The following is a 56,007-nucleotide window of genomic DNA, read 5'->3' as shown; positions in this document are numbered from 1 at the left end:
TCGAGGAAGTCGAGGAGGGCGTCCCAGTCACGCTCCTCCAGCGCCCGGTGTCCCCAGTCGTCGAACTCCGAGGACCAGGAGGGCACGCCGGCCCCGGTGTGGCGCAGGGCGGCCAGGTTGTGGGTGAAGAAGCCGGAGCCGACGATCAGCACGCCCTCGTCGCGCAGCGGGGCGAGCCGGCGGCCGATCTCCATCAGGCGGACCGGGTCGAGGGTGGGCATGGAAATCTGGAGGACAGGGATGTCCGCGGCCGGGAACATCTCCACCAGGGGCACGTAGGCGCCGTGGTCGAGTCCGCGGTCCGGGATGTCCTGCACGGGGGTGCCGGGGGCGCGCAGCAGCTTGCGTACGGACTCGGCGAGCGCGGGTGCGCCGGGGGCCGCGTACCGCACCTGGTAGTAGTGCTCGGGGAAGCCCCAGAAGTCGTAGACGAGGGGGACGGTCTGTACGGCACCGAGGGCGAGGGGGGCCTCCTCCCAGTGCGCCGAGACCATCAGGATCGCCTTGGGGCGGGGCAGGCCGGCGCTCCAGGCGGCCAGTTCGCCGGGCCAGACCGGGTCGTCGGCGAGCGGCGGCGCGCCGTGGCTCAGATAGAGGGCGGGCATGCGCTCCCCGGCAGCGGCGGATCGCTCCTGTGCGGCGGCGGTCATGACGGCGGCTCCCTCCACGGACGGGAACCCCCAGGGCCCCATGTTCCCTATGTCCCTATGTTTTAACTCTCAAGCTTTCCGTGGAACACCCTACGCCCCACTTGTTTAACCTTCAAGGAGAGGCTCGTACAGTGGGATACATGAATACGGCATCCACATCCGCGACCGCCGAACGGCACCGCTGGCTCAGCGACGACGAACAGCGCGTCTGGCGCTCGTATCTGCACGCCACGACCCTGCTGGAGGACCACCTGGACCGTCAGCTCCAGCGGGACGCGGGGATGCCGCACATCTACTACGGCCTGCTCGTCGGGCTCGCCGAGGCGCCCGGGCGGCGGCTGCGGATGACCGAACTGGCCATGGGGGCGAAGATCACCCGGTCCCGGCTCTCGCACGCCGTCGCGCGCCTGGAGAAGAACGGCTGGGTACGCCGGGAGGACTGCCCCTCCGACAAGCGGGGCCAGTTCGCCGTCCTGACCGACCAGGGCGCCGAGGTGCTGCGGCGCACCGCGCCGGGCCATGTGGCCGCCGTACGGCAGGCACTGTTCGAGCGGCTGACCCCCGAACAGCAGCAGGCCCTCGGCGAGATCATGCAGATCGTCGCCGAGGGCCTGCAGCCCAACGAAGCGGGCGCGGACCTGCCCTGGCTCCGCTGAGGAAGCTCAGCAGGCTCAGGACAGGTCCGCGTGCGGGTACCCGGTCGACCGGTGGCCGGTCAGTGGTCGCTCAGTGGTTCGCTCAGAGGCTCAGTGGGCGACCACCGGGACCGCCACCTCGTCCTCCGCGCCGTCACCCGAGGCCACCGTCGTGGTGTCCGGCTTGCCGGCGTTGACGAAGGCCACCACGACCACCGCGGCCAGCACCAGCATGCCGACGGCGACCCAGATCGCGTTGGCGTAGCCGTGCACCGCGCCCTCCATCTGGACCAGCTGCTGCTGCGGCTTGGAGGTCGCGGTGGCAATGTGGTCCTTGATGTACGACGTCGTCGCGGACGCGGCGATCGTGTTCAGCAGGGCGGTGCCGATCGCGCCGCCCACCTGCTGCGAGGTGTTGACCATCGCGGAGGCGACACCGGCGTCCCGGGGCTCGACGCCGAACGTGGCCAGGGACATGGCCGGCATGAACGCCGTACCCATGCCGAGACCGAGCAGCAGCATCGCCGGCAGGATCGTCGAGGCGTACGACGAGCCGATCTCCATCTGGGTCATCACCAGCATGCCGACCGCGGCGACCAGGAAGCCGGGGCCCATCAGCGCCCGGGCCGGGACCCGGGTCATCAGACGGGTACCGATCTGGGTGGAGCCGACCATCATGCCCGCGATCATCGGCAGGAACGCGAAGCCGGTCTTGATCGGCGAGAAGCCCTTGATGACCTGGAGGTAGTAGGTCAGGAAGAGGAACGTGCCGAACATCGCGATGATCGCGATACCGAGGGAGAGGTAGATACCGCCGCGGTTGCGGTCGAGGACCACGCGCAGCGGCAGCAGCGGAGCCTTGACCCGGGTCTCGGTGACGACGAACGCGACCAGCAGCACCACGGAGGCGACGAACAGGCCGATCGTGGTGGCGTCGCCCCAGCCGTCGGACTCGGCGCGGGTGAAGCCGTAGACCAGGGAGACCAGGCCCAGGGTGGACAGGAGCACGCCGGGGATGTCGAGCGGGTTGCGGTTACGGCCGCCCTCCGGCTCGCGGATGACGAAGTACGCGCCGAGCGCGGCGACGATGGCGAACGGGATGTTCACGAAGAACGTCCAGCGCCAGTCCAGGTACTCGGTGAGCACACCGCCGAGGATGAAGCCGACGGCGCCACCGCCACCGGCGATCGCACCGTAGATGCCGAACGCCTTGGCACGCTCCTTGGCGTCCGTGAACATCACGGCGAGCAGGGAGAGCGCGGCCGGGGCGAGCATGGCACCGAAGACACCCTGGAGGGCGCGGGCGCCGAACATCATCGCGCCGGTGGTCGCCGCGCCGCCGAGCGCGGAGGCGGCGGCGAAGCCGGTCAGGCCTATGACGAAGGCCCGCTTACGGCCCCACAGGTCGGCGATCCGGCCGCCGAAGAGCAGCAGACCGCCGAAGGCGAGGGCGTAGGCCGTGACGACCCACTGCCGGTTGCCGTCGGAGATGCCCAGGTCGGTCTGGGCGGAGGGCAGTGCGATGTTCACGATGGTGGCGTCGAGGACGACCATCAGCTGGGCGAGCGCGATGAAGACGAGCGCTTTCCAGCGGTTGGCATCACCGGACGATGCCGGTGCGCCGGGAGCCTTGGCGGCTGTTTCAGACATGGGGGTACCCACTTCGTGACTTCGTGAATGCGTGACGGAAAGTCGATGCTTCGTGATGGAAAGTCGGTGCTTCGTGACGGAAGGTCGGCGGTTGCGGTTCGTGACGGACGGTCGGCGTTCGTGACGGAAAAAGAGATCGGTGAAGCGCAGACGGTGCTCGGTGCGCATCAAGGGGCGCGGCAAACAAAGGACCGTTGCCCGGTCCGGAACTGATCGGCCCCTGTGGGACGGTGCGGTCGCTCTCGGTCGTTCAGGCCTGGCGGAGGTCCTCCATGGTCGCGGCCGTGCCCGGCAGGGCGGACCAGGCCGGGGCCCGCAGTCCGTCCAGGAACAGCTGCAGATGACGGTGGACGAAGCGGTCACCGACCAGGCAGTCGGTGCCGAACGGGGGCCGGCTGAGCTGAGCCACGGCGATCATCACGTCGCCGACGTCCACGTCCGCACGGAGCTGTCCGGCCGCCTTGGCGCGGTCCATGAGCTGCACGATGAGCTGCTCGCACCGCTCGCGCGCCGCTTTCAGGTCGGGGTGGTTCTTGTCGAAGGTGCTGGAGACCATCGGGCACAGCGCGCTGACCCGCTCGTCGGCGGAGGCGTGCACGAACCGCTCCAGCGCCTCGAAGGCGTCCCCGCTCTCCGCGAGCGCGAGCTCGGCCGCTTCCGACGTCCGGTCCATCACGGAGCAGACGACCTCACGGACGAGTGCGTCACGGTCGGGGAAGTTGCGGTACACCGTGGCGTTGCCGACGCCGGCCCGGCGGGCGATCTCGTCGAGCGGCACGTCGGGGCCGTACTCGGTGAACATCTCGCGGGCGGCGGTGACGATCCGCTCCCGGTTGCGCAGAGCGTCGGCGCGGGGCCGGGGCGCCTTGCGCACGGTGGGGATGGCGGTCGCGGTCTGCACGGCGCACTCCTGGTCTGGTGGTCGGGGTGATGCTCTGGGCTTCCACGATCCGGGGATCCGCTCCCCGTTTCGCGCGGACACAGGTCTAAACGGGGAGCGGGTCCCCGGTTATTTCCACACCTTCTCCAAACTTCCTGTGACCTGAGTCACACCTTCTGCCGCAGGGAATCCCACGATCGGCCTCTCCAGCGCGCGCCCGACGCCCCGTCGACACAGGGTGATCGAAAGGGTGCAGCCGGAAACCGGCGGCTGCCGTGGAGCGGAAGGTCCATGCATGCAGCCGCAGCCCCGCCGCCCGATACCCGCGAACCGCCGGATAGGGCCCCGCCGTGCGGTCTCCCTCGCCGCCGTGACCGTGCTGATCCTCGCGGTCGGCACCTCGGCGGGCACCGGGCACCTCACGGCGGCGCCCACGCCGGCCGGCGCCGGCCCGATCGCGCTGGCCCGCTCCTCGGTCTACGGCCCCTGCCTGATCAGCGGCGGCCACGAGGTCCAGATGACCGAGGGCATCCCGACCCCGGGCGGCTACTCCCGCTCCACCGGCACCGTGCACGCCCTGACCCTGATGGTCGACTTCTCCGATGCGCCCGGCCAGGGCAGCGCGCTCGACCGCTACCGCGAGTTCTTCCCGCAGACCCAGGACTGGTTCCGCTCCGCCTCCTACGGCAAGCTCGACTACCAGCCGGCCGCCCCTGTCGACCACTGGCTGCGGATGCCCAAGCCGTTCGCGGCGTACGGCATAGAGCGCGGCGCCCCCTTCGACCCCGGCTACCGGCAGCTGGTCCAGGACATCGTGGCCGCCGCCGACCCGGACGTGGACTTCCGGTCGTACGACCTCCTGAACGTGCTGATCACCCCGAACGCCGGCCCCTCCGCCCTGGACACCGTGCTGTCGGTGACCTTCGCCGGCAACTCCGACGCCCCGGTCGCCGACGGCGTCCCGGTCGCCAACGCCTCCTTCGTCTACTCCCGCCAGGACGACGGCTCCGGCTCCTACCCGCAGACCGGCTACCGGGTCCTCCCCCACGAGAACGGCCACGTCTTCGGACTGCCCGACCTCTACACCCAGGAGGGCGGGGGCGCGGTCGGGCACTGGGACATCATGAGCGAGGACTGGGGCGCCGACAACGACCTCCTCGCCTGGCACAAGTGGAAGCTGGGCTGGCTCGACGCCGACCAGGTCAGCTGCACGGCGGCCCACGGCACCACCGACCGGACGCTGACCCCGCTCTCCCGCGCCAGCGGCCACAAACTGGTCTTCGTCCCCGTCGACGCCCGCACCGGCTACGCCCTGGAGGTCCGCACCCAAGGCGGCAACGACCAGGAGATCTGCCGCCCGGGCGTCCTCATCTACAAGGTCGACGCGAACGTCGACACCGGCCGCGGACCGATCAAGGTGTACGACGCCCACGGCGACACCGGCGGCTGCACCCGCAGCCCCAACGTCCAGGCGGAACTCTCCGACGCCCCGTTCGGCCCGGGCGAGACCTTCAAGGACCCGAAGCACGGGATCGAGGTGCGGGTGCTGGGGGTGGATGCGGCGGGGGACTACCGGGTGCGGGTTGCGCGGGGGTAGGGGTAGGAGGGGCGGGGCTGCCGGACCCGGCGAGGGAGTCGTGGGTGCGGCGCGGAGTCGTGGCTGCGGTACGGAGCTGTCGGACCCGGCGCGGAGGCGTGGCCGCGGCGCGGGGCTGCCGGACCCGGCGCGGAGGCGTGGCCGCGGCGTGGGGCTGCCGGACCCGGCGGGGGGTCGTGGCCCCGGCGCTCTTAGGCTCAGGCGCGGAGCTGCCGGACCCGGCGCTGATCGGCTCGGGCGCCCACGGTTTACGGTAGGCGTGCCCGATCGAGGCCTGTGCTGATGGCCGTACCGGAGAGTCGATGACCGCCGCCGCCCCCCTGCCCTCCTCCACCGCACCGCACGAGCCGCCCGCCGAGGCGGTCGCGCCGCTGATCCGGGGCGTGGCGGTGCTGGAGGCGCTGACCGAGGCGGGCGGGACCCTGAGCGCGAGCGCACTGGAACGCCGTACCGGCCTGGCCCGTTCCACGGTCGACCGGATCACCGCGACCCTCGCCCGCATGGGATACGTCCGCCAGGCCGGCCGGGACGCGGTGCTCACCCCGCGCGTGATGGAACTCGGCAACGCCTACCTGGCCGCCCTCCGCCTACCCGCCCTCCTCGACCCGTACGCCGACGCGCTCGCCGACGAACTCGACGAGTCGGTCTCGCTCGCGGTCGCCGACCGGGACGGCATCCGTTTCATCCACCAGGCCACCCGCCGCCGCGCGATGTCCGTCAGCTTCCGCATCGGCGACCTGCTGCCGGCCGAACGCACCGCCCCCGGCCCGCTGTTCGCGGCGGACTGGACGGAGCCGGAGTGGTCGGCCTGGCGGGCCCGGCGCGCGGCGGACCCGACCGACGCGGGTTTCCCGGCCGTACCACCCCGCGGCCCCGGTGCCGGGGACGGCTTCGAGGCGAGGGCGGAACGGGCCCGCGGGGACGGCTGGGCCCTGGACGACCAGCTGATCGAACCGGGCCTGGTCGCGGTGTCCGTCCCCGTCCGCGCCCCGGCCACCGGCAGGGTCGCCTGCGTGGCCAGCGTCGTCAGCCACACGAGCCGTCACACGGCGGCGGACCTGCGTGCCACCCTGCTCCCCCGCCTGCGCAGGGCGGTGACGGCGATGGAGACGGAACTGCGCGAGGCCCCGCCGCCGCGGCCGGGCCCGCCGCCCTCCGGCCTGGCCGGCTGGACCACGGCGTCCAAGCACGAGCTGGGCCGCGACTTCGTGGAGTCACTGGCCCGCGGGCTGACGGTCCTCACGGCGTTCGGCGAGGGCCGCTCGGCCCTGACGCTGACGGACGTGGCGAAGGCGACGGGCCTGGCCCGGGCGACGGCCCGACGGGCACTGATCACGTACGAGCACCTGGGCCTGGTGACCGCGGCGGGCCGCACGTTCGCCCTCACCCCCCGGGTGCTGGCCCTCGGCTACCCGCCGCTGTCGCGCACCACCCTCGCCCGCCTGGCCGCCCCCCGCCTCCGGGCCCTCACGGACCGCCTGCACGAGCCGACGGCCGTGGCCGTACTGGTCCCGGGGACCGACCCGCCGGAGATCCAGTACATCGCGGTGGCGACCGCGAGCCGCGTCCTGACCGTGGACATCACCGTCGGCACCCGCCTGCCGGCGGCCCGCACCTCCCTCGGCCGGGCCCTCCTCGCCCCCGACGACCCGCGCGGATACGCCCTGGCGGACGAGGAGCTGGAGTCGGGCCTGCGCTCGATCGCGGTACCGGTACGCGACCGCACGGGCCGGCCGGTCGCCGCCCTGAACGTGGCCACCCACGCGGCCCGCCGCACCCTGGAGGAATGCGTGACAGAGCTCCTCCCGGAACTCCGCGCCACAGCGACCCACCTCCAGACCGACCTGCACACCGCCTCCCGCTTCGCCCGCGTCCCACGCTCCTGACACCCCCACACCCCACCAACCGAATCCGGTACGCTGACGCCTGTGGCCCACACGGCCACGATCCACCTACGCCTTCGTAGCTCAGGGGATAGAGCACCGCTCTCCTAAAGCGGGTGTCGCAGGTTCGAATCCTGCCGGGGGCACCAGGCAAAAGGCCCCGGACCGATCATGGTCCGGGGCCTTTTACATCCACTTTTGACATCAACGGGGGTGGTCACCGCTGATCACTGGCGACCGGGGCGCCTCTTCCTGTTCCTGAACAGCCGGTCCATGTGGCTCATGGCTTCGCGCTGGGTGTCCTGGACGACGTGGGTGTAGACGTCCCCATGGTGATGCTGATCTGGGAGTGGCCCAGCATCTCCGTCACCACGCGGGACGCGACTCCGGCGGCCGTCTGCACTCCGTGTCCGTAGTCGGAGTAGTGGTCCGCGATGACGGCCGACTGCTGGCGATCCGCCGCGCGGGCAACGGCCGCCCGAGCGAGATGACCTGTCGGCAGATCATGACCGTGCCCGTCGCGCTGATCCGCCGCTGCACGCGGACTGGCTCCACTCTCGCCCGTGGCGGCGGACCCGCGGGCCGCAGACCGCGCGGATGCCGGACCTCGTCGGGGCTGAGCTGGGCCGCACCCGCAGCAGCTCCCGCGAGGACGGATCAAAGAACGACAGCATCTCGTCATCGATCCGAACACCCACCTGGCGACCGCCCAGGATCTCCGCCGCCAGCACCTGATGCCCGCCCAACCCCACCGGCCCGCTGTTGTTCACCATCCGGTTCACCTCGAACGCGGCCGCATCACCGGCTGGCAGTGGAGGTCGTCCGGACGCACGTCCGCCCCAAGCCGCAAGCCGCTAGCACCACAAGTTCAGAGACTGACAGATGCGAACGCACGGTCCTGATCCGCGTTCCTGCGATCAGCAGATGGATCACCGACGTGTCGGCCCAGAAGGTCACCGTCAGCCCCGAGCGGGCCGGACCGAGCCAGCACTGCTTGCCCGCGACCTGCAGATTCCCACTCGCGTACGCAGTCCAGTCGTCGAAGTGCCTGCCGGCGAGTGCGCACCACGGTGTCCCGGAAGGTCCGACCAGGCCGAGGGGCGGAGCGTCGGCACCGGAGCCATCGGCGGGCGGGTCAGGCGGGTGGGCATCCGAACCAGTTCACCGTGCCGTTGCTGGAGGTGTAACCCAGGCACCTGATGGTTCTGCCGTGCAGGGTCTCGGTCCGGGCGACCCCTCCGTCCGGAGTGGCCCCCTTGTAGCGCGTCTGTACGAGGGTGTCGATCTCGATGGTGTACCAGCGGTGCTTGTGGGTCGGGATGCTGCAGCGGTGGCCGGTCACGTTGCGGCTGGGATCGCCGCTCCAGATGTCCTGTTCGGCTCGGTCGCAGTGAGCGCTGTCGGCGGCGTCGGCGGTACCGGCACCGGTACCGAGCAGGGCCGCCGCGACCGTGGCCGCCGCCGCGGTAGCGCCGAGCAGGCGCTTCAGAGTGAGGTTCATCGATTGCTACTCCTGCCAGGTGTGGTGACGGATCAGAGTTGCCATGTCACCTGTCGTGATGATCGCATTTATCCGGGATGTCCGGCCTGCCAGTCGGCGGCGTAACCCCCCGACCCGGTGACGTCGGTGAGGCCAATGCAGCAGGCCGCGGTCACACCCTTGCGGACAACCCGATACAGGGCGGCATGAGCCGGAATCAAGTGGCTCGCCGTGCGGCTCTGACCAGGGGAAACAGCATCGCGCGGCAGCGCCGGGCACTACGCGGCAAGGACTCGACCCCACTTCTGCAGCGGGTGTCGCAGGTTCGAAATCCTGCCGGGGGCACCAGTTCAGGGGCCCCCACGTACCAGTTTTGGTGGGTGGGGGGTCTCTGACATCTACGTCTGACATCAACGAAGGCAGTCACTGACGACCGGGACGCCTCTTCCTCAGCAACCGGTCCATGTGGCTCGTGGCCTCCGGCGGACTGGGCGACACGGGTGAAGGAGCGGTAGACGTTGCGCGGCTCGGCCGGCCGGTGCGGGAGGTGGAGACATAGTGGCGGGCGTTTATGCCGGAGCACCGACCAGGTCCGGCATGCACAGACAATCCACAGAAAACACCCCATTCGGAAGATGTCAGCTAGTCCGATTTATTGATCTACAAGCGTGTTTCCCACTATCAGACCGGTGCTCCGATGCACCCAGGCCAAGCTCCGCATGTGGCCTCGGGGATCGCCCGGGACTTACCAGCAAGGAGCACCCACATGAGTCCTGAACACGGGACGACCTCGCCCCTCGGGCCAGCCGGTCACGGCGGCTCCAACAGGGTCCGCAGGCTCGCCGCGATCGCGACGGCGGTCACGGTCGCGGTAGGGACCCCCGCGGTGGCGGCCGCCAGCGTAGCGTCCCAGACCGGCGTGTCATACGCCGTCGATCCCCACTGCGACCACCACAACCCCAGCCAACGGGGAGGCGACGACGACTGCGACACCACCCACCCGAAACCCACCGTCACCGTAACGAAGACCGCAACCGCGACCGCGACGGTGACGGCGACCGCGACGGTGACCGCGACCACCACGGCGACCGCAACGGCGACTGCATGTGGCACCGGTGTCGATTCGACGAAGCCGAACGGCATGGAGCAATTCCTCGCCGCACTCGTCAATGGGGTGCCATTCGCCGGCAGGCGCCCCAACACCAACACCAACCCGGACAGCCCGAACATCGTCTCGGGCGCGGCCAACGCGGCCGGCTGGACCGACCTCAGCACGATCACCGGATTTCCGACGAATTCCCCGGTCTGTGGCGTCTCGGTCGACGCTCAAGGCAGTGACGCGTTCTACAAGATCATCACTCAGGGCGGCTCGGTCTACACCCTGCATTGCGCGGCGAACGGCACCTCGCTCGTATGTCCCGCTCCGGCCCAGGGAACGACGCCTCAGTCTCAGTGGACTGCGGTGACACCCCAGCCCTGATCAGCAGGAGTCCGACGACCCACCGTTCTGACCCAGGGGGCACCGCGACACATCAGGCGTCACCGACGGCAGTTCCGCCGAACTGGTGCCCCTCCGCTTGCAGGTTGGCACCTGGGCCGTGCCACTCTCGCGCCGGAACGGACGGGGACTCACGGGGAACCGGGGTCCGCCGGGGTGGACCTGCCGGACTCTGGCCCAGACAGGGAGTCCGCAGGTCACACCTGTGGTCGCCCAACCTCGCTCCTGAAGCGGGTGTCGCAGGTTCGCATCCTGCCGGGGCCACAGTGTTGAGCAAGGCCAAGACCCTGGAACTCCCAGGTCGGCGGATCTCTGATGTGTGGCGCAGGTAGTCAAGCAGTCGCCCGGTCGCGATCACGCGGCCGGGCGGCTGTGGCGCACGCATTGGCCAGACCGGCGGATCGCGGGCCTGCGTATGCTCGCCTCGATTGCTGACTTCAGGAGAGGCTGAGAAGGGTGCGCGTGCTGAGGCTGCTCGGCTTCTTCGATGACTTCGGTTACTCGAGCGAGCTGGCCGCGGGACCGCTGGAGGCCCAGGTGCGAGCGTCCGGCGAACCGGATGAGGCAGAGATCGTGGGGTATTTGGACGTAGGTCATCGCCTCACGTACTTCATGGAGGCGGGGGTCGATGTCCTCACGGGTGAGGTTCACCGGCACACATCCGGCTGTTCGTCGCTCGTCACCGATGGCATGTGGGTATGGCGCGCGGACTTTGCGCACTATCTGGAGGCGTACCACGTGCCGTTGCCCGCAGCCTTCGTCGCCCGGGTTCGAGGGCTTCACCACCAGATGCCGGACCTGGTCGGTGCGGACTTCGCACCGGTCTTCGACGAGATCGTCCTGCGGTTCGGATGGACGGAGGTCGAGCCGTGGGATGCGGAGTCGCTCCTGCGCCCACAGCCACAAACCGTTCCGACTCGTGCGGAGTTCGTGGCAAGGGCCCGGCAAGAACGGCCTGCCGGTTCCTGGGGGAAGGCGCCACGCAAGCCTCGCAGGGGCAAGGAGCACGGTTCTTAGCTTGGTGATCGTTGCGATAGGCGGTTGGTCTGCGGTGTCGGCGCAGCGGGGCGGCACAGAGTGCGGGCAGCGGAACGACACTGCGACGACGACAGGTCCACGGACGGAACGGGGGCGAGCCCTCCTCATCGCGCCGCAAGTCCCGCCCCGCCGAGAGCCATCGGGCGGTCCGGCCATGCCGCCCGGCCGAGTCGCGGTCGCCCTGCCCTTGCGCATCAGTTCCGCCGCATCGGGTGAGAGTCCTCGGCTCGTGTTCCCCGGAGCGGCGGCGTACAGGCATCGACTCGGGGGCCCCACCGGGGCTCAGGCGGCCCGGCCATGCCGGGGCGTGGTGCAGTTCTCGTCGAGTCCGTGCTCGCCTGCGTAGTCCTGTAGCAGTTGCCGCAGGTGGTGCCGGGCCCGGTGGATGCGGGAACCGACGGTGTTCTTGGGCACGCCCGTGAAGTCGGCGGTCTCTTGGTAGGTGAAGCCCTCGACGTCACAGAGGTAGATGGTCACCCGTTGATCGGTGGGAAGGGCGCGTAGGGCTGCCCGGACGTGTGGGTCGCCCAGGCGGTCCAGCACCTCGGCCTCGGCCGAGAGCAGTCCCCGCGGCATGTGGGACTCGGCGTGGGCCTGCTGCCAGTCCTCGATCTCGTCGATGCGGCTGCGTGGCGGCTCAGACCGTGCCTTGCGGTTGTTGTTGAGGAAGGTGTTGATCAGGATGCGGTCGAGCCAGGCTCTGAGGTTGGTGCCCTGCTGGAACTGGTCGAAGTGCGCGTACGCCTTGATGTAGGTCTCCTGCACCAGGTCTTCGGCGTCGTCCGGATTACGGGTCATGCGCAACGCGGCCAAGTACATGCGACGGCGGAATTCCAGGGCGCATGCGAAGCCGGTCACGCATTCGGCATCGGGCAGTTGGTCTTCGTCGGTGCGCTGATCTCGGTGCCGGCCGGTGCGGTCGTCTGCCGTCGGCCTCCCGCTCGGAGCGCTGATGAGGGGACCGGAGATGGATATGGGCATCGATGGGTTCCTCCTTCGACTCACTGCAAGTGCGTTGCGGTTGCGGGGGGGGGTGGGGTGCGGGGTGCCGACCAACCGGTAACCGGTCCGCGCAAGCCCTCGTCCGCTCCGTCAGCCGGGCTCTGGCCCACCGTCCACCGGCTGCCGCATGACACGCGCTCGGCCGGCCCGGCCGGGCATCGGTTGCCGTACTGAGCAGGGGCACCCTGATTCATCCAGGTGGTGTGACCGGCCTTCGCTCGCGGACCGCGGACGCGGGCGAGGGCACGACGGTGGTGACCGTGCCCATGTCGCCGAGCGCATGATGGCCGTCGCGGGCCTGAGCCGCCGCATGGTCCGGGGCGCTCGTCATTGCGGTCTCGTGGTCCGTCGGCGTGGCCGTGTTCGACGTGCGGGGCGGCTCACCGGACAGGGTGTGGTGACGGGACAGCCCGGTCACGCCCGCCGCCGCGAGCGCGAGGCAGGGGAGTTGGAGGGCCAGCCACCAGCCGCCGCGCAGGGTTTCGCCGTAGAGGGTGATGCCCAGGGTGAGGCTGACGAGGGCGTCTCCGAGGGTCAGTGCCGGTTGTGAGGCGATCAGCGGTCCGGACTGCAGGGCGTTCTCCAGCAGGAACAAAGAGCACACGCCCGTCGCGGCGAAGGCGTAGGTCTGCCAGGAGGTGAAGAAGGCGGCGACACCCTCACGGCTGAGGGTGTCGGTGGAGGACTTCATCAACGCGGCGGTCAGGGCGTAGCCGATGGCGGCGGCCAGACCCATGCAGGCGGCGCGGCCTGGGCCCACGCGGCGCCTGACGGCGAGGGTGCACAGCACCGCCATGGCTCCCAGGCAACAGGTCATCACCGCTGTCCACCGCGAGGCGGGGGCTTGGAGGGTGCCTCCTTTGGGCGCGGCCGCGAACAGACCCAGGCAGAGACTGACGACGATCGTGCCGACAGAGAGCCAGGTCGCCCGGGGCATCGGGTGACGGAAGGCGATACCTGCGACGAGCAGGGTGAACGGCAGTTCCAGCAGGAAGACCGGCTGTACGACGGCCAGGGGGCCGGTGGCCAGTGCGGCGCCCTGGAAGAGCGCCGCGAGGACGACGCCTCCGATGCCGAGCAGCCAGACGGGCGTACGAAGCAGGTCCCACATCAGGCCGATCCGGAACCCGTCGGACTGCGGGACGATCAGGGCGGCCCGACGCTGCATCACGTTTCCCAGAGCGTTGCTCGCGGCCGCAAGCACGGCGCAGACCAGTGACACGGCGATCAGCACGACAACCTCCTCTCGGCGGACGGCAAACAGCGGACGGCGGACGCGAAACGCCCGAGGGTGTACCGCGGTTCCGCGGTAGCCCCGTCTCAGCTCTGCGGCAGGCCGAACCGATACCGGCCACCCTGGTTTTCGAAGACGTAGGGACGCGTCGGCTTGTCCCATGCGCCGATCAAGTCGGCGTCGAAGGTCTCCGGCGTGTACGCAACCGCGTTCGTCGCACTCACTTTGTCTCCTTCCTGCCGGCGCCGTGCCCGTCTTCGCTACGCGCTCCTGGTACGCAGTTCCTCCAGTGACGATGCCGTCAACCGGTGCGGTGTCCGACCGGGTTCGACCAGGACGACGGTGGAGGACGCGGCGTGGGTGAGTGCGGCGGTGAAGCTGCCGTCGGTGAACTGTGCCACCGGTCCGCGCGGGGATCGGCCGATCGCGATCGTGTGTGCTTCGACGTCGGCGGCGTGCTGGGCGAGGACCTTGCCGGCTGTGGCGTGGTCGCCGATGGCGGTGAGTACCTGTCCGGTGGCGGTGACGCTGTGTGCGGCGAGGTGGTCGAGGTGGGCGAGTACTGCGGAGCGTGCGTGGTCGGCGTCCTCGGTGTCGACGGCCTGTTCCTCGATCACGGCGGTCTCACGGACGTGGACGACCTCCAGTGGGCTGCCGGTGTCGCGGGCGATGGCGGCGGCCGCGTCGACGACCTGGGCGGCGTTCTCGGTGGCGCCGACCGCCACGATGACCGGTCGGTACCCGGGCTCCGGGGTGGCCCCGACGCGCTCGAGGGTCGGGCGCACCGTCTCGCCGTGGGCCTCGTTCCTCTCCGCGGCGCTGATCAGCTTGTGGCCCGAGGCGAGGACGAAGGCCGCGAGGACGAAGGCGACGCCGCCGAGGTAGAACGGGACGCTGAGGTCGGTGGCGTCGGCGAGCTTGCCGGCGGCGAACGGGGCCAGGCCGCCTCCGATGAACCGGACGAAGCCGTAGGACGAGGACGCGACCGATCGCTCGACAGGTGAGACGAGCATGACGGCCTGGGTGGTGAGGGTGTTGTTGATGCCGAGGAACGCGCCGCTGACGATGACCGCGACGATCACGGCGACGGGGGTGTCGACGCCGACGGCGATGACCGTCATGACGATGGCGAGCCCGACCAGGTTGGCGTAGAGCACCGGGGCGGTGCCGAATCGAGCCTGCAGGCGGGGCGCGACGAACACGCTGAAGGCGGCGACCAGCAGGCCCCAGCCGGTGAAGACCAGGCCGAGCTGCTCGGCGTCGAGCTCCATGGGGTACGGCGCGTAGCCGAGCATGGTGAAGAATCCCCAGTTGTACAGCAGCGCCATGATGCCCATGGTGAGCAGGCCGCGGTGCCGCAATGCCTTGAGCGGGGCGGCCAGCGAGGTGCGGTGCTCGGGTTTGGGCAGTGCGGGGACGAACGCGATCGTGGCGATCAGGGCGACGGCCATGAGCACGGCGACGCCGTAGAACGGCCCGCGCCAGCTGATGGTGCCCAGTTCACCGCCGAGCAGTGGACCGACCGCGATGCCCAGACCGAGTGCGGCTTCGTACAGGATGATCGCTCCGCCGAAGCCGCCGCTGGCCGAGGCGACGATGACCGCGAGGCTGGTGGCGATGAACAGGGCGTTGCCAACGCCCCAGCCGGCGCGGAAGCCGACGATGCCGCCTATCGAGCCGGAGGCGCCGGCGAGCGCGGAGAACACGACGATCAGCACCAGGCCTATGACCAGCGTGCGCTTGGCGCCGATCCGGCTGGAGACCCACCCCACCACGAGCATCGCGACCGCGGTCACGACCAGGTAGCTGGTGAACAGCAGCGACACCTGACTCGGTGTGGCATGCAGGTTCTTCGCGAGCGAGGGCAGGATCGGGTCGACCAGGCCGATGCCCATGAAGGAGATGACGCAGGCGAACGCCACGGCCCAAACAGCACGTGGCTGCTTGAACAGGCTCGCCGTTGTCCCATGCGTTGCGCTCATGCCTATTTTCTCCTGGAAGGTTGTCCCTCATCGATGCCGGCGGTCACTTGGACGCCTCGGCCTGGATCAATCGGGCGAGCGCCGGGAGGGCGATGACCACCGCGGACTGCTCCTGCGGATCAAGCCGGTCCATCAGCGCGCGCAGAGCCTCTGCACGCTCGGCACGCCGCTGTCTGACCAGGGCGGCTCCGGCGTCGGTCGCTTCGACCAGCACGCCTCGCCGATCGTCGGTGCTCGCGATGCGGCGTACCAGCCCGTCGCGCTCCATACGCGTGACCAGCTGTGTCATTCCGGGCTGGGAGACGCCCTCGGCGCGTGCCAGCTCGGTCAGCCGCTGGGGTCCCTCGCGACCGAGGCGGCCCAACACGGACGAGGCCGCCGAGCTCAGCCCCCCGGCAGTGCTGACCTGACGCACGTACCGCACCAGCTGCTCAAAGGCGACGACGAGCTCTTCACCGGAGCCACCGGAATCCATAACCTCGTTATGCATAAGTACATTATGAAAGCGGGGTGAGTCGACCGTCAATGTGACCTGGATCTCAACTCCGACGGGTCAGCGGCTCGATCGGGCAGCAAGAGCGGGCAGCAAGCTTGAGCAGGCAGCCCAACGGATCCCCGCGGGACGGTGGACGACGTAGTCGGAGTCCTGCCACTTCTCCCCCGCCTTGGTGCGGGGGTCCGCCTGCCGCATGCGGTGCCGGCGCAGGAGTGCGATGCCGAGGGCGGGCAGCGGGACGGCTCGGCGACGGCGGCTCTTGGGATCGTCGTCGTAGAGGACGCCACGGCAGCGTTGGACCTGGTGGCGGGCGGACGTAGAGCACGCGGTTGTCGAGGTCGACGTCAGACCAGCGGAGACAGGAGGGCCCGCCGCTGGACGAGAGACATCCTGCGGGGATCGCCGCCGGCGGACGGAGCGGCTCTGATCGTGAGCGAGCTGAGCACGAACGCGCTTCTGCACACGAGCAGCGGTGGGGAACACGGGAGCTTCCGTCCGGCCTTGGCGGTGGCGCCGCAGGTGGTCGCACTGTCGGTCACGGACGACGGAGGAGTGGGCGGGGCTCCGAAGGCCGAGCACCGGGACCAGGACGCGGAGCACGGCCGGGGCCCGGGCATGGGCAGCGCCCTCGTCCACAGGGTCGTCGTCCAGGGCGCCGACGGCGGCTACACGTCACCGCGGAGCTCTTCGTGCAGCCTCGGAGGGGAGAGCACCCATGCTGATGGACAAGCCACGGCGGGGCTTCTGGTGCCCATGCTGGACCGAGGACCTCACCGACGAGATGCAGTGGCCGGCACTCCGGGCAACCTTCGACGCCTGCTCCGCACCCCAGGCAGACAGACGGGTCGCCATCGCGCTCCGCGCCATCTCACCGGCACTCGACCCGGATGCCTCGGACATCACCTGGACGATCCGGCCGGTGGTCTTCCTTCCGCCGGCTCGTCGACAAGACATCCAGCTCCCGCCCTGTGCATACGTCTTCAAGCCCCAGGCAGGGTCCTCAACATCGGGCGCGCCTGATTAGGGTGACTGCATGGAGGAGACGGACGGGACAAGACGCGGGCCCAGGCAACTCGGAGAACTTACCGATGTGTACGACTTCCTGGAGGAAGTCCGACTCCGACCAGGTATGTGGATTCGCGGCAGCTCCTTGCAGCACCTGAACTCCATGCTCATCGGCTACCGGATCGCTTTGGGCATCTACGACATCGCGGAGCCCTTCGACTTCTGGAACCCCGGCACCCAGGGCCGCTTCTCCGAGTGGCTGTGGCAGCGCCTGGGCCGCCATTCCCCCCTCGGCTGGGCACCGGAGATCGAGCGCGAAGCGGAGCGACTTGGCAGGCCCGTCATGGAGATGTTCTTCGAGCTCCTGGACGAGTTCCGCACCACCCACCACCAACTCCGGGACGAGCCGGAGACCGGCATCCGCGTCCGGGCGGAGGCCCAACAGCCCCTCGCCTCAGAGTGAGTTACAACTCTCTCTACTGGTTGCAAGCCCCGGCTGCGCTCCGCTCCGCCCGCGCTGCGCCGACGCGCGCCCTGGTAAGGATTGGCCGACGGCATGAGGTCGGAACCAGTCGTGGCTGGGGCGGTCGGCTGCGCAGGCTCTGGATCATCCGCACAACCGGGGATCACTTGCGACCACGCCCCGGCGACCGACGGCCGTCCCCCGAATGGCATACCCCGGATGCTGTGCACAGGATGGAGAGGTACGCGCGACCTCCAGCTCTGGCCTCCGGAGCGCCCAAGGGGATGGTTTGCATGTCGTACCCGAAGCAGGTGTACTTCGGCGACAGAGGCGAGATCAACGCGCACTTCCTGCCGGCCGACACCGCGACGAATGCCGGCGAACCCGGGGACGACATGCGCATCCGCTACCTCGCGACAAGCGACATCACGCACGGTGAGTTCGGCCTCTACCGGGTCATGCTGGGGGCGAAGGCGGGTGGCCCCAAGACGCACTTCCACCGGACCATCTCGGAGTCCTTCTTCATCCTCGGTGGAACCGTCCGCCTCTTCAATGGCGAGAAGTGGGTCGACGCGCGGGAGGGCGACTTCCTGCTCGTTCCGCAGGGCGGGCTGCACGCCTTCCGCAACGACTCCGACAGCCTGGCCGAGATGCTGCTTCTCTTCACGCCGGGCGCACCGCGTGAGGAGTTCTTCGAGAAGATGTCGGAGATGGGCAACGCCACGGAGGCGGAGCGCGCCGAGTTCTTCGACAGGCACGACCAGTATTTCGTCGACTGACCCCCGTCGGCCGCGGGCGACCGGCTGACGTTCTCAGGTGACCTCGACGATCGCCCCGCCCATAGCTCGCATCGAGAGGGTTCACGTCGGCCTTGGACCGTTGTCCATCCCTGCTGTGACCTGCAATGATTCAGCCCGGATCATGATGACGAGAGAGTCCAGGCATGCAACCTTCCAGACCAGGCAGCCCCAACACTGCGTCCTGCCGGAGCATGAAGCGCCCGCGCATTTCGCTGCTGGTAGCGCTGGGCATCGTTGCCCTCTCCGTTACGGGGTGCGGCAGTTCCGACGATGAAGGACTGCCGGTGCACGTGGTCAACGAGTCGGCCTGGGATGCCCACGTGTTCGGTTGTCCAGGGTGCGGGAAACTCGGCATTGCGATCGAAGGGGAACCTGACCGAAAGCCCCTCGAGAGCGGCGGTTCCTACATGGGGTGGACCGAGGGGCGCGCGTGGCCCACGACGTACAAGGTCGTCGTCCGCGGAGTGGAGTCGGTCTGCCCATTCATCGACCCCGAGCCTGGTAAGGCGGAGGGCGCAGTGGGGACCCGTGACGTCATCTACGTGGTGGACGAGAGCGGGAAATGCGTCGTAGGCCCAGTGAGCATGGACGACATCTGACATCAGCGGCTGACATCAACAAGCGCGAACAGCGGCGGTCAGCACCAGATCTCGGCGAACCCTCGACCGAGGCGCCGGACTGGTCGACCGGCGTCGACGGCTATCTGTGATCGACCTGATAAGGATGAGGCCCGACCTCACAGCAGATTCCTAGACCGTCGCCCGCCGGACCTGGTAGTTCCAGCGTGTGAGCGACCGGACGACGGTCTCGGCACCAATGGGGTTGGCGCTGTGCACGAAGACCGTGCCGATGCGGAAAGGCCGCCCGTTGAAAGCCGCTTCTTCCAGGAGGGTCACCACGGGCAAGATGCTGTCGTCGCCGCCGAGGTCGTGGTCGAGCCAGAGTTCATCGATGAAGCTGTCGCGGTGATCTTGCAGGAGCTTGACACCTTCGCCGCTGCTGCGCGCGATCCGCGTGGTCCAAGGCAGCGGCCGGAGATCGTCTATGCCAAGGATGACCGGCGACGGTACGGGCGACTCTTCTTTCACCCGACCATCATCACGGCACGGCCGCGGCTGTGCCCCCTCCTCAGCAACTCGCGTGATCACGGCCACGGCTCATGCCACACGCGTGCCAGATCCAGCGGGGAGCCACAGGGAACGACAGTGGCCGACGGGTGGCTGATCCCGCGTCCACCGACACAGGCGCTTCGCAGGTCAGAACAGCAATCGCCTCACCTCGCTCCTAAAGTGGTCGTCCAGCCCGCTCATCGAGTCCACACCCGCTGGAACTCTTCGGCCGGGATGCTCTCCAGCGGGTCCTCTTCAGGGTCGATCGCTTGGTCTGTCAAGCCGCCGTGCTCGTCCTCCAGGTGGTCCCAGCCGTACCGGTGGAGTCGGCCGGCCGAAGTCAGCTCGGCTTGCTTGATGACGATCAACTCGCCGCGGTCGGGTACGGCCTCGATGTACCACAAGCCGCCCTCCTCGTCGGCGTGGCGGAAGTGACGCCGCAGGGTGGCGTTCTCATCGAGTGCTCGGAAGTAGGCAACGCTCTCTGCCTTGATGCGCTCCAGATCAACCACGGGACCATCGTGCCGGCGAGCGCCCGCGGTTGCGCCGTTCTGGCATCCACGAACGACATCAACGGTGGCGGACGTCAGCACACCTACACAGTCCGGCACGGCCGGCATGGCCGGGTGGTTCCCCGGCAGCACCGAGGAGCGGTCGAACTCCTTAAAGCGGTGCTTGCTCGACCCACCGCTGCAGGCGGGCGCAGCCCACCAGCGCGCTGCCGTCTTCGGTGAAGTAGAACAGAAAGGTCCATTTCTGATCGGCGGAATCGATCAGCCCTCCGCGCACCGGCCGGCCATGCTCGCGGAGGAGCCGCACCATTCGTTCCAGCCCAAGAGGTTCGACTCCGTGCAGCCGCATGCGCCGAAGTCGGCGTGCAAAGACCCCGGCATGCTGCCCTGCGGGATGCGCCGTATCCCACACGCTGTAGGTGGCGCCGCTGCGGAGGGCGGCCAGAGCAGCCGCGGACGCCTCGTCGTCACCGGACAGCAGCTTCTCCAGCACATGCCGTTCCATGGTCACCCCCACCGGGATGCTGCGGTACAGCAGCCAGGTACCGCAACCCCGGCAATCGCCCGCGTCCAGCAACGTCCCTCCGGGGCCTGGCAGCGGCCGGAAGGGTCACGCCCACCGACCGGCCCGACCTCAGCCCTCTTTGTCCTCGATCATTCCGATGGCGAAGGGAAACGACTCCAGGAACTCCCGCCGTGCGGGGTCTGGCTCCGCTTCGGCCAGGTCCGCAAGCACCTGCACGAGTCGCCGGCGTTGCTCTGAGGGCAGTTGCAGAAGCCCCCAGCCCACGCTCTCCATCATCTTCACCGCGGAGTCGGGATCCACTTCCTCGTCCCCACAGCTCTCCAGCCACCACACGACATCGACCAGCAGACCTGTGAGTGCCGGCACGAGCGGATCCCTGTGCGTCATGCGGGCAACTTAGCCGTGCCCTACGACACCGCCTCACAGCCGGTGAGGGTCCAACTGCGTGCCAACGCCCGTGCACGGCTGCGGACACCCGCGAACGCCCATGGACGGCTGCAGCAGGTGAGAAGCGCCCTGGCCCGAGGTCGAGCACTTGCCCAGGTTGCTTCGGGACAGGTGGGTTGTGGGTTCAGATCCGGCAACTCCGATGGAGAAGTACCAGTTTGGGGCAGCGGGGCAGCTGGTCTACGAAGTGGGTCGGCTTTCCATCAGTGTTTCCACCGTCAGGGTTCCTGCCGGCGTGCCGGTCAGCCATTCCGCGAGGTTCACGCCCTGGGGCCGGCACTCGCCTTCGTGGTTGCACCACATGGCACCCGCAGGATCGCGGAAGTCGACCAGCGACCAGACGGTGCAGCCCCAGTCGTGGATCAGCACCACGCCTTCCGGGATATGGCCGGACGGATCCGGGCCGTCCTGGTACAGCTCGGCGATGTCCGCGAAGTTGCCCTGCGCGGCCCCACCGCTCACTCCCAGGACTCCTTCGTCCGGACCGAATCCGCCGTTGGCGACTTCGACGTACAGGCGCCGCAGGAGAGGGGGCAGGGGGAATCCGATGACCTCTTCCGCCGCGGCGACAGCCTCCGGTGTCGCGGGCGGTGGCAAAGTCCCCGCCTGGGCCGCGATCCGCAACGCCTCGTCACCGTGCAGTCGCCGCTGCCATGAACATCGGCAGTGCCAGGAACAGGCGGTCGGTCTCGGCCCGCGCACGCTGCTCGGCGATCCAGCTGTCCGTCTGCTCGCGCGTGACGGCGCCGCCGAAGCGGGCTCCTTCGGCCAATCCGATGATCAGGGGCAACAGCGCCGGCTCGGTGAACACGCCCGTGCGCACCTCGACGGTCACGTCGCGGAAGCCGGTGTCCAACAGGAGGTTGCGGTAGCGGCGAGCGGCACGCGGGCCGACGGTCAGGTCGGCCCGGGCGTGCACGATGGTGCGGGTGAGGGCCGGATCGTCGGAGTCGATGACGACGGTGTCCCAGTCCTGGCCGACCAGCACGATCCGCCCTCCTGGCGTGAGAACCCTGCGGGCCTGTGCCAACGCCCGCTCGGGCTCGGCCAGTTCATGGAACACCTTGTCGGCCCGGTAGCCGTCCACCGAGGCGTCCGCCAGCGGCAGCTCGTACGCCCCCGCGATCCGGAAGTCCGCCTCGGGCCACCGCCCGCGGGCCACGGCGATCATGTCCTCGCTCGGGTCCACGCCGACAGCCCGCACGCCCCGTTCCACCAGATCCGCCACGGCCCGTCCGGTGCCGCAGCCCACGTCGACCACGGACGTTCCGGGCAGGGCGCCGAGCAGGTCGTAGGACCGAGCCCGCAGTTCCTCGGCACCCGGCAGGCAATCGGCCGCGTCGAGTCGCGCGATGAGGTCGTCCGTCGGCTGACGTGTCTGTTCGGTCTTCCTGGCCATGAGCGACAGGTTGGGACTTAATGTCGGCATGAAGTCAAGCGAGCACAGGACGCCTGCCGGCGGTGAGCACGGCCCGATGAGCATCGGCGCCCTCGCCGGACGCTTCGGTCTCGCCACGCATGTCCTGCGTCACTGGGAGACGATGGGGCTCATCGCCCCCGCACGCGACGCGGCCGGCCGTCGCCGGTACGGCACCGTCGACGTCCCACGCGTCGCCGTCATCCTGCGGGCCAAGGAGGCAGGGCTCTCCCTCGACACGATCCGCTCGCTGGTCGCCACCGACGATGCCGTGATGCGGCGGAACATCCTGCGCGAGGAGGCCGAGGCGCTTCGCTCCCGTATCGCTGCTGCGCAGGCCTCACTCGAACTCATCGAATGCGCCCTCGGCTGCGATCAGGAAGACTTCACCCAGTGCGCCCATTCCCGGCAGGTGGTGGCTGATCGCATCGGCGCGGACGCTGCCGTCCGCACACCCGTCCGAGCCCCTGCGCCCGGCGCAAGCCCTGCAGTGCGCTGAGTACGCGGTGCCAGGTGCCGTCCCGGTGTTGGCGGCTGAACAGATCGTGCGCGCGCATCCACGGGCCGTACCGCTCGGGCATGTCCCGCCACGGGATGCCGGTACGGGCCCGGAACCGTATGCCGTCGATCCGTTGCCGGCGGGTCCACGCAGGCGGTCGCCCGGGCTTCTTCCGCTTCGGCAGCAGTGGCTCCGGCACCGGCCATGGCTCATCCGTGGCTGACACCGGCTGCGCGTGGGAGCGATGCCTCCGCCATAGGGCCCGCCATGGGGCCCGCCATGGGGCCCGCCATGGGGCTCGGTTCAGCTTTGCTCGTCGCCGCCGACCGCGGCTTCGTACGCGAGCAGGGTGTCGATGAACAGCTGCCGCTGATCCGGCGTCAGGGGAGCCAGGGCCTTGCGCCACGCGGATGCGCCCGGGGCGAGCCAGGCAGTGATCGCGTGTTGCTGGTCGGCCGCGATGCCGATGATCCGACGACGCCGGTCGGCCTCGTCCTCACGCCGCTCCAGAATCCCCTTCCGGCTCAGGTCACCGACCAGCAGGCTCACCGTCGTCGGTGCGACCTGCAGCCGGGCGGCCAGTTCGTTGACGGTCATCGGGCCGTCGAAGAGCAGGTAGGAAAGGAGCGAGAGATACCGTGATGCCGTCGTGAAGTGCCGGCGCGGCGGCGTGGGCGCCCGTCTCGGCCGGCTGGTGAGCGGCTGGGGCCGGACGGACCGAGGCGAAGGCCGTGGCGAGCCGGTCGTGCAGGGGCGCTGCAAAGGGATGGGGGTCACGACGTGGCGTGATCGTGTAGATGCCGCGGGTCGGGGGATCGACGAGGTCCACGGTGGTGACGTCGGTCCGCAGCGCGCGCGTCAGCACCCCGGGTATCAGCGCGATGGCGTGGCCGGTGGCGACCAGGGCCAGCTTGCCGGGCAGATCGGCCGCGGTGAGGTCGATGCGGGCGCTGACTCCAGCGCGGGCGGCGTGCCGGCGCAGGAGTGCTGCCGAGCCGTCGTTGTCCTCGGCCCAGGTCTGGTCGGCCAGCGTCCGCAGGTGTACCGGGCCGCGTCCGGCCTGCGGATGGCCGACGGGCAGGACGACGACCATGTGGTCGATGCCGAGGAACCGTCGGTCGATCCGCGGGTCCTGGGGCAGCCCTGGTGGTGCGTCGGTGACGACAGCGATGTCGAGATCGCCGGCGATCACCCGGTTGTGCAGTTGTTCGCTCAGGCCGGGCAGCAGGCTCCACCGGAGGGATCCGGCCCGGTCCAGCAGGCTCCGGATGGCTTCGGGGACGATCCCCGCGGCCAGGGAGGGTGTCGCACCGACCGCCAGCGGCCGGTCGAACGTCCCGTCACGCACGTCTCGCGCGGCGCGAACGGCGCGGTCGGCCTCGTTGAGCGTGGCCAGGGCGTGGCGCCGGAACACCTCGCCGGCGGGTGTCGGACGCACACCGCGCGCATGGCGCTCCAGCAGAGGCACTCCGAGCTGCCGCTCCAGCCCCGCCATCTGCCGGGAGACGGCCGACTGCGTGTGACTGAGCTCGGCGGCCGCAGCCGACAGCGACCCGAGTCGGCACACGGTCACGAAGGTCTGCCACACGGTCAGTTCCATGGCGCCAGTATGACCAGCCGGTATGCGAGTGCCGCAGGACTGCCCTGCTGAATCTGCGCTTGTCGCAGTCATCGCCGTGCACCAATGTGGCGCGCATGACCACACCGCACACGATCGCCGTCCTCGGCCTGGGGCGCATGGGCCACGCCCTCGCGACACGGCTCACCGCCCAGGGCTGGGACGTCGTCGGCTGGACACGCTCCGGGCGCACATCGGGCGCCGTCAGGACGACCGGCGATCCGAACGACGCTGTGGCGAAGGCCGACCTCGTGCTCCTGGCGTTGTTCGACGGCCCGGCCTGCCGGCAGGTCCTCGACGACGTCCGCGGCTCGCTGCGAACGGACACGATCGTGCTGAACACCAGTACCGTCGCCCCCGCCGAAGCGTCGGAGCTGGCCCGGCGGCTCGGCCCGTCCTACATCCACGCGCCCGTACTCGGCTCCGTGCCGGCTGCGGCCGCCGGCACCCTGCAGATTCTTGCCGCCGCCGGCCAGGACGCGCTCGACCGAGCCCGACCGGCTCTGGAGACGCTGGGCACCGTGCGGCGCGTCGACGACGCCTCCACCGCCGCCGCGCTCAAGCTGATCGCCAACAGCAGCCTCGCCGGCGCCGTCCTCGCGCTGCGCGACTCACTGCGGCAGGCCGACGCCCTCGGCCTGCCCCGTGCCCAGGTGCTCGACGTCCTCGAACTCGGCCGGCTCGGCGGGCTCGTGACCCGCAAACGCCCCTTCCTCGCCGGCCGGTCGGCCACGGCCACGGCCGAATTCACGATCGGCGCGCTGGCCAAGGACATGGCTCTGCTGGCCGCCGCGTCGGACACCCCTCTGCGCAGCGCAGCCGACCTGGCCGACACGTCTGCCGCCCCCGAGGCCGACATCGCCGTTGCCGCCACGGTCCCCGCCGTGGCGGACGCCGTGCTCGAACCGCTCCGCGCCTACATCCGCGGACACGCCACCGGCGACCCCACCCACTTCCGCGACGCGTTCCTGCCCACCGCTCACATCGAGGGAATCCGGGACGGCGCATTCGTCTCGTGGCCCCTGGACGCGTACTGCGCGCTCTTCCACGGCCGACCGGCTCCGGACGAACCGGCCCGCTCCCGCCGCATCGACGCCATCGACGTCCACGGCACCGTCGCGACCGCGACCATGACGCTCCGGCACGGCGCGGACACCTTCACCGACGTCTTCCTGCTGGTCCGGGTCGACGACAGTTGGCGCATCGCCAACAAGGTCTATCACCGGCACTCCTGAGAGGGCGGGAGGTTCCGGTACGGCAGCCGTCGCCGTTGTCGCCCGCGGCACCGGTTCTCTCGGAGCGCGCGCCGCAGGCCTCGGATGAACTCGCCCCCGCCTCGGGGAACGATCACCGAGCACACGGGGAACGATCTTCGCGGGCCAGGAAGGCGCTGGTCGATCCCGCCCGTGAACACCGTCTTGCAAAAGTGGTTCACGAACACCAGCGCGCGACGGTCCTGTCGTTCAAGGCAGGTGTCTGTCCGGTCCGCCCGGTGGCTGTCGAGGGACAGTGGCCGATGGCGTGTCACCGGCGACGAGGGCAGCCGGCAAGGCGACTAGGCGACCGTCGGTCTCCCACACCGGCGTGACCAGCACGCGCTCGGCCTCGGCAGACGACCCCACGTCCAGGTCATTCGCCCTGTCCATGTGCGCCACCACGGGGTTACCGGCCGACGCGCTCCCGGACCTGCGGGTGCCCAGGGTGATGTACCCCGTCCGGCGCTCCGCGCGGAGCACGGCGCGGGCCGCCGCGAGGATCTCCTGGTCCGTCTCCGCCCCGCAGGATGTCAGGACCTGGAGCAGCCGCGTCCGCCACACGTCGGGGTCCGTCTCGTACGCGTCCAGCACCCGTACGCCATAGCCGGCGCGCACGCCGTCGCCGCCATCACTGGCCAACCGCCGGCGGACCGCCTCTCTCAGCTCCGTGCAGAGGTCGTGGACGGTTCCACGCGGAGTGTCGGTGAGTCCGGCCGCCGCTCCTGCGGCCAACGCGGTGACCACCAGCTCCACTTCAGCCACTGGGCCCTGCCCCCTTCGGTTGTGCGGGTTGTGCAATGTCGTGTCCGCCACCCTGGCCGGGGGTGCTGCAATGCTGATGAAATTCCGATGATGCAGGGGAGCGGAGGCCACGCAGTGGACGGGGGAATTCCTCAGCGGCTGCGGATCGAGGTGCTCGGGCCGTTACGGGCCTGGCGGGGCGGAAAGCCCTTGGATCTGGGGCCTGTCAAGCGGCAGGCCGTGCTGGTCGCGGTGCTGCTCCGTCAGGGTGCCGTGGTGAGCCATGAGCAACTGCTCGACTCGGTGTGGGGGTCGGAGCCACCCGCATCCGGCCACAAGGTGCTGGCCAGTCACGTGAACCCGCTGCGCAGGGCACTCGACGCCGAAGGCACCCGGCATACGGACTCGGTGATCCGCAGCGGCAAGGGCTGGTACCGCTTCGTCACCGACGACGTCCGGCTCGATGTGGCGGACCTGGCCGAGCGGGCCGACGAGGCGCTGCGCACCAGAGCGTCCGGTGACCTGGCCACCACGACGGACCAGTTGTCCATGGCGCTCGCGCTGTTCCAGGGCGAGCCCCTGGCCGGGCTGCCGGGACCGTTCGCGCAGGCCGAGCGGGAACGGCTGATGGAGCGCCGGCGAACGCTCCGGCTGGCCAGGCTGGAGTCGCTGGTCCTGCTCGGCCGGTTCACCGACGCCCTGGACGACCTCGCCGCGTTGTCCGCGTCCGATCCGTACGACGAGTCTCTGCTGGCCTTGCGTATGCGGGCTCTGTACGGCTGCGAACGTCAGACCGAAGCGCTGAACGCCTATGAGGACATGCGCGTACACCTGCGTGACGAACTGGGCGTCGACCCCGGTGAGGAGCTCCGCCGGGTGTACGAAGCGGTGCTGCGCCAGGACGGCACCCGCCTCCTGCGTCCGGCCGCTCTTCCTCCACCCGCTCACCCGCCGCACAACAGCGGCCCGCCCACCCCGGCCGAACTGCCGCACGACGTCGCGGGATTCACCGGCCGTGCCGACGAACTCGCCCGACTGCACGCGTTGCTCACGCCGGAGCAGAGCCCGCAATCGACGAACACCGTGGTCATCTCCGCCATCGGCGGCGCCGCGGGCATCGGCAAGACCGCTCTGGCGGTGCACTGGGCGCACCAGGTGCGGGACCGTTTCCCGGACGGTCAGCTGTATGTGAACCTGCACGGCTTCGACCAGGACCGAGAGCCGCTCAAGGCCGGCGAAGCTCTTGAGCTGCTGCTGCGCAGCCTGGGGCTCGCGGCATCGGAGATCCCTTCGAACGACGAGTCCCAGGCGCGCGTCTACCGGACCCTGCTGGCCGGCCGACGGCTGCTTGTCCTGCTGGACAACGCGGCTTCGGCGGAGCAGGTACGTCCGCTGCTCCCGGGCAGCCCGTCCTGCTGTGTCGTCGTCACCAGCCGCAACCGGCTCGGGGACCTCGTGGCGCGTGACGGGGCGCACGCCCTGCCGTTGGATCTCCTCCTGCCGGCCGAGGCACGCGCGCTGCTGGGTGAGGCCCTCGGCGCGGACCGGCTTTCCGCCGAACCGCTCGCCGCCGACGAACTGATCCGGCTGTGCGACGGCCTCCCGCTGGCGCTGCGCGTGGCCGCCGCCCGGCCGGCGGGCGATCCGAGCCTGCGCCTGGCCGATCTGGTCACCGAACTGGCCGAGGGGAACCGGCTGGAGGCGCTGGAGCCGGACGGTGACGACAACTCCCCCTTGCGGAGCGCCTTTTCCGGGTCGTACCGAGTGCTGGCTCCTGCCGCGCGTCGCCTGTTCCGTCTGCTCGGCCTGTTCCCCGGACCGGAGCTCACCGCGGCATGCGCGGCAGTCCTCCTGGACGCACCACTGCAGCAGACCCGGCGCCTTCTCGGCGTGCTGGCCGCAGCCCACCTGATCGAACCCGTGACGGTGGGCCGCTACCGTTTCCATGATCTCCTTCGCGAGTACGCGCTGGAGCGGGCGCGGGTGGAGGAGACGGCGGCGGATCGCGACGCCGCGTTGCGACGACTCCTGATCTGGTACCTGAACGCCGTTCGCGCCATCTCGGGAACCGTGCTCTTCCCAGAGCTGCCCTCCGACCTCCGCGCCCAGGACGGTCGGCCGGGCACGCCGTCCGCCGCCGACGCCGAACAGTGGCTGGAGGCAGAGCGTGCAAACCTGCTCGCCGTCGTCAACCATGCCTGCCGCCATGGTCCCCGCCACGTCGCCTGGCACCTGACCGACGCCCTGTACGGCTACTTCTGGGTCTATCTGCCGCGGGCGACGTGGCAGGCCACCGCACAGACGGTGCTGGAAACGGCGGAGGCCGGAAGCGACCTCTACGGCCAGGCGGCCATGCACCACAGCCTCGGACAGGTCCAGTGGGACCGGGGGCACGCCAGGCAGGCGATGGATCACCACGCACGCGCACTGGACATCAGCCGGGAGCTCGGCTGGGCGACAGGCGAGGCGGCGGCTCTCGTCGGCAGAGGCCTGGTGGAATGGAGCATGCCGCGCCTCGACCGTGCGCACGGACATCTCAGCACCGGCGTCCGGATCAGCCGTGAAGCGGGAAGTCTCCACATCGAAGGGCTGGGGCTGGTCGGCCTCGGTATGGCCTGCCGGGATCTGGGCCGGCTGCGCGACGCTGCCGATCACCTCGAACAGGTCATCAGGCGAAAGGAGGAGATCGGCTGGCACGACACCAGCCCGGCTCTGCAGAATCTGGGCTGGGTGTACTGGGAACTCGGCCGTTTCGCCGAGGGCCTTGACGTCCTCGGCCTCGAGGTCACCGCTGCCGAGAGTGCCGGATACCTCAACGCCCGCGCCATGATGCTCGACGCCGTCGCGAAGATCAGTCTTGAGCTCGGCCGCCACGACGAGGCACTGGTGGTCGCCGAGCGCGCCTTTGCCAAGGTAAAGAACACAGGACGGCGCTGGATCAAGGCCGCCATCCTCAACACGATCGCCGCCGTGCACCGGAGACTGGCGTACTTCGACGAGTCCCTTCGGGCCGACGGGATGGCGCTCGCCCTGGCCCGCGAGGCGAGATTCAGGCGTATGGAGGCGGACAGCATCCTCGGGCTGTCCCTCACGCACCGGCAGCTGGGCCGCCACGACGAGGCCCGCCGCCATGCCGAGCAGTCGCTGCGTCTTGCACGTGAATACGGCTTCCGGGTGGTGGAGGCACAGGCCCTGACCGTCCTGTGCGGTACGGCGGAGTCCGAGTCGGCGTATCCCACAGCCGTCGCCCTCGGCCGGGAGGCACTGGCCATACACCGTGAGACCGGCCACCGACTCGGTGAAGCCCGCACCCTCGTGGCACTCGCCCGAGCCCTCCGGAAGACCGACGATGCTGCCTCCGGATCGGCGCGGCAGCAGGCCTTGCAGATCTACACGGATGTGGGTGTGCCGACGGAGGAGTGCCAGGACCTGGAGGACAGCGGCCGTCAGCCGTCGCGCAGCCGTTTGCGATAGTCGACGACCACGGTCAGGGTGAAGATCAGCAGCGGACCCAGCAGCATGACCGCGAACGGGTTCAGCACCGACTCCAGCCATTCGGGCATGTCCACGAAGAGCGGCAGCAGCGCCAGCCCCATCAGCGGAATGAACGCGCAGCCTGTGACACCGGCCCCTGCCGTGAGGGCCCCCTGACGGCTCTCGCGCCGGCGGATGACGACGGCGGCCTCGGCGTTCGGTGTCCAGTCGGCGCCGCGCAGCTCTGCCCAGGCCTCCAGCAGCACCCCCAGCTCGTACTCCACGTTCACGTGCACATCGTCGAGGAAGGGCAGCAGCACCTTGCTGCCGTCCCTGCCATAGGCATGCACGAGCACGCTGGCCGCGCCCTTCTGCACCGCCCCGGCCAGACTGGCCTCGGCCTTGATGTCCTGGATGTCCGCCCAGGCCAGCCGCCGCCGTCTGACCATGCCCCGCACATGGATCGCCTTGATGTCCACCCTCGTCGAACAGCGCAGGGTGGAGTAGAAGAGCCAGCCCATGAGTGCCAACCACGCGACCGCGAAGGGGTACGTGAACCCGGCGGACAGGTCGTCGGCAGTCAGCAGGCCTCCCAGCAGGCTCAGCGTGCCCACCGCGATCACCACCAGGAACGTCAGCATCCGTTGCCGCGTCATCCGGTACTCGCGCGGCAGAACGTCGTACACCACAGCCCGCCCCCTGCCCGGTGCCCCGGTCGCCGATGGGGCACCATGTTCTTGCCTCAACTCGCCTTTGTCGAGGGGCATTTGGAACGCCGTGTGAAGTCGTGAGGCGCTCGCGGGCCCCGGCGGGTCGATGCAGGCGGATTCGCGGGGCGCGGCCCCGGCCGCGACGAGAAGGGTGCCGGTGCCGTGGCACGCGTCGTGCCACCGGACGAGAAGCTCGATCACGCCGAGTGAGACCCCGTGGCGGCCGACCGCTGCTTCCTGCCCGACCGCGGTGCGTACCGTCCGCCACCCAGGCCGGTGTTCGGCTCCTCCTCTCCTCATCTGGCCGGTTCCTGCTCCTACTTGATGCCGTCCGCTTGCCAGAACTGCTGCAGAACCCTTGACGGCGGCGATACCGCGGGCTTGTAATCGCCATCGAACCGGTTCGCGAACCGGTTCGACCAGGTATCGCAGGCCCCTGTCGGTCCCAGAGGTGAGCAGTGAACATCGGCGAAATCGCCAAACGAGCCGGGGTGTCACGCAGCACCGTGTCGTACGTGCTGAGCGGCAAGCGCCCGGTGTCGGAAGAGGTCAGGGCCCGGGTCGAGCGGGTCATCAAGGAGTCGGGATACCGGCCGAGTGCCACCGCACGCGCGCTGGCCCAAGGCTCCACCAGGGCCTTCGGTCTGGTGATCCCTCCGATGGGAGGCCATCTCAGCATCGACCAGCTGCACTTCGTCGGCTCCGTCGCCGAGGCCGCGGCCGATCACGACTACGACGTCCTGCTGTCGCCCAGTGGTCGCGACGAGGCTTTCGACCGCATGCTCGGCGAGCGCCGGGTGGACGGCGTGATCGTGATGGAGACCGTGCTGCACGATGCCCGGGTGGTGCGGCTGCTGGAGGAGTCGATGCCGTGCGTCACCATCGGTCGTACCGGCAGCGACGCGGAACACGGGTGGGTGGATCTGGACTACGCCGGGCTGGTGACCACGGCCGTGGAGCGGCTGGCGGAGCTCGGGCATCGCAGGATCGCCCTGGTGAACCGCCCGCAGGCGCTCCTGGACCGTGAGTACGGACCTGCCTACCGCGCGCTGGACGCCTTCGAGAAGACCGTGGTCGAACTCGGGCTGCAGGGACGGGCGGTGTGCTGTGAGGACGAGCAGTCCGCCGGACAGGAGTGCGCGCGGGCGCTGCTGGCAGAAGATCCCTCTCTCACCGCCTTGGTGACGATCAACGAACGGTCGCTGGCGGGCGTCCTGCGGGGCCTTCGGCAGGCCGGTCTGCGCCTGCCCGGGGACTTCTCGCTGGTGGCCGTCACCTCGCAGGACAATGCGTGCGGTCTCAGTCCCCAGGTCACCGCCGCCGACGTGCCCACCGCCGAGATGGGGCGCCGGGCCGTCGAGGCGCTGCACCGGGCGGTGACCGGACCGGCCACGTCTCTCGATCACGTGCTGCTCCGGCCTGACCTGGTCGAACGCGGCACCCTGGGACCCGCGCCCGGCCCCGGCGGCGTGCACCCGCGCTGAGGCCCCGTGTCCCGGGGCCGAGCCGCCGAGCCTCGGGACAACACACCCTCGTACCCCGCGCACGTACCCGGCGCTCATACCCGGCGTGCCTCTCAACCGCGCCGACACCGGCCTCGGGCCCCGCCTGTTCCGGCCCCCGTCTTCGGCCGGCACCCCCCAGCCGGTCACACCCCGCCGTCACCGTACGGCCCCTCGTCTGCCCTGCCTGCCCTGCCTGCCCTGTGCCGGCCGGGCACACCGCCCGCGCCGTCCGCGCATCCCTTCCTTCATGGAGCCGCCATGCCCACGCCTGTCAGATCCCGCCGTCCCCGCTCGTCCGTCCCGCTGACGGCGCTGCTCGCCGCGGCCGGTCTCGTACTGACCGCCTGCGGCGGAAGCTCTTCCTCCGACTCCGCGGAGGGCAAGACGATCACCCTGACCGAGATGGACTACTACAACACGGAGCCGCTGCACAGCGCGCTGCCCAAGCAGCTCAAGCAGTGCGGCGACAAGGCCGGGGTCACCGTCAAGCGGCAGGTGGTGCCGGAACTGCGGACCAAGCTGATGCAGTTGGCCGGCAGCCGGGCGATACCGGACCTGGTCCTGCTCGACAATCCCGACCTGCAGCAGCTCGCCGCCACCGGGGCCCTGGCCGACCTCGGGGCGGCCGGTCTGGGCACGGACGGGCTGTACCCGAACATCGTCGCCGCGGGTCAGTACGAGGGGAAGCTGTACGGAGTGGCGCCCGGGGTGAACCAGCTGGCGCTGTACTACAACACGGCGATGTTCAAGAAGGCGGGCATCCAACCGCCCCGCACCTGGGACGAGTTGCGTACGGCGGCCAAGAAGCTCACCGACGGCGAGAAGGTGCGCGGTGTCGGCTTCGCGGTGCCGGCCACGGAAGAGGGCAGTTTCCAGTTCGAGTCCTTCTTCTTCAGCTCGGGTGCCTCGCTGAAGAAGCTCGACTCGCCGCAGGCCGTGGCGGCGCTGCAGCTCCTCAAGGACCTGGTCGCCTCCGGCGCGGCGCCCAAGGACGTGCTCAGCTGGACGCAGGCGAACGTCGAGGAGCAGTTCGCGAACGGTTCCCTGGCCATGATGGTCAACGGTCCCTGGCAGCTGCCCCAGTTGCAGAAGGCGGGGATGAAGGACTTCGGCATCGTGCCGGTTCCCGCCCCGGCCGGCGGCACGTCCTCGAGTGCCCTGGGCGGCGAGGTGTGGGCGGCCGGCAACAACGGCGACAAGGCCCGCAAGGCGGCCGAGGTCATCAAGTGCATGGTGTCGAAGGACAACAGCCTGGCCTGGGCGAAACTCACCAACTACGTGCCGTCCGACGAGTCGGCGGCCGCTGAACTGGCCTCCTCGGTACCCGAGATGAAGACGTTCGTGAAGACCATCGGCACGGCCAAGGGCCGGACGGCGGAACTCGGAGCGGACTATCCGAAGTACTCGCAGGCCATGTGGACGGCCGTGCAGGCGGCGCTGTCGGGCGGCAAGTCGCCGGCGGCGGCCCTGGCCGAGGCGCAGCGCGAGGCGACGCGATGAGGACCGTGCCTGTGGCCGGATGCCGGCCCGGGACCGCCGCCGAATCTGGGCCCGGGGCAGGGAGGAGGTAGCGGTGGCGCTGGCTGTCTCCAAGGACGCCCCCGCCGTGTCCGGCGGCGGGCCGTCGCCGCGGCCGTCCGGGCCTGCCGCCTGGTCGGTGCGCAGCCGGCGGCTGGGCCTGGGATTCGTGGTGCCGGTCGTCGTGTTCGTCGCGGTGTTCTACCTGTATCCGCTGGGCCGCAACGTCGTGCTGTCGTTCCAGGACTACGGCATCAAGTCCCTCTACAGCGGCAAGGCCCCCTTCAACGGCCTCGACAACTACACGAAGCTGCTGGGCGATCCGGTCTTCCACACGGCCGCGGTCAACACGCTGGTGTTCGTCGCGGGTTCTCTCTTCTTCCAGTTCACCATCGGTCTGGGGCTCGCGGAGTTCTTCCACCGTGCCTTTCCGCTGAGCCAGTTGCTGCGCGCGCTGCTGCTGATCCCGTGGCTGCTGCCGCTGGTGGTCTCCGGCACGCTGTTCCGCTGGATGCTCGACACCAGCAACGGTGTCGTCAACCAGATCCTGCTCAACCTGCACCTCGTCCAGCATCCGGTGCCGTGGCTCAACGACCCCGGCACCGCGATGGTCGCCGTGCTGGTCTGCAACGTGTGGATCGGTGTGCCGTTCAACATGGTGATCCTCTACGGCGGTCTGCAGGCCGTTCCGGCGGAGTTGTACGAGGCGGCGTCCCTGGACGGTGCCGGTCGGCGCCAGCAGTTCCGCCACATCACGCTGCCGCAGCTCAGGCCGGTGATCGGCGTCGTGCTGACGCTCGGTCTGATCTACACGCTCAAGGTCTTCGATGTGATCTGGGTGATGACCAAGGGCGGACCGGCCAACGCCACCCACACCGTCACCACCTATGCCTACCAGCTGTCCTTCGGCGGGCTGGCGGAGTTCGGGCTCGGCGCGGCGGCGGGGAACCTGCTGATCGTGGTGGCCGCCGTCTTCGCACTGTTCTATCTGCGCTCGCTACGTGCCGAAGCGGAGAACCACTGACATGACCGTCCATGCTCCCGTCAGGGCCGGTGCGGCTGCTGCCGACGGTGCACGCCGTGCGCGCCGGCGCCGGTCCCTGCCGTCCTGGATCAAGACCACGGCCGGTGTCGCCATTGTCGCGGTCATGCTGTTTCCGCTCTACTGGATGGTGAACGCCTCCTTCCAGACCAATCAGCAGCTGGCCCGGCGCTCCCCGCACTGGCTGCCCTGGGGCGGCACCCTCAGCGGCTACCGGGACGCGCTGTCCCAGCAGGGCGGCCACCTGCTGGCCTCGTTGGTCATCGCGGCCGGTGCCACCCTCCTGACCCTGGCCGTCGCCGCCCCGGCCGCCTACGCCCTGGCGCTGCTGCGCACAGCGGGCGGCCGAACGCTGCTGAGCGTGCTGCTCGTGGTCCAGCTCGTGCCGGGCATCGTGATGGCCAACGCCCTGTACCGGATCTTCGCCTCCGCCGGAATCCTCGACTCGGCGCCGGCGCTGATCCTCGCGGACGCCACCCTCGCCGTACCGTTCGCCGTGCTGATCCTGCGGGCCTTCATGACGGGCATTCCCCGTTCCGTGCTGGAAGCGGCATCGCTGGACGGCGCGGGCACCGTGGGCGCCTTCTGCCGGATCGTGCTGCCCATGTCCCGCAACGCGCTGATCACGTCGGGGCTGTTCGCGTTCCTCTTCGCCTGGGGCGACTTCCTGTTCGCCACCACGCTCAACCTCAACTCCACCACCTGGAAGCCCATCACGGTGGGCCTGTACGACTACATCGGCGCCGGCACCAACACCACCAGCTGGAACTCGGTGATGGCCACGGCCGTCATCTCCTCCCTGCCCGCCGCCCTGTTGCTGGTCATCGCCCAGCGGCATGTGGCAGCCGGTCTCACCGGCGGCGCGGTCAAGGACTGACCGCGAGGACCGACCGCGAGGACCGACCGCGCCGTCCGGTGGGTGCTCCGCGATACCGCCGTCTTCCGCTCCACCCCGCTCTGTCGAAAGGAGCAGTGTGTCCCTGCCCGACACCACCACACCGCCCGTCCCGCCCGCCTCTCAGGCCCCGCAGGCAGCCGAGCACCACATCCCCGCGTCCGTCCCCGATGCCGCGGCCTGCCGGCTCGAGTTCGGTGACGCCGAGCACGTCCTCCGGGTGGAGCCCTGGGGCCCCGACAGCGTCCGGGTACGGGCGGCCCGGCACGGGATCCGCGACGACCTGCCCGGAGCCCTGGGCGCTTCGCCCGCCGCCGCCGACGCTCATGTGCACACGGACACGTCCGGCACCAGGATCCTCACCGTCGGACGCCTGCGGGTGGAGCTGTCGCCGCAGGGGCGGCTGCGTTTCGTGCGCACCGAGGACGGGGCGGAGCTGCTGCGCGAGAGCGTGGGGCATTTCGCGTGGCCCGGCCCGCGCCAGTTCACCCCGGCCGGTGACCACGGCTGCCGGATCGACCAGCGGTTCGCCTCCTACGACGGGGAGCGCTTCTTCGGGCTGGGCCAGCACTCGCACGGGCGCCTCGACCACAAGCACATGGTGATCGATCTCGTACAGCGCAACGGCGAGGTCACCATCCCCTTCACCCTCTCCTCCCGCGGCTACGGCCTGCTGTGGAACCAGCCGGCCGTCGGGCGGGTGGAACTGGCCGCCAACCAGACGCGCTGGGTCGCCGACGCCGCCGAACAGATCGACTACTGGATCACCACTCACCCCACACCGGCCGGCATCATGCACCACTACGCCGACGCCACCGGGCATGCTCCCGTGCTGCCGGAATGGGCCCTCGGCCTGTGGCAGTCCCGGCTGCGCTACCGCACCCAGGACGAACTGCTGGAGGTGGCCCGCGCCTATCAGCGGCGGGGCCTGCCGCTGTCGGTCATCGCCGTCGACTACTTCCACTGGCCGCACCTGGGCGACTGGCGCTTCGACGAGGCCGACTGGCCCGACCCGGCCGGCATGGTGGCCGAGCTCGAGAGCATGGGGGTACGGCCGCTGCTGTCGGTCTGGCCGTCCGTCAGCGTCCTGAGCGAGAACTACGCCCGCATGCGCGACGAGCGGCTGCTGGTCGGCACCGAGCAGGGCCAGCCGTTCCAGCACGTCTTCCCCGACGGCCAGTTCGCCGGCGAGCCGCTGCCGGTGACCTTCTACGACCCGACCGACGAACGGGCCCGCGACTTCGTGTGGAGCCGTGTCAAGCGCAACTACTTCGACCTCGGCTTCCGGCTGTGGTGGCTGGACGCGTGCGAACCGGAGATGTTCCCCGAGCAGTTCGGCAACCTCCGCTACGCGGCGGGTCCCGGCACCGCGGTGGCCAACCTCTACCCGCGCGAACACGTCCGGGGCTTCTACGAGCACACGCGCGCCGCGGGTGAAGAGGTCCCGGTGAGTCTGGTGCGGTCCGCCTGGGCCGGCAGCCAGGCCTACGGGGCCGCCCTGTGGTCGGGCGACATCCCGGCCACGTTCGAGGCGCTGGCCGCGCAGATACGTGCCGGGCTGAGCGCCGGGCTGAGCGGCATCCCGTGGTGGACCACCGACATCGGCGGATTCCACGGCGGCGACCCGGACGACCCCGACTTCCGTGAACTGGTCGTCCGCTGGTTCCAGTTCGCCGTCTTCTGCCCGCTGCTGCGCATGCACGGCCACCGCGAGCCGCGCGACAGCTTCACCGCCGGTCACAGCGGCGGCCCCAACGAACTGTGGTCGTACGGCGAGGAGGCCTACGAGATCCTCACCGGTCAACTCCGGCTGCGCCAGGATCTGCGTCCCTACCTGCATCAGCAGATGGCCGCGGCCGGCGCCAGCGGCGCCCCCGTCATCCGCCCGCTGTTCTTCGGCTTCCCCGAGGACCCCACCGCCTGGACGGTCGAGGACCAGTTCCTGTGCGGCCCCGACCTGCTCATCGCCCCCGTCACCCGGCTCGGCGAGCGCCGCCGCCAGGTCTACCTGCCCGCGGGCGCGGACTGGATCGACACGGCCGGCCACCGCCTCCACCCGGGCGGCCGGACGGTCCCCGCCGACGCGCCGCTCGACCGCATCCCGGTCTTCGTCCGCGACGGCTCCCCCATCGCCGCCGCGTTCGCCCACTGAAGCAGGCCGCCGCCCAGGCGGCCGTCCCCTGGAGCCGCCCCGGCCCACCGGGCTGAGGACAAAGAAGGGACACTCCATGTCGCACCCCCTGCACTCCCCACCGACCGGACCGCACCCACCAGGACTCCACCCGGCCGGACCGCATCCGGCCGGCGGCACCGGCATCCGCCGCCGCGGCGGACTCACCGCGCTGCTCGCCTCGCTCGCCCTGCTCGTCACCGGCGGCCAGCTGGCCGCGACCGCACCGGCGCACGCCGACGGGCAGGCCGTCACCGTCGACCTGGGCACCACCCAGGGCACTGCCACCGGTGTCGGGAGCGGCTTTCTGTACGGGCTGAGCGAGGACGGCAGCGGGCCCGACGACAGCCTGCTGGCCCCGCTCGCCCCACGCTCGGCACGTGGCGGCGGGGCCCGTCTCGACGGCGGCGGATGGGTCGGCGACAACTACACCCCCGGCAGCGGCTACACCCGCCGCCTCAACTCCGCGCTCGCCCAGGCCCGCAGGCTCACCTCACCGCCCTACGACGGCACCTACGACCTGCTCGTCAGCGACATCTGGGGGGCCGACAGCACCCAGCCCGCCGCCACCGTCTATCCCTGCACCGGCGGCGACTGCGGCAACTGGCAGGCCTTCCTGCGCCGCCTGGCCGCCGATGTCGCCGCCTCCGGGGTCAAGGTCCGCTACGACATCTGGAACGAGCCCGCCGGCGCGTTCTTCCCACCCGGCTTCAACACCACGCAGTACTACCAGATGTGGGACACCGCGGTACGCGAGCTGCGGGCCGCCGCCCCGCAGGCGGTGATCGTGGGCCCCTCCCTGTGGGACTTCAGTCCGGGCAACGTCTCCCCCTTCCTCGACCACACCAAAGCCGCCGGCACCGTTCCCGACGTCGTCAACTGGCACTTCAGCGGCACGCCCGTCGCCGACGCCCAGACCATGCGCTCCCTGCTCGACTCCAAGGGGCTGGGCGGACTGCCGCTGTCGATGAACGAGTACCTCCACGGCGATGAGCAGCACGCCGGCTATCAGGCCTGGTACCTGGCCCAGCTGGCGAACTCCGGCATCGATTCCGCCTCCCACGCCATCTGGGACGACTGCTGCGCGGCGGGGACCCTCGACGGCACCCTGGTCCGCAGCAACGGTGTGCTGCGGCCGACCGGCCAGTGGTGGGTCTACAAGGGGTACGCCGACATGACCGGCTCGCGGGCACAGGTCAGCACGCAGGGGACGCTCGCCGCCCTCGCCACCGTCGATCCGGTGCGCAGGAGGGCCTCGGTGCTGGCCGCGGGAACCTCCGGCGTCCCCTCGGCGGATCTCACCATCAACGGCCTGACCAGCCCGGCACTGTCCGGCGGCAGCGGTGTCACGGTCACCGTCCAGCGCATTCCCGACCAGGCGCCCCTGGAGCAGCCCGTCACCGTCAGCAGCCAGACCGTTCCGGCCGGAACCGGCAGCGTGCACCTGTCGCTCGCCGGAGCGGCCGCCCAGGACGCCTTCCTCGTCACCGTCGTCCCCGCCGGCCAGGGCGGCACGACGGTGGATGCCGCCGTGACGGGCAGCGGACCGGACTACTTCCAGTACGGCACGAACTGGGGACAGACCAACGGCGTGGGCGACATGTACAACACCACCGCCAACTGGAGTTACGTTCCCGGCTCGACGGCGCTGCTGCACTTCACGGGCCGGCAGGTGACCCTGCGGGCCGTCCGCGACACCGACCAGGGGCGCATGTACGTCAGCGTCGACGGTTCGGTCCCCGTGAAGGTGGACAACTACGCGCCCGGGCGGGCGGCTTCGTCGAGCGTGTGGACCAGTCCGCAACTGCCGGCCGGACCCCACACCGTCGTGGTCACCGTCGCACCCGACATCAACCCCGCCAGCGGCGGGCACAACATCGCCCTGGACAGCGCCGTGATCCAGAAGTGACCGCACCGCCGGTCCTGCGCCCCGGCGCGGGACCGGCGGCCCTCGCGGTCCTGACCGCCCCCCATCAGGCCCGGCGCCGCGCGGCGGGCTGCGTGCCTCCGGCGGCGGGGGCGGAGACCGGGGTCGTGGTCCGCGCGCGCATCATGAGTCCGGCACTGCGCGTGAGCAGCGCCACGACCGCCATGATCACAAGACCGTTGGTGATGATCCCCGAGACGTCCCCGGGTGCGGCGCCGTGCTGGACGAAGAACGTCGCGAGGCGCGTGCCGTACCAGTGACCGGCGCCGTAGGAGAACACCGAGCGGCCGACCGCGATGACGATCCAGAAGGCGGCGTAGAGGACACCGGCGGTGGAGACGGCCCGGCCGGCCGTGTCGCGGTGGACGCGCATCAGGCCGACGGCGATCAGGCCGACCAGCACGCCGACGGCCGCGCCGCCGACCTCGACGCTCAGGCCGGGTCCCTTCGTGTAGAGCGTGTGGACGAACAGCGGCACGATGGCCGCCGCGATGAACAGGGGGCGGCGCAGCCGTCTGCCGTTGACCTCCTTGGTGCCGAGGTCGGCCTTGAGCGTGGTCGCGAGGACGACGGCGTTCACGATGAGGGCGCTCTGGAGGGGACTCATGGCTCCTGACCAGGATGTGAGGGGGGGTTGCCTGCACCATGGTTCGCGGCGCCGGGGTCTGCCCGCTTCGGCCCGGCGGCCGACAGGGGTGGATGCCGCGGTGTCCGCCCTTGTCCACCTGGATCTCCACCCTGGGGTGGACAGCGCAAGGGCCCTGGTGACGGGGCCGGGTGCCAGGCTTGGGGCATGACGACCGAAGACCTCCGAGGCGCCGGACGGCGTTGGCCGCGGCCGCGCCCCGGAACGTGGCCGATCCTGGTCGCCCGGCCGCTGGGGCTCGCCCTGGTGGCCGCGGGGCTGGCGGTGTACCGGGACGCCACCTGGTCGGCCGCCGACATCGCCCTGGCCACGGTCATGGGCCTGTGCTGGGCGTGCTGGTGCGTGCTCAGCACGCGGGCGGGCCTGTCGCGGGTCCCGCTGCCGAAGGTCCTGGTGATCGTGGACCTGGCCGGGGCCGTGGTCAGCGGCGGCCTGCTGATCACGCTGGAGCCCGAGGCGGTCATCGCCGGTGTCATCGTGATCATGGCGGTGATGTCGGCGGCGGCCGAGCTGCCCCCGCTGGAGAGTGCCGGGGTGCTGGCGGCCGGTGCGCTGGCCATCGCCGTCGGGGACACGGTGACCGCGCCGGCCGTGGGGACCTGGGCGATCGTGGGGTGGACCGCCATGCTCGTGGCGGGCCATCTCGCCGCCACGACCCGTCGTAGCCTGCGGATCCAGCAGGCACAGGCCGAGGAGCTGCTGGCGCAGAACCAGCGGATGCAGCAGGAGCGCGAGCGGGCCGCGGAACTGGGCGAGCGCACCCGTATCGCCCGGGAGATCCATGACGTACTGGCCCACTCGCTGGGCGCGCTCGCCGTCCAGCTCGACGTGACCGACTCCCTGCTGACCGCGGAGCCCCCGCGGACGGAACAGGCCGTCGAGCGGGTGCGCAAGGCCCGGCGGCTGGCGGTCGACGGCCTGACCGAGACCCGCAGGGCGATCGAGGCCCTGCGCGCGGACACCCCGCCGCTCCCCGACGCGCTCAGGACGCTGGTGGCGGACCAGGACACCGCCACCCTCCACGTACGGGGAACCCCGCGGACGCTGACCGCCGAGGTGACCCTCGCGCTCCTGCGGGTCGCGCAGGAGGCCCTGGCCAACGCCGCCAAGCACGCGCACGGGCGGCCGGTGGCGATGGCCCTTCGCTACGATGCGGACACCGTCGGCCTGGTCGTCACGTCCGGGACCGGCGGCCCGGACGGACCGTTCGCCGCGGTTCCCGGTGTCAGCGGCGGATACGGCCTGGCCGGGATGCGGGAGCGGCTGCTGCTGATCGGCGGGGATCTGACGGCCGGTCCGGTGGACGGGGGCTGGCGGGTGCACGCGGAGGTGGCCGGGTGAGTACGCGCGTCGTGGTGGCCGACGATCAGGCCGTCATCCGCGAGGGCCTGATGACCCTGCTGGGTCTCATGCCCGGTATGGAGGTCGTGGGCGGCGCCGCCGACGGCGCGGAGGCGGTCGCCCTGGTGGCCGAGCTGGCGCCCGACGCCGTACTCATGGACCTGAGCATGCCCCGCATGGACGGGGTGACGGCGACGGCCCGCATCACCGCCGAACACCCCGACGTCGCCGTGGTGGTGCTGACCACGACGGCCGACGACCGGCAGGTCCTGGACGCGTTGCAGGCCGGGGCGCGGGCCTTCCTGACGAAGGACGCGAACAAGACCGAGATCGTGCGCGCCATCGAGGCGGCCGTGGCCCGGCACACCACGCTCGGCCCGGAGGTGCAGCGACTGCTGCTGGCCGCGGCGGTACGCGGCTCCGCCCGCGGCCCGCAGCCGCCCCGTCCGGAGCCGGCGCCCGGAGAGCCGGCGCTGACACCGCGCGAAGTGGACGTGCTGGGGCTGATGGCGAAGGGCTTCGCGAACGCGGCCATCGCGCGCCGGCTGATCGTGGGCGAGTCCACGGTGAAGACACACGTCAACCACCTGTTCGCGAAGCTCGGGGTGAGCACCCGCGCGGAGGCGGTCGCCTGGGCGCACGAGCACGGGTACGGCGGCCGGGACTGACCCGCACCGCCGTTACGGCGCCCAGAGCCGAACACCTGCCGTGTGAAGTCAGGGAATCGGACGGTCCGCCGCCCAGACTGGAGGCATGACCCGTACCCCCAGCGCTTCCCGAGAAGCGGCGCCCGAGCACCTCGACGTGGTGATCGTGGGCGCCGGACTGTCCGGCATCGGTGCCGGGTACCGTCTCCGGTCCGAGTGCCCCGAGCGCTCGTACGCGATCCTGGAGGCGCGGGACGCGATCGGCGGGACCTGGGACCTGTTCCGCTACCCCGGGGTGCGCTCCGACTCCGACATGTTCACGCTCGGCTACCCCTTCCGCCCCTGGCGGGGAAAGCAGTCGCTGGCCGACGGCGGGGCGGTGCTGGACTACGTCCGGGACACCGCCGCCGAGTCGGGCGTCGACCGGCACGTCCGCTTCCGCACCCGGCTGCTGCGCGCCGACTGGTCCACGCCCCAGGCGCGCTGGAGCCTGACCGTGCGGCGGACCGACGCCGACGGCACCACCCGCACCCAGACCCTGACCTGCAACTTCCTGTACTCGTGCACCGGTTACTACGACTACGACCGCGGGCACGACCCCGACTTCCCCGGCCGTGCGTCCTTCACCGGCCCCGTGGTCCACCCGCAGTTCTGGCCCGCGGACCTGGACTACCGGGGCAAGCGGGTCGTCGTCATCGGGAGCGGCGCCACCGCGGTCACCGTCGTACCGTCGATGGCCCGGGACGCCGCACATGTGACGATGCTTCAGCGGACGCCGACCTGGATCGTCTCGCGCCCCCAGCAGGACCGGACCGCCGAAGCGCTGCACGCGCTGCTGCCGGGCCGGGTGGCCCACCGCGCCGTCCGGGCCAGGAACATCCTGTACGGCACCGCCTTCTACCAGTACTGCCGGCGCCGCCCCGAGTCGGCCCGCAGGCTGCTGACCCGGGCCACCCTGCGCGCGGTCGGCGACCCGAGGGCCGTGGAGGAGAACTTCACCCCTCCCTACGCCCCCTGGGACCAGCGGCTGTGCGCGGTGCCCGAGGCCGACCTGTTCAAGGCGCTGCGCACGGGCGCGGTGGACGTCGTCACGGACCACATCGAGACGTTCGTCCCCGAGGGCATCCGCCTGAAGTCCGGGCGGACCCTGCCGGCCGACCTCGTCGTCACGGCGACCGGTCTGCGGCTGCTGCCGCTGGGCGGCGTCGCCTTCACCGTCGACGGCCGGTTCCTGGACCTGTCGGGGCAGTTCGTCTGGCGCGGCGCGATGCTGACGGGCGCGCCCAACCTCGCCTTCTGCATCGGCTACACGAACGCGTCCTGGACCCTGCGGGCGGACCTCAGCTCGCGCCTGGTGTGCAAGGTCCTCAACCACATGCGGCGCCGGGGGTACGCGGCCGTCGTACCCGAACCCGCCGGACGCCTGGGGACGCGCCCCCTGATCGATCTTGCCTCCGGCTATGTGAAGCGTTCCGTCACCGCCTTCCCGCAGCAGGGTGACCGGGCCCCGTGGAAGGTGCGCCAGAACTACATCCTGGACGCGCTGACCACCCTGCACTCCGGCCTCGACCGGACCCTGCGACCGGTCGGGACCCCTCCGGCCGCCGGCCGGTGGCCGGGTGGAGCCGCCTGAGGCTGGATTGCAGGGGCTGTCCGTGGCGCTTAGCGTGATGTCGGAGGTTCCTGGCGAGGGTGCCGGCATCGGCGTCGTACCCGTCCGGGACGCCCGCCGGGTCCGCCGGGCACTGAGAGACGAGGTCACTCATGCCACGATCCATGCGCGCGCTCGTAGCGGGAACGGTCGGCGAGCCGGCCGACGTCCTGCGGCTGGAATCCCGGCCTGTTCCCACGCCGGGGACCGGTCAGGCGTTGATCCGTGTGAAGGCGACTCCGATCCACGCCAGCGATCTGCATGTGCTGCGCGGCCGCTACGGCTTCTCCCCCGGGTTTCCCACGGTCGGCGGGCACATGGAGTGCGTGGGCCGTATCGAGGCCCTGGGTCCGGACACCGAGGGGCTGGAGACCGGCGAGCGCGTGGTGGCCGTGGCGGTCCCGGCCGTACCCGGGCCGCAGGTGGCCGGTACCTGGCAGGAATACCTCGTTGCCGATGCCCACAGGCTCCTGCCGGTACCCGACCGGCTGAGCGACTCCAGCGCCTGCCAACTCGCCGTCAACCCGTTGACCGCGCTGCTCCTGGTGACGCGCGAACTCGACGTACAGCCGGGTGAATGGCTGCTGCAGACCGCCGCGGGCTCCACCGTCGGCCGGCTCGTCATTCAGCTGGCCAGGCATCTGGGTATGCGCACGATCAATGTCGTACGGCGGCGCGCGGCCGTCGAGGAGATCAAGGCGCTCGGTGGTGACGAGGTCGTCTGCACCGAGGACGAGGACCTGGTGCAGCGGGTGGCCGAGATCGCCGGACCGGACGGTGTGCGCAAGGCCGCCGACTGTGTCGCGGGCGACGTGGGTGCCCAGGTGTCCCGGGCACTGGCTCCGGGAGGCGAGGTCGTGGTCTACGGCGCGCTCTCCACGCATCGGCAGACCGACCCGGCAGCGCTGACGATCCCGTTGCAGGCACGCTCGGTCATCTACGAGACCAAGACGGTCCGTGGCTTCTGGCTCAACCGCTGGTTCGGCACCACCTCACCCGCGGATGCGCTGCGCGCGCTGTCCGAGGTGCGCGGTCTCGTCGCCGACGAGGTGCTGAGCATCCCCGAGGGCCGGCCCTTCCCGCTCGACCGTTTCACCGAAGCCATCGCGTTCGCCGAAGCACCCGCGCACGGCGCCAAACCGCTCTTCGTCTTCGAGGACGGCCGGGGCGGGGACGACGGGTAGGGCGCGGCCCGGCCCGGCTCGGTGGGCCGGGGCGCGGGCGTTGCGCCGGGGCGCGGGCGTTCCGGTAGGGAGCGCGGGCGTTCCGGTGGGGAGACCGAAGTTACCTGGCCGTTGGGTCCCGGGCCGAGTGGGTCTATCGTCGGAATCATGGGCCAGGACGAGGAAGGCGGCCGGTGATGCCGCAGGACGATGCCGTGATCGGCTGCACGGGGCAGGTACTCATCGGAACCCGTGGTTCCGACGGCCCCGGCGAAGTCCTGGTACGGGTCCGGGGCGGCTCCGAGACCTTCCTCGCCTGGTCGGAGGATCCCCTGCCGGTGGGCGCCACGGTGCTCGTGATCGAATCACGTGGATGCCGCCAGGTCTGCGTCATCGAGTGGGTGGATCCATTGGACGCGCTCGGCGACAGAGCCGAGGCCGGCTGAGGAGTACAAGCATGTTCGGATACCGCGTCCCCGCTCCCGACGAGGCGATGTTGATCTCGGGAGGCAGGCGGGGACTGGGGGGCGCGCCGTTCCGAGTGGTGACGGGGCACGGCAAGTTCGTGCTGCCGGTCTTCCGGAAGGTCCGATTCCTCACCCTGTCCATGTGTGAGTCCGAGGTCACCGAGACCTGCGTGACCCGACAGGGCATCGCGTTGCACGTCCGCGCGGTCATCGCCTTCAAGGTCGGCAACGACCAGGAGAGCATCATCAACGCGGGCCAGCGTTTTCTCTCCGACCAGGAGCAGATGTCGGTGCTCACCGGCCGGATCTTCGCCGGGCACCTGCGGGCCATCATCGGCTCGATGACGGTCGAGGAGATCGTCACCGAGCGGCAGAAGCTCGCCGCGGAGGTCCTGGACACCTCCAAGACGGAGATGGCGAAGATCGGCCTGATCGTCGACTCGCTGCAGATCCAGTCGATCGACGACGGCGACGTCGGCTACATCGACGCCATGTCCGCGCCGCACAAGGCGGCCATCCAGCGGCAGGCGCAGATCGCCCAGGCGCAGGCCACCCAGGCCTCGGTCGAGGCGGAGCAGGTGGCGGCCCGCAACCAGGCCGAGTACGCCCGGCAGACCGCGATCGTCAAGGCCGAGTACTCGGCCGAGGTGGACCGCGCCCAGGCGCAGGCCGCGCAGGCCGGGCCGCTGGCCCAGGCACACGCCCAGCAGGAGGTGCTCGCCGCCCAGACGGAGCTGGCCCAGCGCCAGGCCAAGCTGCGCCAGCAGCAGCTGGTGTCCGAGGTCGTGCGGCCCGCCGAGGCCGAGGCCGAGCGGGTCAGGATCCTCGCGGCCGCCGAGGCGCAGCGGATGAAGATCCAGGCGGAGGCCGCGGCGTCGTACGACCGCGTCGCGCTCGACCGGATGCTGATCGACCAGCTTCCGCAGATCGTCAAGGAGGCCGCAGGCGGCCTCGCCGGCGCCAACGTGAACGTCCTCAACGGCGCGGACGGCCTCGGCGAGATCGCCGCCGGCCTGGTGTCCCAGGGCCTGACGATCCTCGACTCGGTCCGGCAGAACCTGGGCGGACAGGAGTCCGACGGCCACCGCCCCGACAAGAGCGAGGGCAACGGCAGCAGCAGCCTGCTCCAGCTGCCTTCCAGCAAGGCGAGGAAGTCGGACGACGGTCCGGTGGACGTCGACTAGGTACGCCAGGGCCGCCGCCAGGGCCGCCGCCGGGTTCGGCGGCGGCCGCTCCGGTCACGGTTCCGCCCGGCGGGCGGTGACGAGGCCCCGGGCGGCGACGGCCGTGAGGGCCACGGCGACGGGGGGGCACCGCCTGCCAGGGGATGTGGAACCAGAGGGCGGCGTAGCCCCAGACGAGCCCGGCGACCAGGACGGTCGCGAGCAGCCATCGGCCCAGGAGCCGCCAGGTGTACGGCTCCGGGTTCCGCGGCCGGACGAGTCGTACCGCCCCGAACCACAGGCTCAGCGCGGCCAGCAGCCCCGCGGTCACGGCGAGGCCGGCGTACATCTGGGGTTCGTCACGGGGTTCGTCGGCGGTGGCCTGCTCCTCGCCGTCCCGGGCGATCCGCATCACGTGACCGCGCCACACCGTGCCGCTGACCCGGTCCCCGGGCCGGAGCTCGCTCAGCACCGGCCCCGGGTCGCCGAACGCGACCACGCTGCTTCCGCCGGACGGGCTCGACAGGGTCGCGCGGTACTGGGCGCCCCGCCCTCCGTCGTGGACCACCGTGTGCTTCACGGTGAAGGCGACGGTACGGACGCAGTTCTGCGAGCCCCGGTCCGGCCGGGTGCCGGTGCAGGCCTCGGCCGCCTTGTACGCCCTGTACTGGTCCAGGGTGGCCGGCAGCATCACCGTGGCCACGTAGGTGCAGACGACTGCCGCGATCACCGAACCGGCCAGCAGCAGAACGCCGGTGAACCGTGCCCCTCGTCCGTCCGGCCGGCTTCCCGTCCGGATTCCCGTCTGCGCCGCCACGACCCGTCCGCCCCCCTCGCCGGCCCGTCGCCGGGCCGTCCGGACGGTCTCCCCCACCGGAACCGTCCGGCGTCACTCTAGGCCCGGCACGATCCCGCTCGTTTTCTTTACGCACTCCTGACGCCCGCCCCCGCATCCCATGGGGTCCGGCCGGTGTCCTCATTCTTGCCGGATCACTGTCCGGATCTCGTCGGAGAATGGAGTGAGTGCCGATGGACGGCGCCGTCGTAGGGGTCGTACTGGTCGTCGTGTTGGTCCTGCTCGTGCTGCGCAGCGGGATGCGGGTGGTCAACCAGGTCGAGCGCGGGATCGTGTTCCGGTGGGGCAAGGCGCTGCCGACCTACCGGCACCCGGGGATCACCTTCCTCATCCCCTTCGCCGACCGGATGCGCAAGGTGAACGTGCAGGTGGTCACCATGCCGGTGCCCACACAGGAGGGCATCACCAAGGACAACGTGTCCGTGAAGGTCGACGCCGTCGTCTACTTCCGGGTCACCGACCCGATCCGTGCCTCCATCGAGGTGCAGGACTACATCTTCGCCGTCGGGCAGGTCGCCCAGTCGTCGCTGCGGTCCATCATCGGCAAGAGCGATCTCGACGACCTGCTCACCGACCGGGAGCGGCTGCACGAAGGGCTCGCCCTGATGATCGACAGCCCGGCCGCGGAGTGGGGCATCCACATCGACCGCGTCGAGATCAAGGACGTACAGCTGCCGGAGTCGCTGAAGCGGTCCATGTCCCGGCAGGCGGAGGCGGAACGGGAGCGGCGGGCCCGCGTCATCACCGCGGACGGTGAGTTCCAGGCCGCGCAGCAGCTCGCCAACGCCTCCCGGATCATGTCCGACTCGCCCGAGGCGATGCAGCTGCGGCTCCTGCAGACCGTCGTCGAGGTGGCCGCCGAGAAGAACTCCACCCTGGTGATGCCCTTCCCGGTCGAGCTGCTGCGCTACTTCGAGCGCGCCACCAAGAAGCTCGACCAGGAGGTCGAGAAGAACGAGCGGGAGCTGGAGGCACCGGAGGGGCAGGCCGCGCTGAAGGCCGGGATCGAGCAGATCGCCGCCGTCGCGGACCGGTTCGGGCCGGCGGCCGAGGTCACCGCCCCGCGGGATCCGCGGGAACCGTCGCCGGGATCCTCCGCTCCTGCCGACCGGCAGTAGCCAGCGTCAGCGTCACGGCGAGTGACGCGAGCGCCATCAGCGTCATCGCACTGGCGGGCGAGGTGAGTTGGGCCACCGCGCCCGCCAGTGCCGCACCCACGCCCTGCATGGTCAGCATCCCCGCCGAGTGCAACCCCAGGGCGTGGCCGCTGAGTTCGTCGGGGGTCAGGCTCATCAGCCGCTCCTGCTGGACCAGGCTCGCGCCGAAGCCGACGGAGGCGACGGTGACGCAGACCGCGGCGAGTGCCAGCGGCGGGTGGAGGAAGAAGAGCAGGTAGGGCGTGGCCAGGAGCAGGAGCAGGGGGGTGGCCGCGCGGGTGCGGACGGCGGGCGGGAGCAGCCGGCCGACGGTCACGTCACCGGCCAGCATGCCGAGGGCGGCACAGGCGAAGAGGGTGCCGGCCGCTTCTGGGGCGGACGGGGCGTACGACACGTACAGCGACTCGCAGCCGACGACCAGACCGTTGGGCAGCCACAGGCCGAGATAGGTGAGGCGGCGCGGGCGGGACGACCACAGCAGGGCGTTGGTGCGGCGGGTCTCCGCGACCGAGGGCCGGCCGGCGGCACGGGGCGGGCGGTCGGTCAGGCCGAGGCGGACCACGACGGCGGACGTCAGGTAGAGGGCCGCCGCGAGCAGCAAGCAGGTGCGTGGGGAGACGGCGGCGAGCAGGGCGCCGCCGGCGGCGTAACCGGCGACCTGCACCAGCCCGCTCATCATGTTGAACAGCGAACGCCCGGGAAGATAGCCGTCCTTGGCGAGGATCTCGTTCAGCAGCCCCCAGCGGACCCCGCCGCCGAGCGAGGCGACGAGGCCGAGCAACAGGACGGCGGCGAGCAGCACGCCGGGCGGGAGGCCGGGCAGCGCCATGCCCGCGGTGCCGACGGCGAAGGTGGCCGAGATCACGGCGAGGGTGGTGCGCGGGGGCAGCCGGTCGGCGCCGGAGAGCAGGAAGGTCGCGCCGAGCACCTGGGCGAGCGAGGGGCCGAACATGCTGAGCGCGGACAGGAGGGGGGAGCCGGTGCTGCGGTAGACGAGCGTGCCGAGGGCGAGCCCGCCGACGGTACTGCCGGCGTTCTGGGCGGCGGAGCCGAAAAAGAGGGGGGTGAACTCGGGCGTGCGGAAGAGAGACCGGTAGGTGGTGGGCATGGTCGGGAGTCTCGGGGGTGCTTGTAGCGGACGTTATTGTTTCGCGGGGACGCGAAAGGTTCTAACGAATGGAGGGCCTCTCGCGAGTGCGAGAAGCCCTAACGGGCGGTGAGCCTGTCACCAGTGCGAGAGGCTCTAACGGGCAGTGAGCCTGTCACCAGTGCGAGAGGCTCTAACGGGCAGTGAGCCTGTCACCGGTGCGAGAGGCTCTAACAACAGGGAGACCCCCTTGGGTTGGTGGCAGCTCAACGCGGACACGCTTGCCCGTAGCCGCTTTCTGCTCTCCCCCCTCGCCGAGACCTTCGCGAGCCTCAGGCTGCTGCACGACGGCACCGCCGCCCACCCCGGCGAGCGGCGCTGGCTGGACGCGCATCTGCCCGCCTATCGGGCGCGGCTCGCCGCGGACCCCGTCACCGCGCTGCTGATCCGTACCGGCCTCGGCCGCGTCTGGACCGCCGACTTCCTCACCCCCACTCCCCGGGACGCGGAGAGCGCCGAGGCCGGTATCGCACGGATCCGGGCGGCCCGCCCCGACGAGGCCCGCGCGCACCTGCGGGTCGCCGCCGCCGGTCCGCTCCCCGCCGCCCTGGAGCGCGACGACCTGCCCGGGCGGGCGGCGGAGCTGCTGACGTACGTGTGGGAGGCGGCCGTACGGCCGTACTGGGAGCGTCGGCGGCGGATCCTGGAGGCGGATGTGGTCGCCCGGACCACGCAGGTCAGCCGGGGCGGCTGGGCCGAGGTGCTGGACTCGGTGCGGCCGGGGCGGACCCGCTGGCTCGGTGCCAACCGGCTCCAGGTCAATCTGCACGAGTACCCGCCCCGCGAGATCTCCGGTGCCGATCTTCTGCTCGTCCCGGTGACGCCCAGGAACGGCTGGGTCTCCTGGGAGGAGCCGGACCGTTACGCGCTGGTCTACCCGTGCGCCGGCGTGCTCTCCGACCCCGCCGGGCAGGCGGTGCCGGCGGCGCTCACGGCGCTGCTGGGCGGCGCGCGCGCCGGCGTGCTGGTGCTGCTGGACGCCCCGCTGAGCACGACCCACCTGACGGCGGTGACCGGGCAGGCGCTGGGCTCGGTCGGGCGGCATCTGAGGGTCCTGCTGGATGCCGGGCTGGTGGAGCGGCGGCGGGCCGGGCGGTCGGTGCTGTACTCGCGGACGGCGGCGGGAGACGTGCTGGTGGAGGCCGGGACCCGGTCCGACACTTAGCGGAGTTAGCATCCGTTTATGACGACTACCGAGAACAACGGGTCCGTGCTCGACATCGAGATCGGTGCGCTGCAGGGCGGTTCCGCCGAGCTGCCGGGCTACACCGGCCAGGCCGTGCTCATTGTCAACGTGGCCTCCAAGTGCGGTCTGACCCCGCAGTACGGCGGCCTGGAGCGGCTCCAGGAGCGGTACGCGGCGCAGGGTTTCACCGTGCTCGGGGTGCCCTGCAACCAGTTCATGGGGCAGGAGCCCGGCAGCGCCGAGGAGATCGCCGAGTTCTGCTCGGCGACGTACGGCGTGACCTTCCCGCTGACCGAGAAGGTCGAGGTCAACGGGGACGACCGGCACCCGCTCTACCAGCGGCTGGTGGACTTCGCCGACGGCGAGGGGCACACCGGTGACATCCGCTGGAACTTCGAGAAGTTCCTGATCGGCCGGGACGGCCAGGTCGTCGCCCGGTTCGCGCCGCAGACCGAGCCGGAGTCGGCGGAGGTCGTGGCCGCGGTGGAGAAGGCCATCGGCTGACGCCCCGAGCCTCACGACGGCGGTCACGGGAGACGGTCTCCCGTGACCGCCGTCGGCGTTCCGTGCCCGCCGCTTGACCTTGCCCCTGGGGCAGGGCCGAGCGTCGGCCGCGCCGGGCCACGGGTGCCCGGTGACGGAGGATGTGGCCGTGAAGGACGCTGTGGACGAGAAGCTGCTCACGATCGGCGCGTTCGCGGCGCGGTCCCGGCTCTCGGCGAAGGCGCTGCGCCTGTACGACCGGCTGGGGCTGCTGGCCCCGGCGTACGTCGACGGGACGACCGGTTACCGGTACTACCGGGCCGGACAGGTGGAGCGCGCCCGTCTGGTGGCGCTGCTGCGGCAGCTGGACATGCCGCTGGCGCGGATCGCCGAGGTGGTCGAGGCGACGGACGGCGACACGGCCGCCGGCAGCGCGGCCGCCGGGCTGCTGGCCGCCTACTGGGCGGATGTCGAGCGGCGGATCGCCGGGCAGCGGACCCTTGCCGCATATCTCCGTGGACGGCTGTCCGGGAGGAGTTCGGAGATGTACGAGACGTTCGCGGTGGAGACGGCGGAGGTGCCGGCGCAGGTGGTGATCACCGAGACGCGGCACACCCTGGCGGACGAGCTGCCCGCCTGGATCGGCGCCTCGCTGGGCCGTCTGGAGGCGGCGGCCCGCGAATGCGGGGGTGTGGCCGGGGCGCCGTTCGTCGTGTACTACGCGGAGGTGTCCATGGAGAGCGACGGGCCGGCCGAGGCCTGTGTCCCGGTGGCGGACGAGGCGGCGGCCCGGGCCTGGGCGGAGCGGCACGGGCGGGCCTGGGAGACGAAGGTGCGCGTCGAGCCGGCGCGCACGCTGGCGTACACGCGGATCGGCAAGGCGCAGGTGGCGCATCCGCAGATCCTGGCGGCCTTCGAGGCGGTGGAGGGGTGGGTGGCCCGGCAGGGCGGCCCGGACGGCGCCCAGGAAGGCGCTCAGGAGGGCGCTCTGGAGTACGACGGCCCGTGCCGGGAGGTCTACTTCGCGGACTGGGACGCGGCGGGCCCTCAGGACCCGGTGTGCGATGTGGCCTTCCCCGTCCGCCGGGTGACGCCGCGGCCGGTCCGCTGACCGATCGCACGGGCACAAGCCGAGCCCCCTCGGCAAGGACGGCGAGCTAGTCGAGAGGGCTCTTGAGGTGACGCTTGTGCAGTTGTGGTTGTCGGGAGCGTGGCCGATGGGTCAGCGAAGCCCCTACGCCTTGACCGAAGCCACGAACGCGTTCCACGCGCCGGTCGGGAACGCGAGGACCGGGCCCTCCTCGACCTTGGAGTCGCGTACGTCGAGTCCAGCGGTCGTCGGCGACTTGACCTCGACGCACGCCCCGTTCCCTGCGGAATAGGAGGACTTCGTCCACGTCTCCGTGGTGCCCTGAAGCAGTGCCATGTCCACTCCTGTAGCGAGTTGCTGTGGTGCTTGGTGTAGTGCGATTCACGCCAACCTTCTGATCGGTTGGCGTGATCGACGCTACTAGCCAACTCCCTCGCCTGGAGCACTCGTTCACTCGTCTGGATGGCATATTCCAGAGGAGACTTCCATGGGAGCGTTGCGCCGGTGTACGATCCGGCGCTCGCCGTCCGGGACGGCTCAGCGGGCGTACTCCTTGGCCGCGTCGGCGATGAACTGCCGGGACTGCTCGACGTTCAGCGACTGGGCCCGCAGGTGCTCGTACATCACGGCGTACTTCTGCACGTCGTGGGCCTTCTCCAGGTACAGGTCGCTGGTCACGCCCTCCAGGTAGACGACGCTGGAGTCGGCCGCGTCGGCGAACTCCAGGATCGCGTACTGGCCGTTGAGGCCGGGATGCGCGCCCACCTCGAAGGGCAGCACCTGGACGGTGATGTGCGGCTGCTGGGACATCTCGATCAGGTACTCCAGCTGCTCGCGCATCACGAGCCTGTTGCCGACCAGCCGGCGCAGCGCGGCCTCGTCGAGCACCACCCAGAGGCGAAGGGGGTTGAGCTCGGCGGTGATACGTTCCTGTCGCCGCATCCGCACCTGGACCCGCTTCTCGATGTCGGCGGCGGAGGTCTCCGGCAACGCGCCCTGCACCAGCGCCTCGGCGTATGCCCGGGTCTGCAACAGCCCCGTGACCAGCTGGGGTTCGTACACCCTCAGCGACTCGGCGTCGGTCTCCAGGCCGATGTAGACGCTGTACGGGATGTCCCCGAACGCATGCCACCATCCTTGCTGCCGCGAATCCCTGGCCATCTCCATCAGGGACTCGACGACCCGCTGGTCCTCGACCTCGTAGACCCCGCACAGGTCGCGGACATCGCGCTGGCTGATGCTCCGGCGCCCGTTCTCCAGCCGGCTGATCTTCGACTGGGAGACGAGCAACCGCTCCGCCACCTCCTCCGCCGTCATGCCCTTGAGCTCGCGGAGCCTGCGCAGCTCCTGGCCCAGCCGGCGTCGCCTGACGGTGGGATTGACATTGGACGCCACGGGACGTGCACCTCCGGCTGCCTGCCTGTAACTACCACTTTGCGTATCTGCTGTTGAGCAGACTGCCACCAAGGTGGTTCCTACCGCTGGGAAACTGTGGATATGCGGCGCGTACGCGTCAGTTCGGGCACGTTCCGGATTCTCCGGGCGCCGGACGAGGCCGGTGGGACGGGAAAATACCGAGCGGGGCGGCGGGGCGCGTACCGCGTGCGCCTCGCCGCCCCGCTCGGACCAGCGGCTCCCGAACCGGGTCTCAGGGGTGCTGTGTTGCCGACTGTCGCCGGCTGTTGCTCCGTGGAACTGCGGCTCAGTGCACCACGGCTCGTGCCATCGCACCCGCGCCTCGGCGCGGCTGCATCGGAACACCGCGGGCGGGTTCCGGTACACCGGGCCTGGCGGCCGGTGCGGTCTGACGCCCGGCCGGTGCGGCCGGGTTACGGCGTGGCTGGGCGCCGGCGCCGTTCTGCACGTCCATGACGGCGTGGGCCACGAGCCCGCCCATCGGGTCGTGCCGGATCAAGTCCCGCAGCCGGGAACGCGAGGAGCGTCCCTCGTTGCCCGGATACAGGTGCTTGCCGAGACCGACCGCGTGGGCCAGGGCGGCGAGCGCCGCGGTCCGCGGGTCCGGTGGTACGCCGGTACGGATCGCCGAGTCCAGCCGGGCACGGATGTCCCGGCAGATCTCGTTGTCCGTCGCCTGGTACCGGGTCGTCGGCAGCACCCCGCACATCTGGCCCGCCACGGCATGCACCATGCCGCATCGCTCCAGATGCGAGAGGTACGTCTGGCGAAGTCCCAGACGTGGCCCACCGATCCAGTTCACAGCCCGCACGGGAGCGCCACGCCTTCGCAGCAACTCCAACGCGCAGTCCAAAGTCGGATCTCCAGTCGGCCGTGGCTGCACCACGGCGATACGATCCCCGTCTGGGGCTATCCGTCCGGCCAGCGCCAGCTCCACTAGCTGTGCTCCGGCCAGACCGAGGTCGAGCGACTGCGGCTGTGCAGTGGTACCCGTGGTCGGGTCCAATGCCAGCAGCAGAAGCTCCTCCGGAAGTGTTCTGCGGCTCCTGCCCATCCATGCCTCCCCGCGTGGATGAATGACAGGGTGACCCCTCTCACATTGGTCTGTCGAGGGTGCGTGACCGGTTTGTAAGGGAACCGGAAGGTATGTCGTTCTCGTCTACCGCAGGGGCTAAGCCCGCACACAGGACACTGGTACATGGTTCGGACAGCGCACGGCAACGTGCGAAGCGTGGAGGAGGCATCGGTGGCGGGCGAGTCCCCCGACAGGTCGAAGCAGCGCGAGTCGTCGGCAGAACCGACGTCGGGGAATGCGGGAACGGTTCCCGAACCACGCGACCCGCGACTGGCGGTGGCCGCCGAGGACGAGAGGGAGACCGCCGGCGGCGTGGACACCGCGACCCGGATCTTCTCGGTACGGGACGTGAAGGCGGCCGGCGACGACGACACGAAGCTCCGCGAGGCGGTGGCGGCGTGGGTCCGCACGGGGCCGCCGGCGGAGGAGGCCGAGGACTCCGGCAAGGACGCGGAGGAACAGCCTGAGCGGCCCGAGGCGGCCACGGAGGGCCGCGAGGCGGCCGAGGAGCCCCAGGAGGCCCCCGAGCCACCGGAGAACGCCGACAGGGCCGACACGACGCCCGAGGCAACGACCGAGGCGGACACGGAGAACGAGTCGGAGCCCGAGGACGCCGCGCCGACCCCTGCCGCCGACAACAACACCCCGCCCGAGCCCGCCTCGAAGCCTGCGGTCGAACCGGAGGACGCCGCACCCGAGGACGAGCCGAAGGCTGCGGCCGAGCCCGAAGACGCCGCACCCGAAGACGAGCCCAAGGCGACCGCCGAACCCGCGGACGCCGCACCCGAAGACGCCCCGAAGGCTGCCGCCGAACCGGAGGACGCCGCACCCGAAGACGCCCCGAAGGCTGCCGCCGATCC

The 56,007-nt window shown here is 70.6% G+C and carries 54 protein-coding genes, 1 tRNA gene and 4 pseudogenes (1 of these 59 only partly in view); 32 read left to right on the top strand and 27 right to left on the bottom strand.

All coding sequences use genetic code 11. The annotated features are described in order from the left end of the window. Window positions 1-650 carry the 5' portion of a dioxygenase gene (locus tag ACFWXC_RS44065; RefSeq protein ID WP_384488311.1) on the bottom strand. It extends 163 nt beyond the left edge of the window, so 650 of the gene's 813 nt are visible here — the first part of the coding sequence; the start codon lies at window positions 648-650; its stop codon lies beyond the left edge, outside the window. 140 nt (window positions 651-790) lie between these two features. On the opposite strand from ACFWXC_RS44065, the gene ACFWXC_RS44060 reads away from it, so the two are divergent. Further along, window positions 791-1,306 (top strand): MarR family winged helix-turn-helix transcriptional regulator, encoded by a 516-nt coding sequence (locus ACFWXC_RS44060; protein ID WP_384488309.1) that lies wholly within the window; start codon window positions 791-793, stop codon window positions 1,304-1,306. Window positions 1,307-1,396: 90 nt separating this feature from the next. Here the strand turns inward: ACFWXC_RS44060 and ACFWXC_RS44055 are convergent, their stop codons facing one another. Together ACFWXC_RS44055 and ACFWXC_RS44050 are read right to left on the bottom strand one after the other, a co-directional pair. Continuing rightward, on the bottom strand, window positions 1,397-2,935 hold the full coding sequence (locus ACFWXC_RS44055) for an MFS transporter (RefSeq protein ID WP_384488307.1): 1,539 nt from the start codon (window positions 2,933-2,935) through the stop codon (window positions 1,397-1,399). 250 nt (window positions 2,936-3,185) lie between these two features. Further along, the gene (locus ACFWXC_RS44050) at window positions 3,186-3,836 is read right to left on the bottom strand and encodes a TetR/AcrR family transcriptional regulator (protein WP_384488305.1); all 651 of its coding nucleotides are present in this window, start codon (window positions 3,834-3,836) and stop codon (window positions 3,186-3,188) included. Window positions 3,837-4,110: 274 nt separating this feature from the next. Between ACFWXC_RS44050 and ACFWXC_RS44045 the strand changes: the two genes are divergently transcribed. The 3 genes from ACFWXC_RS44045 to ACFWXC_RS44035 all read left to right on the top strand — a co-directional run bounded on the left by ACFWXC_RS44045 (window position 4,111) and on the right by ACFWXC_RS44035 (window position 7,444). Next, on the top strand, window positions 4,111-5,412 hold the full coding sequence (locus ACFWXC_RS44045) for a M6 family metalloprotease domain-containing protein (RefSeq protein WP_384488303.1): 1,302 nt from the start codon (window positions 4,111-4,113) through the stop codon (window positions 5,410-5,412). A 302-nt stretch (window positions 5,413-5,714) separates the two neighbouring features. Beyond that, window positions 5,715-7,298, top strand: coding sequence for an IclR family transcriptional regulator C-terminal domain-containing protein (locus ACFWXC_RS44040; protein ID WP_384488301.1), 1,584 nt, complete (start codon window positions 5,715-5,717; stop codon window positions 7,296-7,298). A gap of 70 nt (window positions 7,299-7,368) precedes the next feature. Then, window positions 7,369-7,444: transfer RNA gene (locus tag ACFWXC_RS44035), tRNA-Arg, on the top strand. 78 nt (window positions 7,445-7,522) lie between these two features. Here ACFWXC_RS44035 and ACFWXC_RS44030 read toward each other — a convergent pair. The 3 genes and pseudogenes from ACFWXC_RS44030 to ACFWXC_RS44020 form a co-directional block, all read right to left on the bottom strand. Further along, window positions 7,523-7,695: pseudogene (locus tag ACFWXC_RS44030) on the bottom strand (site-specific integrase); the annotation flags it as partial. Window positions 7,696-8,430: 735 nt separating this feature from the next. Then, window positions 8,431-8,796 (bottom strand): hypothetical protein, encoded by a 366-nt coding sequence (locus ACFWXC_RS44025; protein ID WP_384488299.1) that lies wholly within the window; start codon window positions 8,794-8,796, stop codon window positions 8,431-8,433. A 789-nt stretch (window positions 8,797-9,585) separates the two neighbouring features. After that, window positions 9,586-9,918, bottom strand: a complete 333-nt coding sequence (locus tag ACFWXC_RS44020) for a hypothetical protein (protein WP_384488298.1) — start codon at window positions 9,916-9,918, stop codon at window positions 9,586-9,588. Here ACFWXC_RS44020 and ACFWXC_RS44015 point away from each other — a divergent pair. Both ACFWXC_RS44015 and ACFWXC_RS44010 read left to right on the top strand, forming a co-directional pair. After that, the gene (locus ACFWXC_RS44015; protein ID WP_384488296.1) at window positions 9,917-10,255 is read left to right on the top strand and encodes a hypothetical protein; all 339 of its coding nucleotides are present in this window, start codon (window positions 9,917-9,919) and stop codon (window positions 10,253-10,255) included. The genes ACFWXC_RS44020 and ACFWXC_RS44015 overlap by 2 nt on opposite strands. 480 nt (window positions 10,256-10,735) lie before the next feature. After that, on the top strand, window positions 10,736-11,290 hold the full coding sequence (locus ACFWXC_RS44010) for a hypothetical protein (protein ID WP_384488294.1): 555 nt from the start codon (window positions 10,736-10,738) through the stop codon (window positions 11,288-11,290). 303 nt (window positions 11,291-11,593) lie between these two features. Here the strand turns inward: ACFWXC_RS44010 and ACFWXC_RS44005 are convergent, their stop codons facing one another. The 5 genes from ACFWXC_RS44005 to ACFWXC_RS43985 all read right to left on the bottom strand — a co-directional run bounded on the left by ACFWXC_RS44005 (window position 11,594) and on the right by ACFWXC_RS43985 (window position 16,019). After that, window positions 11,594-12,292 (bottom strand): sigma-70 family RNA polymerase sigma factor, encoded by a 699-nt coding sequence (locus tag ACFWXC_RS44005; protein ID WP_384488292.1) that lies wholly within the window; start codon window positions 12,290-12,292, stop codon window positions 11,594-11,596. A 211-nt stretch (window positions 12,293-12,503) separates the two neighbouring features. Further along, entirely contained in the window at window positions 12,504-13,547 is a 1,044-nt protein-coding gene (locus ACFWXC_RS44000; protein WP_384488290.1) for a DMT family transporter, read from the bottom strand. 86 nt (window positions 13,548-13,633) lie between these two features. Next, a complete protein-coding gene (locus tag ACFWXC_RS43995) occupies window positions 13,634-13,771 on the bottom strand; it encodes a hypothetical protein (RefSeq protein ID WP_384488288.1) in 138 nt (45 codons plus the stop codon). Window positions 13,772-13,807: 36 nt separating this feature from the next. Continuing rightward, window positions 13,808-15,529 carry an MFS transporter gene (locus ACFWXC_RS43990; protein ID WP_384488286.1) on the bottom strand — a complete coding sequence of 574 codons (1,722 nt, stop codon included), beginning with the start codon at window positions 15,527-15,529 and terminating at the stop codon, window positions 13,808-13,810. 43 nt (window positions 15,530-15,572) lie between these two features. Beyond that, window positions 15,573-16,019 carry a MarR family winged helix-turn-helix transcriptional regulator gene (locus ACFWXC_RS43985; protein ID WP_384488284.1) on the bottom strand — a complete coding sequence of 149 codons (447 nt, stop codon included), beginning with the start codon at window positions 16,017-16,019 and terminating at the stop codon, window positions 15,573-15,575. 309 nt (window positions 16,020-16,328) lie between these two features. Between ACFWXC_RS43985 and ACFWXC_RS43980 the strand changes: the two are divergent. The 5 genes and pseudogenes from ACFWXC_RS43980 to ACFWXC_RS43960 all read left to right on the top strand — a co-directional run bounded on the left by ACFWXC_RS43980 (window position 16,329) and on the right by ACFWXC_RS43960 (window position 18,892). After that, window positions 16,329-16,747, top strand: a pseudogene (locus ACFWXC_RS43980) (ATP-binding protein). Next, the gene (locus tag ACFWXC_RS43975; protein WP_384488282.1) at window positions 16,741-17,049 is read left to right on the top strand and encodes a hypothetical protein; all 309 of its coding nucleotides are present in this window, start codon (window positions 16,741-16,743) and stop codon (window positions 17,047-17,049) included. The pseudogene ACFWXC_RS43980 and the gene ACFWXC_RS43975 overlap by 7 nt, the downstream one beginning before the upstream one ends. 126 nt (window positions 17,050-17,175) lie before the next feature. After that, window positions 17,176-17,493, top strand: coding sequence for a hypothetical protein (locus tag ACFWXC_RS43970; protein WP_384488280.1), 318 nt, complete (start codon window positions 17,176-17,178; stop codon window positions 17,491-17,493). A gap of 293 nt (window positions 17,494-17,786) precedes the next feature. Then, on the top strand, window positions 17,787-18,272 hold the full coding sequence (locus ACFWXC_RS43965) for a cupin domain-containing protein (RefSeq protein ID WP_384488278.1): 486 nt from the start codon (window positions 17,787-17,789) through the stop codon (window positions 18,270-18,272). Between the two features lie 305 nt (window positions 18,273-18,577). Next, window positions 18,578-18,892: a hypothetical protein gene (locus tag ACFWXC_RS43960; protein ID WP_384488276.1), complete on the top strand. Its 315-nt coding sequence runs from the start codon at window positions 18,578-18,580 to the stop codon at window positions 18,890-18,892. Between the two features lie 150 nt (window positions 18,893-19,042). Here the strand turns inward: ACFWXC_RS43960 and ACFWXC_RS43955 are convergent, their stop codons facing one another. The 6 genes from ACFWXC_RS43955 to ACFWXC_RS43930 form a co-directional block, all read right to left on the bottom strand. After that, a complete protein-coding gene (locus ACFWXC_RS43955) occupies window positions 19,043-19,381 on the bottom strand; it encodes a cyclic-phosphate processing receiver domain-containing protein (RefSeq protein ID WP_384488274.1) in 339 nt (112 codons plus the stop codon). 218 nt (window positions 19,382-19,599) lie between these two features. Further along, window positions 19,600-19,914: a hypothetical protein gene (locus ACFWXC_RS43950; protein ID WP_384488272.1), complete on the bottom strand. Its 315-nt coding sequence runs from the start codon at window positions 19,912-19,914 to the stop codon at window positions 19,600-19,602. Between the two features lie 151 nt (window positions 19,915-20,065). Continuing rightward, a complete protein-coding gene (locus ACFWXC_RS43945) occupies window positions 20,066-20,491 on the bottom strand; it encodes a hypothetical protein (protein WP_384488270.1) in 426 nt (141 codons plus the stop codon). Window positions 20,492-20,548: 57 nt separating this feature from the next. Beyond that, window positions 20,549-20,827 (bottom strand): hypothetical protein, encoded by a 279-nt coding sequence (locus ACFWXC_RS43940; protein WP_384488268.1) that lies wholly within the window; start codon window positions 20,825-20,827, stop codon window positions 20,549-20,551. A gap of 240 nt (window positions 20,828-21,067) precedes the next feature. Next, window positions 21,068-21,511, bottom strand: coding sequence for an SMI1/KNR4 family protein (locus tag ACFWXC_RS43935; RefSeq protein WP_384488266.1), 444 nt, complete (start codon window positions 21,509-21,511; stop codon window positions 21,068-21,070). Window positions 21,512-21,518: 7 nt separating this feature from the next. After that, window positions 21,519-22,286 carry a methyltransferase domain-containing protein gene (locus tag ACFWXC_RS43930; RefSeq protein ID WP_384488264.1) on the bottom strand — a complete coding sequence of 256 codons (768 nt, stop codon included), beginning with the start codon at window positions 22,284-22,286 and terminating at the stop codon, window positions 21,519-21,521. Window positions 22,287-22,314: 28 nt separating this feature from the next. Here ACFWXC_RS43930 and ACFWXC_RS43925 point away from each other — a divergent pair, with 28 nt between their 5' ends. Continuing rightward, a complete protein-coding gene (locus ACFWXC_RS43925) occupies window positions 22,315-22,803 on the top strand; it encodes a MerR family transcriptional regulator (RefSeq protein WP_384488341.1) in 489 nt (162 codons plus the stop codon). Here ACFWXC_RS43925 and ACFWXC_RS43920 read toward each other — a convergent pair. The 3 genes and pseudogenes from ACFWXC_RS43920 to ACFWXC_RS43910 form a co-directional block, all read right to left on the bottom strand. Continuing rightward, on the bottom strand, window positions 22,691-23,029 hold the full coding sequence (locus ACFWXC_RS43920) for a transposase (protein ID WP_384488262.1): 339 nt from the start codon (window positions 23,027-23,029) through the stop codon (window positions 22,691-22,693). The genes ACFWXC_RS43925 and ACFWXC_RS43920 overlap by 113 nt on opposite strands. A 77-nt stretch (window positions 23,030-23,106) precedes the next feature. Next, entirely contained in the window at window positions 23,107-23,400 is a 294-nt protein-coding gene (locus tag ACFWXC_RS43915; RefSeq protein WP_384488260.1) for a MarR family transcriptional regulator, read from the bottom strand. An 85-nt stretch (window positions 23,401-23,485) separates the two neighbouring features. Next, a pseudogene (locus ACFWXC_RS43910) lies at window positions 23,486-24,403 on the bottom strand (LysR family transcriptional regulator); the annotation flags it as partial. A gap of 95 nt (window positions 24,404-24,498) precedes the next feature. Between ACFWXC_RS43910 and ACFWXC_RS43905 the strand changes: the two are divergent. After that, window positions 24,499-25,656, top strand: coding sequence for a nuclear transport factor 2 family protein (locus ACFWXC_RS43905; protein WP_384488258.1), 1,158 nt, complete (start codon window positions 24,499-24,501; stop codon window positions 25,654-25,656). A gap of 228 nt (window positions 25,657-25,884) precedes the next feature. Here ACFWXC_RS43905 and ACFWXC_RS43900 read toward each other — a convergent pair whose 3' ends face one another. Beyond that, the gene (locus ACFWXC_RS43900; protein ID WP_384488256.1) at window positions 25,885-26,439 is read right to left on the bottom strand and encodes a hypothetical protein; all 555 of its coding nucleotides are present in this window, start codon (window positions 26,437-26,439) and stop codon (window positions 25,885-25,887) included. 189 nt (window positions 26,440-26,628) lie between these two features. On the opposite strand from ACFWXC_RS43900, the gene ACFWXC_RS43895 reads away from it, so the two are divergent. Continuing rightward, entirely contained in the window at window positions 26,629-29,892 is a 3,264-nt protein-coding gene (locus ACFWXC_RS43895) for a BTAD domain-containing putative transcriptional regulator (protein WP_384488254.1), read from the top strand. Here the strand turns inward: ACFWXC_RS43895 and ACFWXC_RS43890 are convergent. Beyond that, window positions 29,865-30,803: a PH domain-containing protein gene (locus ACFWXC_RS43890; RefSeq protein ID WP_384488252.1), complete on the bottom strand. Its 939-nt coding sequence runs from the start codon at window positions 30,801-30,803 to the stop codon at window positions 29,865-29,867. The genes ACFWXC_RS43895 and ACFWXC_RS43890 overlap by 28 nt on opposite strands. 257 nt (window positions 30,804-31,060) lie before the next feature. Here ACFWXC_RS43890 and ACFWXC_RS43885 point away from each other — a divergent pair, with 257 nt between their 5' ends. The 6 genes from ACFWXC_RS43885 (at window position 31,061) to ACFWXC_RS43860 (ending at window position 39,641) form a co-directional block, all read left to right on the top strand. Next, window positions 31,061-32,086: a LacI family DNA-binding transcriptional regulator gene (locus tag ACFWXC_RS43885; protein ID WP_384488250.1), complete on the top strand. Its 1,026-nt coding sequence runs from the start codon at window positions 31,061-31,063 to the stop codon at window positions 32,084-32,086. A gap of 279 nt (window positions 32,087-32,365) precedes the next feature. Continuing rightward, the gene (locus tag ACFWXC_RS43880) at window positions 32,366-33,607 is read left to right on the top strand and encodes an extracellular solute-binding protein (RefSeq protein WP_384488248.1); all 1,242 of its coding nucleotides are present in this window, start codon (window positions 32,366-32,368) and stop codon (window positions 33,605-33,607) included. A gap of 19 nt (window positions 33,608-33,626) precedes the next feature. Further along, window positions 33,627-34,649 carry a carbohydrate ABC transporter permease gene (locus ACFWXC_RS43875; RefSeq protein WP_384488246.1) on the top strand — a complete coding sequence of 341 codons (1,023 nt, stop codon included), beginning with the start codon at window positions 33,627-33,629 and terminating at the stop codon, window positions 34,647-34,649. Between the two features lies 1 nt (window position 34,650). Continuing rightward, window positions 34,651-35,544 carry a carbohydrate ABC transporter permease gene (locus tag ACFWXC_RS43870; RefSeq protein WP_384488244.1) on the top strand — a complete coding sequence of 298 codons (894 nt, stop codon included), beginning with the start codon at window positions 34,651-34,653 and terminating at the stop codon, window positions 35,542-35,544. A 169-nt stretch (window positions 35,545-35,713) separates the two neighbouring features. Then, entirely contained in the window at window positions 35,714-37,714 is a 2,001-nt protein-coding gene (locus tag ACFWXC_RS43865; RefSeq protein ID WP_384488339.1) for a TIM-barrel domain-containing protein, read from the top strand. 76 nt (window positions 37,715-37,790) lie between these two features. After that, window positions 37,791-39,641: a beta-xylosidase gene (locus tag ACFWXC_RS43860; RefSeq protein WP_384488242.1), complete on the top strand. Its 1,851-nt coding sequence runs from the start codon at window positions 37,791-37,793 to the stop codon at window positions 39,639-39,641. A 64-nt stretch (window positions 39,642-39,705) separates the two neighbouring features. Here ACFWXC_RS43860 and ACFWXC_RS43855 read toward each other — a convergent pair whose 3' ends face one another. Beyond that, window positions 39,706-40,266, bottom strand: coding sequence for a hypothetical protein (locus ACFWXC_RS43855; protein WP_384488240.1), 561 nt, complete (start codon window positions 40,264-40,266; stop codon window positions 39,706-39,708). 186 nt (window positions 40,267-40,452) lie between these two features. Here ACFWXC_RS43855 and ACFWXC_RS43850 point away from each other — a divergent pair, with 186 nt between their 5' ends. The 8 genes from ACFWXC_RS43850 (at window position 40,453) to ACFWXC_RS43815 (ending at window position 48,711) form a co-directional block, all read left to right on the top strand. Next, on the top strand, window positions 40,453-41,646 hold the full coding sequence (locus ACFWXC_RS43850; RefSeq protein ID WP_384488238.1) for a sensor histidine kinase: 1,194 nt from the start codon (window positions 40,453-40,455) through the stop codon (window positions 41,644-41,646). Then, window positions 41,643-42,314: a response regulator gene (locus tag ACFWXC_RS43845; RefSeq protein ID WP_384488236.1), complete on the top strand. Its 672-nt coding sequence runs from the start codon at window positions 41,643-41,645 to the stop codon at window positions 42,312-42,314. Before ACFWXC_RS43850 ends, ACFWXC_RS43845 begins: the two co-directional genes overlap by 4 nt. 85 nt (window positions 42,315-42,399) lie before the next feature. Continuing rightward, the gene (locus ACFWXC_RS43840; protein ID WP_384488234.1) at window positions 42,400-43,926 is read left to right on the top strand and encodes a flavin-containing monooxygenase; all 1,527 of its coding nucleotides are present in this window, start codon (window positions 42,400-42,402) and stop codon (window positions 43,924-43,926) included. Window positions 43,927-44,069: 143 nt separating this feature from the next. Continuing rightward, window positions 44,070-45,128 (top strand): zinc-dependent alcohol dehydrogenase family protein, encoded by a 1,059-nt coding sequence (locus tag ACFWXC_RS43835; protein WP_384488232.1) that lies wholly within the window; start codon window positions 44,070-44,072, stop codon window positions 45,126-45,128. A 176-nt stretch (window positions 45,129-45,304) separates the two neighbouring features. Then, on the top strand, window positions 45,305-45,553 hold the full coding sequence (locus ACFWXC_RS43830; protein WP_384488230.1) for a hypothetical protein: 249 nt from the start codon (window positions 45,305-45,307) through the stop codon (window positions 45,551-45,553). A gap of 11 nt (window positions 45,554-45,564) precedes the next feature. After that, on the top strand, window positions 45,565-46,758 hold the full coding sequence (locus ACFWXC_RS43825) for an SPFH domain-containing protein (protein WP_384488228.1): 1,194 nt from the start codon (window positions 45,565-45,567) through the stop codon (window positions 46,756-46,758). Window positions 46,759-47,168: 410 nt separating this feature from the next. Then, window positions 47,169-47,444 (top strand): hypothetical protein, encoded by a 276-nt coding sequence (locus ACFWXC_RS43820; protein WP_384488226.1) that lies wholly within the window; start codon window positions 47,169-47,171, stop codon window positions 47,442-47,444. Between the two features lie 322 nt (window positions 47,445-47,766). Then, window positions 47,767-48,711: a slipin family protein gene (locus ACFWXC_RS43815; RefSeq protein ID WP_384488337.1), complete on the top strand. Its 945-nt coding sequence runs from the start codon at window positions 47,767-47,769 to the stop codon at window positions 48,709-48,711. Here the strand turns inward: ACFWXC_RS43815 and ACFWXC_RS43810 are convergent. Next, window positions 48,647-49,858, bottom strand: coding sequence for an MFS transporter (locus tag ACFWXC_RS43810; RefSeq protein WP_384488224.1), 1,212 nt, complete (start codon window positions 49,856-49,858; stop codon window positions 48,647-48,649). The two genes, ACFWXC_RS43815 and ACFWXC_RS43810, sit on opposite strands and share 65 nt — an antisense overlap. Window positions 49,859-50,087: 229 nt before the next feature. Between ACFWXC_RS43810 and ACFWXC_RS43805 the strand changes: the two genes are divergently transcribed. The 3 genes from ACFWXC_RS43805 to ACFWXC_RS43795 all read left to right on the top strand — a co-directional run bounded on the left by ACFWXC_RS43805 (window position 50,088) and on the right by ACFWXC_RS43795 (window position 52,677). Next, window positions 50,088-51,062 (top strand): ArsR/SmtB family transcription factor, encoded by a 975-nt coding sequence (locus tag ACFWXC_RS43805; RefSeq protein ID WP_384488222.1) that lies wholly within the window; start codon window positions 50,088-50,090, stop codon window positions 51,060-51,062. Between the two features lie 18 nt (window positions 51,063-51,080). After that, the gene (locus ACFWXC_RS43800) at window positions 51,081-51,587 is read left to right on the top strand and encodes a glutathione peroxidase (protein ID WP_384488220.1); all 507 of its coding nucleotides are present in this window, start codon (window positions 51,081-51,083) and stop codon (window positions 51,585-51,587) included. A gap of 130 nt (window positions 51,588-51,717) precedes the next feature. Next, a complete protein-coding gene (locus tag ACFWXC_RS43795; RefSeq protein ID WP_384488218.1) occupies window positions 51,718-52,677 on the top strand; it encodes a MerR family transcriptional regulator in 960 nt (319 codons plus the stop codon). Window positions 52,678-52,800: 123 nt separating this feature from the next. Here ACFWXC_RS43795 and ACFWXC_RS43790 read toward each other — a convergent pair whose 3' ends face one another. The 3 genes from ACFWXC_RS43790 to ACFWXC_RS43780 all read right to left on the bottom strand — a co-directional run bounded on the left by ACFWXC_RS43790 (window position 52,801) and on the right by ACFWXC_RS43780 (window position 55,126). Continuing rightward, window positions 52,801-52,992, bottom strand: a complete 192-nt coding sequence (locus ACFWXC_RS43790; protein ID WP_384488216.1) for a DUF397 domain-containing protein — start codon at window positions 52,990-52,992, stop codon at window positions 52,801-52,803. Between the two features lie 201 nt (window positions 52,993-53,193). After that, entirely contained in the window at window positions 53,194-54,051 is an 858-nt protein-coding gene (locus ACFWXC_RS43785) for a helix-turn-helix transcriptional regulator (protein WP_362722648.1), read from the bottom strand. A gap of 307 nt (window positions 54,052-54,358) precedes the next feature. Further along, window positions 54,359-55,126: a GPP34 family phosphoprotein gene (locus tag ACFWXC_RS43780; protein WP_384488214.1), complete on the bottom strand. Its 768-nt coding sequence runs from the start codon at window positions 55,124-55,126 to the stop codon at window positions 54,359-54,361. A gap of 177 nt (window positions 55,127-55,303) precedes the next feature. Between ACFWXC_RS43780 and ACFWXC_RS43775 the strand changes: the two are divergent. Continuing rightward, window positions 55,304-56,007: pseudogene (locus tag ACFWXC_RS43775) on the top strand (D-alanyl-D-alanine carboxypeptidase); the annotation flags it as partial.

It is taken from the genome of Streptomyces sp. NPDC058683, assembly GCF_042716195.1.
GTDB lineage: Bacteria > Actinomycetota > Actinomycetes > Streptomycetales > Streptomycetaceae > Streptomyces.
This window is presented reverse-complemented; position numbering and strand designations above follow the sequence as displayed.

Bases quoted from the DNA above. Each gene is read 5' to 3' on its own strand.
- ACFWXC_RS44045 (WP_384488303.1), top strand. From the start codon at position 4,111: ATGCAGCCGCAGCCCCGCCGCCCGATACCCGCGAACCGCCGGATAGGG.
- ACFWXC_RS44005 (WP_384488292.1), bottom strand. From the start codon at position 12,292: ATGCCCATATCCATCTCCGGTCCCCTCATCAGCGCTCCGAGCGGGAGG.
- ACFWXC_RS43840 (WP_384488234.1), top strand. From the start codon at position 42,400: ATGACCCGTACCCCCAGCGCTTCCCGAGAAGCGGCGCCCGAGCACCTC.
- ACFWXC_RS43875 (WP_384488246.1), top strand. From the start codon at position 33,627: ATGCCGGCCCGGGACCGCCGCCGAATCTGGGCCCGGGGCAGGGAGGAG.
- ACFWXC_RS44020 (WP_384488298.1), bottom strand. From the start codon at position 9,918: ATGCCGTTCGGCTTCGTCGAATCGACACCGGTGCCACATGCAGTCGCC.
- ACFWXC_RS43855 (WP_384488240.1), bottom strand. From the start codon at position 40,266: ATGAGTCCCCTCCAGAGCGCCCTCATCGTGAACGCCGTCGTCCTCGCG.
- ACFWXC_RS43815 (WP_384488337.1), top strand. From the start codon at position 47,767: ATGGACGGCGCCGTCGTAGGGGTCGTACTGGTCGTCGTGTTGGTCCTG.
- ACFWXC_RS43830 (WP_384488230.1), top strand. From the start codon at position 45,305: ATGCCGCAGGACGATGCCGTGATCGGCTGCACGGGGCAGGTACTCATC.
- ACFWXC_RS43990 (WP_384488286.1), bottom strand. From the start codon at position 15,529: ATGAGCGCAACGCATGGGACAACGGCGAGCCTGTTCAAGCAGCCACGT.
- ACFWXC_RS43930 (WP_384488264.1), bottom strand. From the start codon at position 22,286: ATGGCCAGGAAGACCGAACAGACACGTCAGCCGACGGACGACCTCATC.
- ACFWXC_RS44015 (WP_384488296.1), top strand. From the start codon at position 9,917: ATGGAGCAATTCCTCGCCGCACTCGTCAATGGGGTGCCATTCGCCGGC.
- ACFWXC_RS43985 (WP_384488284.1), bottom strand. From the start codon at position 16,019: ATGCATAACGAGGTTATGGATTCCGGTGGCTCCGGTGAAGAGCTCGTC.
- ACFWXC_RS43925 (WP_384488341.1), top strand. From the start codon at position 22,315: ATGAAGTCAAGCGAGCACAGGACGCCTGCCGGCGGTGAGCACGGCCCG.
- ACFWXC_RS43825 (WP_384488228.1), top strand. From the start codon at position 45,565: ATGTTCGGATACCGCGTCCCCGCTCCCGACGAGGCGATGTTGATCTCG.
- ACFWXC_RS43780 (WP_384488214.1), bottom strand. From the start codon at position 55,126: ATGGGCAGGAGCCGCAGAACACTTCCGGAGGAGCTTCTGCTGCTGGCA.
- ACFWXC_RS43975 (WP_384488282.1), top strand. From the start codon at position 16,741: ATGCTGATGGACAAGCCACGGCGGGGCTTCTGGTGCCCATGCTGGACC.
- ACFWXC_RS44060 (WP_384488309.1), top strand. From the start codon at position 791: ATGAATACGGCATCCACATCCGCGACCGCCGAACGGCACCGCTGGCTC.
- ACFWXC_RS43870 (WP_384488244.1), top strand. From the start codon at position 34,651: ATGACCGTCCATGCTCCCGTCAGGGCCGGTGCGGCTGCTGCCGACGGT.
- ACFWXC_RS43905 (WP_384488258.1), top strand. From the start codon at position 24,499: ATGACCACACCGCACACGATCGCCGTCCTCGGCCTGGGGCGCATGGGC.
- ACFWXC_RS44025 (WP_384488299.1), bottom strand. From the start codon at position 8,796: ATGAACCTCACTCTGAAGCGCCTGCTCGGCGCTACCGCGGCGGCGGCC.
- ACFWXC_RS43810 (WP_384488224.1), bottom strand. From the start codon at position 49,858: ATGCCCACCACCTACCGGTCTCTCTTCCGCACGCCCGAGTTCACCCCC.
- ACFWXC_RS43940 (WP_384488268.1), bottom strand. From the start codon at position 20,827: ATGACGCACAGGGATCCGCTCGTGCCGGCACTCACAGGTCTGCTGGTC.
- ACFWXC_RS43835 (WP_384488232.1), top strand. From the start codon at position 44,070: ATGCGCGCGCTCGTAGCGGGAACGGTCGGCGAGCCGGCCGACGTCCTG.
- ACFWXC_RS44055 (WP_384488307.1), bottom strand. From the start codon at position 2,935: ATGTCTGAAACAGCCGCCAAGGCTCCCGGCGCACCGGCATCGTCCGGT.
- ACFWXC_RS44040 (WP_384488301.1), top strand. From the start codon at position 5,715: ATGACCGCCGCCGCCCCCCTGCCCTCCTCCACCGCACCGCACGAGCCG.
- ACFWXC_RS43915 (WP_384488260.1), bottom strand. From the start codon at position 23,400: ATGACCGTCAACGAACTGGCCGCCCGGCTGCAGGTCGCACCGACGACG.
- ACFWXC_RS43790 (WP_384488216.1), bottom strand. From the start codon at position 52,992: ATGGCACTGCTTCAGGGCACCACGGAGACGTGGACGAAGTCCTCCTAT.
- ACFWXC_RS43965 (WP_384488278.1), top strand. From the start codon at position 17,787: ATGTCGTACCCGAAGCAGGTGTACTTCGGCGACAGAGGCGAGATCAAC.
- ACFWXC_RS43800 (WP_384488220.1), top strand. From the start codon at position 51,081: ATGACGACTACCGAGAACAACGGGTCCGTGCTCGACATCGAGATCGGT.
- ACFWXC_RS43880 (WP_384488248.1), top strand. From the start codon at position 32,366: ATGCCCACGCCTGTCAGATCCCGCCGTCCCCGCTCGTCCGTCCCGCTG.
- ACFWXC_RS43860 (WP_384488242.1), top strand. From the start codon at position 37,791: ATGTCGCACCCCCTGCACTCCCCACCGACCGGACCGCACCCACCAGGA.
- ACFWXC_RS43850 (WP_384488238.1), top strand. From the start codon at position 40,453: ATGACGACCGAAGACCTCCGAGGCGCCGGACGGCGTTGGCCGCGGCCG.